Origin of the sequence: Olleya sp. Ti.3.14, from assembly GCF_038154885.1 — a bacterium.
Lineage (GTDB): Bacteria > Bacteroidota > Bacteroidia > Flavobacteriales > Flavobacteriaceae > Olleya.
In genome coordinates this window covers 749,730-807,400 of sequence record NZ_JBAKAO010000001.1, presented here as the reverse complement: position 1 = coordinate 807,400, position 57,671 = coordinate 749,730, and the positions used below count along the sequence as shown (strand labels likewise).

Below are 57,671 nucleotides of genomic sequence, written 5' to 3'. Positions count from 1 at the left end.
GGTATTGCCGAGCATCACGAAATTGACGAATTATTAGAGCAATTGGATGAAACGGAATATAGCTCTTCAGCTTGGCTTAAAATAGCTAAAGACCTTAAAGAAAAGGTAGAGCATCATCTAGAAGATGAAGAACACAAGTTTTTTCAGTTGGCAGGAAAAGTTTTTAATGAGACCCAAAAAACAGCATTAGCCAAAGATTATAGATCTTATATGGATACTAATTTATAGATTTATAAGTGAAAGCTATACATACAGATATTTACAATCAAATTCTTTTACAACCAGAACAGGTTATAGAAGAATTTGATTTGGTTTATACCAATCCTTCTCATTTAAAGATAATAAGAGAACGCTTAGATGATGACTTTATTTTTAAACTTAAAAATAGAGTCATCAAGGAGGAAAATGAAATAAACAGAATTAAACAGTTGGTCATTCCTCCAGCGTGGAATAATGTAAAAATTTCTCAGTTAAAAAACGGTCACCTACAAGTGGTAGGTCGTGATGCTAAAAATAGAAAACAATATAGATACCACCCTAAATGGAATAAAATTAGAAACCAAACCAAATTTTATAAAATGTATCTTTTTGGGCAACAGTTGCCTAACATAAGAGCACAAGTAGAGGTTGATTTGGACCAAACTACATGGACGCAAACCAAAGTATTAGCATTGATTGTAAGATTAATGGAAGAAACACATATACGGATTGGTAACACACAATATGCTAAACGTAATGAAACCTATGGTCTTACTACATTAAGGTCAAAACATGTAAATACTTTTAAGGATAAGATTCAGTTTGAATTTGTTGGTAAAAAAGGTAAAGCGCACAAAGTTTCTATTAGAAATAAAAAGCTAATAAAATTAGTTAATAAATGTGAAGAAATTCCTGGTTGGGAGTTGTTTCAGTATTACGATGCTAATGGGGAAAAACAAAAGGTTGATAGTGCTATGTTAAATAAGTATTTACAAGATTTAAGTGGGACGCTTTTTACTGCAAAAGATTTTAGAACATGGGCTGCTAGTATAATTTGTTTTGAAACCTTAAAGGATTTAGGATACACAGAAAATCCAAAATTAAATAAGGAAAATATATTACACGCTATGGATGTTACATCTAGTCAATTAGGAAATACAAGAAATGTCTGTCGTAAATATTATATACATCCTGCAATTATTAAAAATTACGAAGAAGGTACCATTGTTAATTATTTTGAATCTCCTAAAAAAAAGAAGCAAATACCAGATCACTTCACACCCATGGAAAGCGCTTTAATGCGACTTTTAAAATCATATCAGCCAGAATTTTAATTGGGATTTCTTAATAACGTCTTAAATAGCAGTGTGCTTATGTTAAGTGCAGTTAAAGTCTTTGTAAATGCGTGTTAAACAGTATTATATAAGGTTGCATAAATTGTAAATTTGAATAATATTTAAAACAATTAATTATGCGCTGGACTATCTTTTTTATAATTCTTGCATTTATATCAGCTATTTTTGGTTTTGGTGACCTAGCAGGAAACTTAGCATTTTTGGCTAAGCTGTGTTTTTTTGTATTTGTAGCTTTGTTTATTGGTACAGTTTACAAGTTTATATCAGAACATTAAAAACTTTTAAATTAACTATTAGTACCTAAAAGCTGTCTTACTTGAGATGGTGTTTCAATTTTATAAAATTTATCTTCAATTACTAATATAGAATTAGCAAGTACTTCTGGATTATTTTGTATTACTTTAATCCAATCCTCATCCTTTAATACCGCTTTATTATCATAATTTTTAGTAAAATCTGGATGCTCTTTATTTATTAATTCAGCTACAGCTATATTTAATTTAGCAGCAATTTCTATCCATTGAGTGTCAGAAACTTTAGTTTTTGAAACATCAATTGTTAACGTTTTTTTTACACTATCTTGGATATATGCTAATGTTTGTTTGTCTACATTAGAGTTAGAATTATAGTAAAACGTATTTTTATTAGTGTTGGTCGCTATCACACCCATTGGTTTTTAAAATTAAATTAGAGTTTCAAGTTAGAATATTTCAAATAAAGTTTTCTTAAAAAAAAGAAAAAAAATAGACTATAAGAACTCTTTATTCTTTAATAATAACTTTTAATAAGTCTAGTGTAAGTTTTCTTATAAAAATTCTACTTTTGTAGAAGATAAAAATGAATATAATATGTCAGAGAATATAGAAAAAGTAAAATGTTTGATAATAGGTTCTGGACCTGCAGGATATACAGCAGCAATATATGCAGCAAGAGCTAATATGAAACCTGTTTTATACCAAGGGACGCAACCTGGTGGACAATTAACAACTACAAACGAAGTTGAGAATTTTCCTGGTTACCCAGAGGGTATTACTGGTCCAGCAATGATGATGGAGCTACAAAAGCAAGCTGAACGTTTTGAAACAGATGTTAGAGATGGTTGGATTACCAAGGTAGATTTTTCTGGAGATGTACATAAAGTATGGGTTAATGGTGAAAAAGAAATCCACTGTGATACCGTAATTATATCAACTGGAGCAAGCGCTAAATATTTAGGTTTAGAGTCTGAACAAAAATATTTAAAACTAGGAGGTGGAGTTTCTGCTTGTGCTGTATGTGATGGTTTTTTCTACAGAAATCAAGAAGTGGTAATTGTTGGAGCAGGAGATAGTGCTTGTGAAGAAGCACATTACTTATCAAAATTATGTACTAAGGTAACCATGTTGGTTAGACGTGATGAGTTTAGAGCGTCTAAAATTATGGCTGAACGTGTTAAAAACACAAAAAACATAGAAATTCTTTTTAATACCGAAACGGAAGAAGTTATTGGTGACGGTCAGGTTGTAACAGGTGTTAAGGTTTTAAATAACCAAACTAAGCAATCACACTTAATTCCAGCAACTGGATTTTTTGTGGCAATTGGACACAAACCTAATACAGATATTTTTAAAGGCTTTTTGGACTTAGATGAAACAGGTTATATCATTAACGCTAAGCCAGGAACATCTAAGACTAATATTGATGGTGTTTTTGTTAGTGGTGATGCTGCAGACCACGTGTATAGACAAGCTATTACAGCTGCAGGAACTGGATGTATGGCTGCGTTAGATGCAGAACGTTATTTAGCTGCTAAGGATTCTTCTTTTGAGGTTAGTACTTCTACTTATAACTAGTATTTAAATTTTATAAAAAAAACCGAAGCAATTGCTTCGGTTTTTTTTTGTTTTTTTATTCTTATATTTTCGGAATACAATGGTCTTATTTTTTCTTTAAAATAGCATTATCCTCAAAGGTTTCAATTGTGATTTTAGAGCTTCCAAAAATTTCTATTATTGAAGATCCTGAGGCTTTTACCACTAATTCTCCACTGACATCTACGTAAGCTTCAGCTCTATTTTCTGCAGTAACAGTTGCGTTTTTTGATGTTAAATTTTGGCCATTAAAATCCGTCGAGTTATCTGCGTTTAGTATCAAGTTAGAAGTATCACCTTCAATTTTTGCATCCGCACTTTCTAGCATATCTACAACTATTTTGGACGCGTTAATTAATGCCTCAACCTTACTGCTTCCGTTTAACTCTAAAGTAGCAGCTTTTGCAGTAATATTTAATTCAGCTTTAGCTTTATCATTATTTATTAGTTTAAATAAGTTACTATCTATTGTTAAGTAAGCTTCTGTACTACTGGAGGTTGTTAATGTTAAGTCATCAAATTTTAAGCTAGATTTAGAACTGATTTCTGCATCCTCCTTAAGCTCGATAGTATTTAAAAGCGAATTATAATATATGGTTATTTCAAGTTTTTTTTCTTGCAATCTTGCAGTTGTTTTTAAACTTAAGGTGTTGTCCTGAGATATTATTTTAATGTAATTATGTAAGTTTTCGTCTGTAGTAATTTCAATTCTAGTAGAATCTGCTTGTACTAAATTAACTTCAAAGTCTTCTGTTAAAACTAAACGCTGAAAAGCATTGACAGGAGTGGATACTTTGGTAAGGACACGACTACCTTTAACCTTTTCTTTTTTTTGTGCAAACGTAAATGTAGTTGCAAGAAGTAATAATATTGTAAGTAATTGTTTTGACATTTATGTATTTTGATTTGTTCGTACAAATATAAGCAAAAACCATCCCAAACTTGATTAAAGCTTGAGATGGCTGGTTTTTTGATTGATTTTTGATAAAATTATCCGTCCTGTTTAAAATAAAATAGACACGATGGAGGTTACTAGATACTCGATTAATGTGATCATAATGGTTAGTTTTTGATTTGATTGATGATTATGGTTTAATTTTGGTCTTTATTATTGGTTATATTAATTCCGTCTTCTTCATTAATAGTGACTTTTACGTTTTTTGTACTTGCTTTTGCACCTTCGTCGTTAATAATAACATCCATAGTGTCTGTTTTTGCCACTATACCTTCTTGGTTTACAACAATGGTTGAGGTATTGTCGTTATCTGAAGTCATGTCATTATCGTCATCACAATCCAAACATTCTAATTTAGCACGTTTTACTAGTAAAAAGTGTTCTTCCATTCCGTTATCTAAAATATCGTTGTAATAATGACTGTTATTTCTGTGGTAATTATAAGTACTTTCTTCAGCAAATAATACGCTTCCTTCTGGTAGATAAACCGTTAGTTCTACTTCTTGATCTCTTGAAATGTCATTATTAGATACCGTAAAGTAATTGTCTAATATTAAGTTGTTGTTATTTAAAGTGTAATTATAGCTTATGTTTTTTGCTCTGTCTTTAGCTTTACTATAGCTGCTTCCTCTAGCAGATTTATCCACTCTAAGTTTAGCAACACTATCTTTAGTAGACTTAACAATTAGTCTAATACCTTGAGAAAACACAACCTCGTTTCCGTTATCGTCATCAGCACGTTGTAACCCATAATCACGTCTAAAACGTTCAGCAAAGGTGTCGTTGTAATTCATGCTAATCACTAAAGTATCATTAGTTTTAATGTTTGCTAATTGTTCTGTTTTAATGTCTGCAGCTTTTTCTTTATAGCTTAAGCCTTGTCTTGTACCAATAATAGCCAATCCAATTATTGCCATAATCCATAATCCAATTAAACTGTATTTAGCAACGTTACCCATTGGTTTTAGGTTGTTTACTAATATCTTTAAGCCTAAGTAAATAAAGAAAATAATTGGGATAACAGATACTAAAAATATTAAGACTGGAAATAACCAAAAAAGCCCATCACCATCATTGAACGTTCTAACATAATCTGTGGTAAAAAAGCCAAAATCGGCATTAAAAAAGGTCCCAAATATTAAACCTATTGCTAAAGCGATGATACCAGCAACGCATGATACTACAAGTGCAATACCAATAAATTTAGAAAAAATTTTAAATAAAGATGAAATAACGTTTCCTAAACCTCCAAAAAAGGATTTACTACTAGATTTGATCTTATTTGTATCTATCTTTTTTACCGAATCTGATATGTTGCCTGACGCTTGTCCAAAGCCTTCTTTAAACTTGTCCGCATGTTTTTGAAAATCTATATTTTTTACATTCTCTGATACGCTATCAAATCCGTCTCTAATTTTTTTTTCGATATTGGAAATAGTGACTTCTTCTCCAGTCATATTTAACTTATCAGCAGTTGTGGTTGCTTCTGGAATAAAAATCCATAATAAAATGTACAAGAAAATTCCAGTACCAGCTCCAAATACTAAAAGTACCCAAACTAATCTTACCCAAATAACATCTATATTAAAGTAGTGTGCTAATCCAGAACATACACCACCAACATAACTATTTTCGGTGTCTCTAAACAATTTTTTAGCATTACTGTTTTTAGATCTTGATGAAGCATGGCTTTTTGGAGTAGGTTCGTCCTCAAAAATTTCGTCATCTACTAAATAATCTTCAGGTTGTCCCATGATGGTAATAACATCCTCAACTTCTTTATTTCCAATAACTTGTCTGTCTGTTTTCATGCGTTCAGAAAACAACTCTGCAATTCTAATTTCTATATCAGCGATAATTTCAGAACGACCTTGAGAGTCTGTAAATGAACGTTTTATAGCCTCAAGATAACGTTGCAGTTTTAAGTATGCATCTTCATCGATATGAAAAAATATACCTGCTAAATTTATATTGACTGTCTTATTCATTTTTAGTTGATTTAATTGATGTTACTATATTTACTGCATGTTGTAATTCGTTCCAAGTCGTGGTTAATTCTTTTAAAAAAAGATGACCTGTTTCTGTTAATCCGTAATATTTACGTGGTGGTCCAGAGGTGGATTCTTCCCAACGATAGTTAAGTAATCCAGCATTTTTAAGTCGTGTTAGTAAAGGGTAGATTGTGCCTTCAACAACTAATAATTTAGCGTCTTTAAGTGTTTCTAATATTTCGGCAACGTATGCATCTTCGTCTTTTAAGACTGACAAGATGCAGTATTCCAGAACACCTTTACGCATCTGTGCTTTTGTGTTTTCTATCTTCATAATTCTGTAAGATGTTTCATAATTAAACTGTTCGTTTTTTGATGATTTGATTGATTGATGATGAGTATTATTTAATAAATTTTATTGTTAATGGGTAGTGGTATTCTGCTCCTTCTTTAGCCTTTAGACTAGCATTAATTATAAAAATAACTTCTAATATAAAACCAAATACAGCTAGTAGTCCAATGCTACCACCAATGTAAAATAGAGGTGAAGGCTTTGTAATGTTTATTCTAATGCCTTCAAAAGCCTGAAAATCTAATAAGTCTAAATGATTAAATAAAGTAAAAGCAAAAAACGGAATACACAACGTGCCTATAATCACAGCATATAATAAAATACTAAACTGAAAATTAATAGCCTGCTTACCATGTGCATCAATAAATTCTGATTTATTCTTATTTGCAACCCATAATACTAAAGGTGCTATTAAGTTCCCAAATGGAATTACAAACCTAGAAAAGGTGGATAAGTGAATAAATGTTGCTAGGTTTTTTTGATGACTGGTAACCATAATTTAAAAGTATATAATAGTTTCTTATGCAAATATATATCTTTAAAAAGGTATTATGCAATACAAAGTACTAAAAATTAACATTATTTTAACATAGTGTAATGTCGATTATTTTCAATAATTTAGCTGAAAATCGAATATATAATGAAGATAACTCCTAGTAAACTTAACACATTTACAATGCTTAAGTTACCATCAGCTTTTTTGTGTGGAGTCAGAACAAAAGTTTTAAATGAAACACAATGCGTAACAACAGTAAAGCACAGATGGTTTAATCAAAACCCTTTTAATTCTATGTTTTGGGCTGTTCAAGGTATGGCTGCCGAATTTGCAACTGGTGCGATGATGATGATGAAAATTAAAGAAACAGGTAAAAAAGTGTCAATGTTAGTAACTTCTAATAATGCTACATTTACTAAAAAGGCAACTGGCAGAATTACCTTTGTGTGTAATGATGGTCTAAAAGTAGATCAAGCGTTACAAAACGCTATACAAACAGGAGAAGGTCAAACCCTATGGATGCAAGCTATAGGTACTAACGCAGATGGAGTAGTAGTGTCAACTTTTAATTTTGAATGGTCTATTAAAGTGAAAAATTAATTTGATTTTGTAACAAATAGAATAATTACGCAACATATAATAAATTAAACCTTTACAAATATGTATCCAAAAGACGAATTACCTCAAAACAGTTTAAATGCACACGATATAGATTATAAAATTTATGGCGAAGAAATGCAATATGTAGAAGTAGAACTTGATCCGCAAGAAGGTGTTATTGCTGAAGCAGGAAGCTTTATGATGATGGATGATGGTATTAAAATGGAAACCATATTTGGTGATGGCTCTCAAAACGATTCTGGTTTTTTAGGAAAAATATTTGGAGCTGGTAAACGATTGCTAACTGGAGAAAGTTTGTTTATGACAGCATTTTACAACAACCTGACAGGAAAGCGTAAAGTAAGTTTTGCGTCACCTTATCCTGGAAAAATTGTAGCTATTGATTTGCTAGAATACAAAGGTAAGTTTATATGTCAAAAAGATGCTTTTTTATGTGCAGCAAAAGGTGTTAGTGTAGGTGTAGAATTTAGTAAAAAATTAGGTCGTGGTCTTTTTGGAGGTGAAGGTTTTATTATGCAAAAATTAGAAGGAGACGGATTAGCTTTTGTACATGCAGGAGGAACTTTAGCAAGAAAAGTATTACAACGAGGAGAGACATTAAGGGTTGATACAGGATGTATCGTTGGCTTTACTCAGGACGTAAATTATGATATAGAGTTTATTGGAGGTATTAAAAATACCGTTTTTGGTGGTGAAGGTTTATTTTTTGCAAAATTAGAAGGTCCAGGCGTCGTATATATTCAATCATTACCATTTAGTAGGTTAGCAGGACGTGTATTGCAAAGTGTACCTAGAGGAGGTAAAAGTAAAGGTGAAAGTAGTATTTTAGGAGGTTTAGGAGACTTGCTTGATGGTGATAATCGTTTTTAGTTAGATAATTTTAACGTGTTTTTAACTGTTAAAATTTTGGATGCATTAATTTTGAACCTATTTTTTTGCTACCTTTAATCGAAACTTTTAAACCGTTTGCCTATAGCATACTATTACTTTTTATTTAACTAAACCTAATAATTAATTATGGCAAGAGCAATGTTTGAGTACACTAAAACTGTACTGCAAAAAGTTAGTTTTGATACCACGTTGTTTTGCAAAGAAGTCCAAAAAGCCTTAGAGCGACTTTTACCATATGAGGTAGAAGAGCTTAAAGTGTATATTGAGTCTTTAGTACAGCAAAACCCAAAATTAGACCAATGTTTAATATACCTAAACACTTAAAAATATAAAACTAAAAAGCGACCAACAGGTCGCTTTTTTTATATAAATAACTTAAGTAATGTTATAAATTTGAACTAAATGCTATAACTTTGCAAAAATTTATTTTTCCCTGAAAAAGCTATTTACAATATTATTGTTTTTATCCTTCGCAATACGTCCTATGTATTACGTTGGTTATGTGGCTTATTTTCAGTTAAATATAGATTACATTATAGATACCTATTGTGTTAATAAAGAAAAACCACAATTAGCCTGTAATGGTAAATGTCATTTAGCAAAACAATTGCAATCACCAATAAGTGATGATAATGATAGTAAAGCAATAACTACTTTAGCAGAATCTTTTTTCCCTGTATTTTACTCGGAATACCAATATACTCTAGACGCTTCTTCGCTAGTGTTTTTTAATCAAAAAAATACAACGATTTATAGCCAAAGGTATTCTTACAACTTTGATTATTTTCATTTTAAACCTCCAATAGTATAATTTTTTATTTTTCGGCTTAAGCCAAAATAGGCTTAATTACATTCTATTTAAATAAAAAATAACAATACAAATGAAATTATTAAAATACACATTTGCACTATTAGCGTGTGCAATATTTACAGCATGTTCATCAGACGATGATAATAATCAACCAGAAGATTTAACAGGACAAACAGGAGTAATTACACTTAAGTATGACAATGGAGTTGGTGATCAGGATTTTATATTTGGTACCACTTACAATAAATCTAATTCAGAATCTTTTAAATTAGAAACGTTAAAATACATGATTAGTAACGTAAGATTTACGGATTCTAATGGTAATATTTTTGAATACCCAACAGAGGATAACGTATTTATTATTAACGAACTTGATGGTAATAACGCAGGCGAAATCTTTGTGACATTAGAAGGTGTGGACGCAGCAGATTACGTATCTGTTACTTTTGGTGTTGGTATTGACCAAGACAGATTTGCTTTAGGTGCAGCAGGTCAAGGTACTTTTTTAGACTATGCAACAGACCAAGGTATGATGTGGAGTTGGGCTTCTGGATATAAATTTATTAGATTAGATGGTACCTATTCTACAAGTGCAGTGTCTGACCAACCATTAGCAGTACATATGGGAAGCGTTGGGACAGCATTAGATAATTATAAGGAAGTAACGTTAAGTTTTCCAAATACAGTTTTGGTTAGAGCAGATAAAACACCAGAAGTACATATTAAGGCAGATATAGCTAAAGTTTTTGATGGTACAACAACAGCTAATTTTGCTGATGGTTATGATCAAGTACATACAGATGTTAATGAGACACCAATAATCGCAACAAATATAGCTACAATGTTTGAGGTACATCACGTACATAACGATTAAAACTTATCTAATAACACCATTAAAGGCTAAGTGCTTTTAATGGTGTTTTAAATCTCATTATTATGAAAAAGTTAAGCCTTATAATTTTGGGCTTGGTTACACTGTTTGCGTGTTCTAATAGTACAGATACAGCAAACTATGTTCCCATACCTTTACAGTTAGATTTGCCATCCAATTTTCCAGATATAACCTATAATTTGGATAATAATCCTATAACAGACGCAGGTTTTGAATTGGGTAAAAGACTATTTTACGAAGGTAAATTATCCTCTAATGGTGCAATAGCTTGTGCTTTTTGTCACGAGCAAGCTTTTGCTTTTACACACCATGGACATAATTTAAGTCATGGTGTAAATGGAGGAATTGGTTTAAGAAATGCACAACCAATCCAAAATTTAGCTTATCAAACATCCTTTATGTGGGATGGTGCAGCATCGCATTTGGATTTGCAACCCATACTTCCTATTACTAGCGAGTTAGAAATGGGTGAAACCTTATCCAATGTTATTGTAAAATTACAACAGGACAGTTATTATCAAGAGCAATTTGCTAAAGCATTTGATGGTGGAGAAGTCAATACGGAAAACATGTTAAAAGCATTGTCTCAATTTATGTTAATGATGATTTCTTCTAACTCTAAGTACGACAAGTATGTTAGGCAAGAAGATAATGTTACATTAACAACAACAGAGTTGGATGGTTTAAATACGTTTCAAAATAAGTGCTCAAGCTGTCATGCTTCAGACCTTTTTACAGATCAAACCTTTAGAAACAATGGTTTGCCAATTAATCCACAATTAAACGATAAAGGACGTTTTAATATACTAGAAAACCCAGACGATTTGTATAAGTTTAAAGTGCCAAGCTTACGTAATGTAGAGGTGTCTTATCCTTATATGCACGATGGACGTTTTTCTACCTTAGAAGTTGTCTTAGATTTTTATGATTCTGGAATTGTAGATAATGGTAATGTAGATCCATCACTACAAAAAGCAGATGGGACTTATGGTATCTCACTTTCAGCATATGAAAAAGAAAGCATCATAGCTTTCTTAAAAACATTAACCGATAATCAATTTTTAGAAGATGAACGTTTTGCAGAATTTTAAATATTTAATACTAGGAATCATTTTATTTAGTGTCGCTAAAGCGGAAGCACATAATCCCGTAAACCCTTGTAATAAACATGAACCATTTCAGGTATTGTGCGATTTATGTGGCTGCTCTACAAGTAGCGGAAGTTTTGGTTTTGGAACTTTAAGCAATGCTAACTTTGTTGGTTTAAGATATATTTATCAAAATTTTGAGTCTAAAAACGGGATTTTTGAAAACTCTCCAATTAGCAAGGAAACCTTTAATACCATACAATTATGGGCTCAAATACCAATTAATGATTCTTTTTACGTTACTACAAGTCTACCATATCAAGATTTGACAAGAGACTTTAATAACGTCAAAGAAAACCTAAACGGATTAGGAGATGCAAGTGTTATAGGATGGTACAAACACGTGTTTTATAAAAAGAAAGATGAAAACGTCGTAGACTTTAACCCTAATAAAGAACCATCAGGACATAGTCTGCAGTTTGGCTTAGGTGTTAAATTACCTACTGGTCAGTTTGAACAAAGATTAGCAGATAATATTAATCCAGGATTTCAAGTTGGGACAGGTAGTGTTGATGGTGTTTTTTCTTTAGGTTATAATTATGGAAGTGACAAATTTGGTGTCAATACGCTACTTAGTTATTATTTAAAGGGCGAAAATAAAAATGACTACCAATTTGGAGATCAATTTAGTTATGCAGTAAACTTTTTTACTGCAATTCCGCGACAAAAAATGAATATCATGCCATTTGTTGGACTTTCAGGAGATGTATATGATTCTATTTCACAATACGACGAAACGTTAAGAGATACAGATGGAGATATTTTAAACTTTAGCTTTGGATCCGAGTTGGCTATCGAAAAATTTATCTTTGGAGCTAGCTACACATTACCAGTTAGTCAAAACTTATTTGGTGATAATGTACAGTCCAAACAGCGATTGTCCGTTTATGTCAATTTTGCTCTTTAAAAAAAAGCGACCATTTGGTCGCTTTTTTTTTATTATTTAGATATAGGACTAATTATTTGCACGTTTTGAAAAGCAATAGCACCTCTAACTATACCAGAAATCACGTCTTGCATTGCTTCAATAATTTGCATTTTAAGCTCGCTTTTATGATATATTAAGCTAACTTCTCTTGCAGGTGAAGGCTCTGTAAAATAATGAAGATTCTCTTTATCTCTATCATTTAAGTCTAAGGTATGTAAATAAGGCATTAATGTCATACCCAGACCTTCGTTAGATAATTTAACTAAAGTTTCTATACTACCACTTTCTATTTGAAACTTATCGTCACTATGGTTTTTAAAAGCCTTACATAAATTAATAACACCATCCCTAAAGCAATGACCATCTTCTAGTAAAAGCATGTCATCTATTTCTAAGTCAGAGGTCTCTAACTTTTTCTTGTTTTTTAACCTGTGATTTTGTGGTACGTAAGCAACAAATGGTTCAAAATATAGGACGCGTTCTTTAATATTTTCGTTTTCTAAAGGTGTTGCAGCAATTGCAGCATCTAAATGACCATCATTAATTCTAGATATTATTTCTTCGGTAGTTAACTCTTCAATTTTAAGTTTAACCTTAGGATATTTTTTAACAAAATTGGTTAAAAACATAGGTAATAATGTAGGCATAACGGTTGGGATAATACCAATCTTAAATTCGCCACCTATATAACCTTTCTCTTGATCTACAATATCTTGGATTCTGTAGGATTCATTAACTATATTTCTAGCTTGGGTTACTATTTTTTTACCTACTTCAGTTAACTCTATTGGTTTTTTACTTCTATCAAAAATTAAAACATCTAATTGATCTTCTAATTTTTGTATTTGCATACTTAAGGTTGGCTGTGTTACAAAGCACTTTTGAGCAGCTTTTGTAAAATTTTGATTTTCTGCAACAGCAAGTACATAGGATAATTGAGTTATTGTCATCGATATAGTTTAAGACTATAAAAATATAAAATCTATCAATAAAACTTATATATTAATCGGTTTATTTAGTTGTAAATTTGATTAAACAAATAAATAACAATACTATGACTTATAATAGCTTAGGACTAGACACAAAAAAAACTAAAGAATTAGCAGATCAATTAAATCAATTACTGGCTAATTTTCAGATATATTATCAAAACTTAAGAGGAATCCACTGGAATATTAAAGGTAAAAACTTTTTTGGATTACATGTTAAGTTTGAAGAGTTATACACAGATGCAAATATGAAAGTAGATTTAATTGCAGAGCGTGTTTTAACTTTAGGAGAAACACCATTGCATACGTTTGAAGATTACGTTAAAATAGCTAAAGTACCAGTAGGACATAATGTATCTAAAGATGAAAACGCTGTAGCTTTAATTGTAACATCTTTAACAGAATTATTAAAATTAGAACGTGACATTTTGGATGCTTCTGGAGATGCAAATGATGAAGGTACTAATGCTATGATTAGTGATTTTATCTCTGAGCAAGAAAAAACAATTTGGATGATGAATGCTTGGTTAGGTAAAAGCTTATAATGACATTAATTTTTGATTAAAAAAGAGCTGCATAAGTAGCTCTTTTTTTTTGAAACATAGTTTTTGTAGGTTTGCTAGATATACTTCTATAAAGTAAGTATTTTATGTGTTAATAGTTAAGACAATGAAGACTCCAAAAACACCTTGGCCAACCAAAGCAGCTATGGAACAGGTTTATAAATTAAACCTTTGGGGAAGTAATGCGTCAGAATTTTATTCAGGTGAAGGTTCGCATAATCCGGATTTGGTTAATCCATATATAGAGGTTATTGTGTCTTTTTTAAAAAGATTTAAAACACCAATAAGTGTTTGCGATTTAGGCTGTGGCGATTTTAATATAGGAAGTAATTTGTACAATTATGCTAGTAAGTATTTTGCTGTAGATATTGTACCAAGCTTGATTGATTATAACAAAAGCAATTTTATAGCAGATAACTTGTCCTTTAGTTGTTTGGATATTGCTGTAGACGAATTACCGTCTGCAGATTGTGCCTTAATTAGGCAAGTTTTACAGCATTTATCTAACAAAGAAGTCAAAAACATTTTGCAAAAGCTAAAGGCTTACAAATATGTTATCATTACAGAGCATATTCCATCATTTGATTTTATACCTAATCTAGATATAATTTCGGGACAAGGTATTAGACTTAAAAAGAAGAGTGGTTTGGATGTTTTAAAAGCACCTTTTAATTTTAAGATTACATCTCAAGAAGTGCTTTTAACTATAAATTTAAAAGAAGGGAAAGGTAAAATTGTAACAACTAAGTATACACTACAATAAATTATTACTTAAAATAGGGTCAGGTTTATATAGCAATATTTTCTAATAATATGTCTGCAACTTGTGGAAGTCTATTAATTAAATCTTCTACAACCTTAGGATCGCTTAAATCTGTTCTTATACCTGGAATTAAACTTAATGAAGGATCATCAAAATCTGCACAACCCATACTCCAAATTCCAAAAAGTCTAGTCTCTACTGTTTGATCATTAATTATTTTGATTTTACTATGTCTTATATCTCGACGTAAACGGTTTAACAAGTCGTCAATAATATTATGGTCTCCTTCTATAACCTGAACAAATAAACCATCCTTATGCATTAGCACACCTGTAATATTATCTATTGTGTTAAATGCGCGTGCGTCATGTAATAAATCTAATAAATCACGTTTATTAAAATGTTGTGTGGCTTGACTAGAGTAAATTATTCGACGACAGGTCATATATTGATTATTAAGTAGGAGATTAAGAGCGTTGGTTATCACTAAGTTAATCAAAAAAAAGATAATGTTGTAAAAAAATGTAAAATTAAAAAAGCCACGATATAGTGGCTTTATTTTAATTTGTTTTTTGGATAGTCCTAGAAGCGTACATCAAAGTTTAAATTTTCATTAGTTACTTCAAATTTAGCTTCAGAAAAATTAGGAGGACCATAAGATAGCGGATTGTTAGACATACCATAGTTTTCCTGAGGCATACCGTTTTCAAAATCCATACGATTATTTTCATTTTCATCATGTAATACCATTATTGCGTATGCACCAGGTTTTACATTTTTAAAAGTTATCGTTACAGTATTATCTTTTATCGAGCTATTTATATTTTGTATGCCTTGACTTCTCATCCAAGTATCATTGGTATGTAAAGCAAACATTATTTGTCTTGAATTGTTTTTTACTTTATTAACTACAACAGTGATAGTTTGACCAGTATCTGTAGTTATATCATCATCTGATTGTGCAAAGGAAAATGAAATGCTAAGAATAAAAATTACTAAGCTATTTACAAAAGTTAAGTACTGTTTTTTAGATGTTTTAAAAGTCTTCATAAGGTGTTGTTTTAATTGGTTAACACTTCAAATTTGCAATAAAGACAACTATTAGACTAAAAAACTATACTCAACTGTTGTTTTTTATAGTTCAATTGTAGAACTAAATCATTGGTATGATTTCTACACGTCTGTTTTTATGTCTGCCTTCTTCCGTATTAGAAGAATCAACAGGAAATTCTTCACCAAAACCTCGCGTTATTAGTTTGGTTTTATCAATACCTTTTGCAACTAAATAATCTTTAACAGCATTGGCTCTAGCTAAAGACAGTTTTAAATTAGTTTCTGCAGAGGACGTATTATCTGTGTGTCCTGATATTTCGTAAGTTTTAATGTTTGATTTTGTAATGTAAGAGGCAACATTATCTAATATTTTTTTGCTTTCAGCTGTGATTTCAGATTTACTTAATTCAAAATAAATTAATACAGCTTTTGGTTTAGATGCTATATTTATTTCATTAATATCAGCTTCAGGAGGACAACCATTATTGTTGTTTAGTCCTTTAACAGAAGGACATTTGTCAAATTTGTCTGGTACACCATCATTATCGGTATCAGGTAAAGGACAACCGTTATTAGTTTTGTCTCCAGCAAAATTTGGACATTTGTCATATGGGTCTGCAACACCATCGTTATCAGCGTCTGGACAACCCTTTAAAGTTCCAGCGATATCTGGACAATTATCTTCTTGATCCATTATACCATCTTTATCTGTATCTGGGCAACCATTAAACATTGCTAAGCCAAATACATTAGGACAATTATCTTCTTTATTAATTATACCGTCGTTGTCGTTATCTGTTCCACCAAATTTAAAAATTATACCAACAGAATGTTGGAAGTGGCTTATACCATAATCATCCAATGCATGTTTATAAATGGATTGACCTGTCAATCCAAAATTATAAGTCAACCAAACATTCAATCCAACACCAGCATTTGCTGTAAGCGATTTACCTAGCGTATTAACCCAAGTTAATCCACCTCCTATAGCAACATATGGGTTTACATTAAAATTATTTATAAGGTTATATTTAGCTAGACCATCTAAAGCTATTAATGAAAACTTTTTGTCAACATCAATATAGTTTTGCTTGATTCCTGTCAATGTTACAGAACCTTCCAAAGATAAATTACCTGTTAGGTGTCTAGAAATTGCGCCTTTAAAACCAGCAGCTTCCCAATTCCAAGTTTTAAAACGTCCTAAATTATTGGGTGCTTTTAGTACAGGATTATTAATTGCATTAGTGCTTAGACTAGCTGTCCATGGAGAATACACATCTTGCGCTTGTAAATTTTGAGATACAGATAGTAGCAGGACAACAGTTAGTAGTAAAACTAATCGTTTCATTTTTTTAGAATATTGGTTAATAGCAAGACCAATATAGTTTAAATAATAATAATATTAAAACTAATAAGATTAACGGTTAGCTTAGGCAGATTAACTAGTATAAGTTGTTTATTAAATCCAATTTTTATAATAATTATAGTTTAAGGTCTTAGGTTTATTTTATAAAAACTAATTTTGCTTTTTAAATTTACTATGTTTTACATTATAGATATTTTAGGAACAATTGCTTTTGCAATTTCAGGTGTACTTGTCGCACTTAATAAGCGTATGGATGCTTTTGGTATTTTAATTATCGCATTTGTCACAGCTGTTGGAGGAGGTACTTTAAGAGATGTTTTAATTGGCGAAACACCTGTTAGCTGGATGAAAGATATGACCTTTATTTATGTTGTTATAGCGTCCACTATTTTTGCTGTTGTTTTTAGAAGTAAAATTGATTATTTACGTAAGTCCTTGTTTTTATTTGATACTATTGGTATTGGATTGTATACTGTAGTTGGCGTTGAAAAAGGAATTTCGGCTGGATTACATCCTATTATTTGTATTTTTTTAGGAACAATGAGTGCTTGTTTTGGAGGTGTAATTAGAGATATTTTATGTAATGAAATTCCTGTGATTTTTAGAAAAGAAGTGTATGCAACAGCTTGTATTTTGGGTGGAGTTACCTATTTTGTTGTCATTAAATTACCCATAGCATCAGATTTTGTTTTTGTAATTGCTGGAGCAGTAGTAATAACCGTAAGACTTATTGCTGTAAAGTTTAAAATTAGCTTACCTAATTTGTATAAAGACTAATTAGCAACTACTTTTAATCCTACTATAGATATTATTAAAGTGGATATAAAAAATAGTCTCCAAAAAGTTGCAGGCTCATTAAAAACTACAATCCCTAAAATGACTGTCCCAATAGCTCCAATACCTGTCCATACAGCATAGGCTGTGCCTATAGGCAGTTGTTTGGTAGCTTTTAAAAGTAATAACATACTTATAGCTAGACATATTATAAATCCAATATACCATTAGGTAGCAATTGTACCACTAGACTCTTTTGCTTTACCAAGACAGGTAGCAAAAGCTACTTCAAATAATCTAGTTATGATTAAAATAATCCAATTCATGTATTAAGCAGAGTTATTTAATTTTAATCTAAAATTAAGTATTTAAATAGATTTAATATAACAAAGGATGATTGAATGAGGATAAATAACAATAGAGTTATAAAGTATCAATTATGTCTTAAAATTTTATCCATTTTACGACCTCTAGCCAATTCATCGATCAATTTATCTAAGTACCTTACTTGCTGTGTTAAAGGAAACGTTATGTCCTCAATACGATAACCACAAATTACACCTTTGATAAGGTTAGCATTTGGGTTAAGTGTCGCCTCTTCAAAAAAGGTTTTGAATGATACTTTTTTGTCAATTAAGGTTTTAATTGTTTTATAATTGTAGCCTGTCAACCACTGGATGACTTGATGTAATTCCTCAATTGTACGTCCTTTTTTTTCTACTTTAGTCACATAATGTGGATATACGGAAGCAAAAGTCATTTCAGCAATTCTTTCATCTTGTTTAGCAGTAACTATCATATTGTTAAAATTTTTCAAAGCTTCAATAGCTATCTTTAAAAAAATAATAACCCTATAAATAAGTTTTAGAAACTATAAATAGGGTTATTTTATTAAACTATAATAAATTATTGATTTGTTGTAACCGGAAAACCTCTATCACGCATTAAAGCTTCAATTTTAGCACCTCGACCTCTAAATAAATTATAAGCTTCGGCTGGATCCATACTATTTCTTGGTGCAAATAAGTACTTAACTAATTTATCTGCTAAAGCTTTATCATAAAAACCATTAGGTGCATCTTTAAATGCTTCCGACGCATCACTAGTTAGGACATCTGCCCACATATAACCATAATAAGCTGTAGCGTACCCTTCGCCAGAAAACACATGACCAAAATGTGGTGTTCTGTGACGCATTGGTAACTCTTTTGGCATATTAAGTGTCGCTAAAGTTTCGGTTTCAAACTTAGCAATATCAATATCTGTTGGGTCTGCTAAATGTAATTTCATATCCATTAAGGCAGATGCTAGATATTCTGTAGTAGCAAAACCTTGATTAAATGTTGCTGCTTTTTTGATTTTAGCAACAAGTGTCTCAGGAATTGGTTCTCCTGTTTTATAATGCACTAAAAACTGATTAATAACTTCATCTGTAGATAACCAACGTTCTAATAATTGACTCTGAAACTCAGTATAATCTCTAACACCTCCATTTAATGTTGGGTATTTTACGTTAGATGAAAAGAAGTGTAATGCGTGTCCAAATTCATGAAAGAAAGTTTCGGCATCATCCCAAGATATTAAAACAGCTTCGCCTGGAGCAGCTTTTACAAAATTAGAATTATTAGATGCTAATACTGTTTTTGGGCCATCAAAAGTGGTATGACTTCTATAGGTTGTAGCCCAAGCACCAGATCGTTTTCCTGGTCTAGCAAATGGATCTAAATACCATAGTCCAATGTGTTTTCCAGAATCTAAATCTGTAACTTCCCAAACTTTAACGTCTTCATGAAACACAGGTACTTTTCCCTCTTCTACTGGAGTGAATTTATAATTAAATAAACGTCCAGCTGTATAAAACAAGGCTTGTGTTAATTTGTCTAATTGTAAGTATTGTTTGACCTGATCACTATCTAAATCGTATTTTTTTTGACGTACTTTTTCAGCGTAAAAACGATAATCCCAAGGTGCAATTTCTATATTTTTACCAGCAGCATCAGCTACAGCTTGCATATCTGCAACTTCTTCTTTTACTCTTGCAATAGCTGCAGGCCAAACTGCTTCCATTAATGCCATAGCGTTTTCTGGTGTTTTTGCCATACGATCTTGCAAACGCCATTCGGCATAATTAGAGTAGCCTAATAATTTTACACGCTCTCTTCTAAGTTTTAAAATTTCTGCGATAAGCGCTTTATTATCATAAGCATCTCCATTATCTCCTCTAGAGTAGTAGTTGGTCCAAACTTGCTCGCGCAATTCACGTTTAGTACTATAAGTTAAAAACGGATCCATTGAAGATCTTGTATTTGTGATAGCATACATGCCATCCTTACCATTATCTGTTGCTATTTTTGCTGCAGATTTTATAAAACCATCACTTAATCCGTCAAGTTGGTCTTTAGTTAAATATGTGATATAGTTTTCTTCGTCATGTAAAACGTTATCTCCAAATTTGTTATATAGTGTGGATAATTCTTTATTTATTTCAGCATAACGTTTTTTCTTGGCGTCGTCTAATTCGGCTCCATTCATCTCAAAACGCTTGTAAACCAATTCCGTAACACGTTGCTGGTCTGCAGGAAGCGGGTTGGTTTGTGAGGCATCATAAACAGATTTTACGCGTTTAAATAAAGCTTCGTTTTGATTAATTTTAGAAGTATAATCAGATAATTTAGGAGCTAAAGCACTTTGCACATCTCTAAACTCTGGACTACTCATATTGCTACTAAAAATACCATAATACGTAAATACATTATCTAGGCTATGACCTGCACGTTCCATAGCTTCAATAGTATTTTTAAAAGTTGGTGCTTCCTTATTATTTGCAATAGTCTCAATATCAATTAGACCTTGTTCAATGCCTTCTAAAACAGCAGGTTGGATTTGGTCAACTTTCATTTTGTCAAAAGCAGGAACACCACCATAAGGTCCTGTAAAGTCTTTAAGCAATAGGTTATCACTCATAGGTTTAGAATTGTTGTTGGTTGTAGCATCTTTTTTACAGCTAGTACTAAGTAAAATAATAGTACAAGTTAGGATGCAGTAAATGGCATTTGTTTTCATAGTTTAGTTAATTATAGCTTAAAAATACTTAAAAGTAAGTCACTATTCTAGAATTTTGACTGTTTTAATATAGATATTGGTAAGTGGCCAATCAGACTCGTCAACAGTTACTGCATTAATCTTATCAACAACATCCAAACCATTGATGACTTCTCCAAAAATAGTAAAGTCACCATCTAAATGAAACGCATCTTGTTGAGTAATAAAAAACTCGTAAGGAGAGGCTAATTTATGTGGATTTTCGATATCACTACTAGGCATAGAGATTACACCTCTTTTATGTGTAAATCCACGTTTGGTATCTGTTGGTAATAGATAGTGACCAATTTTACCACGTTTGGCAGCAACTTTTACATTGTCTGTATTACCACCTTGAATGATAAAGTTTTTAACCACACGATGAAATTGCGTATTGTCAAACGCACCTTGTTTAGTCAGAAAAATAAAATTGGCACGATGAAACTTTGTAACGTCATGCAATAAAATATCAATATTCCCCATGGTTGTTACCAACCGCACTTTGTTTTCTTTGTTTTTAGTCTCGTATTGTAAAAAAAAGTCCATTGCGTTATCCTCTGTCAAGTAAGGATATTTACGCGTTGGAGTGGTGTCTTTCTTTATAGTGTCAATAGTTGTTTTAGATAAGTTTGTTGTCGATTTAGATTTGGATTGTTTATCTTCACAATTAAGAAAGATTAAACAAAAACCAACCAATAATAATACGCGCATTTTTAAAATGAATTTTAATGAATTTGTCATAGCGTTACCAAAAATAAAAAATATACCATTGCCAGCCGAAGCATCGCAGCTTAAAATGGTGCCACCTTATAGGCAAGATTTAGTCAAGCAACAAGGCGATAATATCAAAAATGCCAGACAAAGTGCAGTTTTAGCCTTGTTTTATCCGGATTTGGAAGCGCAAACTAAACTTATTTTGATTTTAAGAAAAACGTATAAAGGCGTTCATTCTGGACAAGTTGGTTTTCCAGGTGGAAAAGTAGAATTAGAGGATAAGGATTTGATGCATACAGCATTAAGAGAAACGCATGAAGAAGTTGGTGTACATCCAGAATTAGTTACAGTCTATAAAAAACTAACACAAGTTTACATTCCGCCAAGTAATTTTTATGTTCAACCGTTTATTGGATTGGCTTCTCAAACACCAATATTTACTAAACAAGATACAGAAGTAGAGGATTTGTTAGAGGTTTATCTAACGGATTTGTTAAGCGATGGTAATTTAACTTCCAAAAAAGTTAAGACTAGTTATGGTGCTGAGGTTGAGGTGCCTGCCTTTAATTTGAGTAATCATTTGGTTTGGGGAGCAACAGCTATGATGCTTAGCGAAGTCAAAGACTTGTTAAAAGCAACCCTTTAACGTAAAGGTTTTTCTATATTTGTATTTACTAAATGTAAAATAAAACTATGGGTTTATTTAAAAAAAATCCTTTCGGACATATACTTTTTGTTAAAAAATGGTTGATAAGAATCCTTGGTGTCTTAACACATAGACGTTATAGAGGGTTTAATGAGTTACAAATTGAAGGATCTGATATTATAAGAAACTTACCAGATACCAACGTATTATTTATATCTAATCACCAAACGTACTTTGCAGATGTAATTGCAATGTTTCATGTCTTTAATGCAGCATTAAGTGATAGGCAAGACACCATAAAAAACGTGGGTTATTTATGGAATCCAAAATTAAATTTTTATTACGTTGCAGCTAAAGAGACAATGAAGGCTGGATTATTACCTAAAATATTTGCTTACACAGGATCTATTAGTATTGAGCGTACTTGGCGTAGCGAAGGTAAAGACGTTAATAGACAAGTTAAAATGTCTGACATTTCGGCAATTAAAAAAGCATTGGATGATGGTTGGGTAGTTACATTCCCACAAGGGACAACCACACCTTTTAAACCAATCCGTAAAGGAACAGCGCACATTATAAAACGTCATAAGCCAATAGTCGTACCTATAGTAATTGATGGTTTTAGACGTAGTTTTGACAAAAAAGGATTACGTATTAAAAAGAAAAATGTATACCAATCTTTTGAGATTAAAGAACCCTTAAAAATTGATTACGAAAACGACTCTATTGCAGATATTGTAGAGCAAATTGAATATGCTATTGAGCAACATCCATCGTTTTTAAAAGTGATACCTCAAGCAGAATTATTAGCTCAAGAAGAACTTAATAAGCAACGTGAGTTTTTAGGGTAATAGTAGTTAGCTTAAATACAGCTTTCAAATGTTTTTACATCCATAACCTGACCTTCAGCTTTTGCTTTTTTGTCCTTTTCGGATCCTAAAGCCATACCAATTACCATACCTATTAGTAGTCCAAAAGTTAAGCTTAATGGTCCTAAAGCCATACCAAACACTAATCCAAGACACATACCTATTGGCATGTAGGTGTTGGCATAATGACCAATAGTAATTAAATTAAACTTCTGTTTTAAATAAGCTAATAACTGTTGCAATTTTTTAGATAAAACCTTAGTGTTTGTATCAGATTGTAAGTTTATTAGCTCCAGCTCATTATGTATCGATGTTAATTCTGCATCGTTAAAATCACGAAGATTTAAATCGTTAAATACTCTAATAAAGTTGTCGTATATACGACGTTCCTTTTTTGTAGATAATTCAGTTTTTAAGCCTTTAAAAAAAGCAATGTAGTTATCAAAAGTCTGCATTATACTTCTATTTTTTTAAGCTCGTTGTAGTTTCTATTTAATCGTTTTAATAAAATACCATAGATTAATTTATAAAACAACCAGATTATAGTAACAAAAATAACTGTCACTAAAGTAAACACACCAACCATGACCATAAATTGCGTATTATTAAAATGCTCAATTTTTTCAACTAATTTGGGATCATGTTTACTAGAATAATAAAATCCAAATATCATAGATACAGACGCCATAATTAGATTGTACAGCACATAATACTTAATTACCCTTCTAGTTTTAATAATGCTTTTCATTAAACGTCTAGCATTATCAGTTACAGATATAGATTTGTATGATTTATATAATAAATAAACAAATAGTATAATAATAGCGTAGGATAGTACACTTAAAATTATAAACAAATTACTGCTATATAATTCTTCATGTTTAGCACGATACGTATCAGACATTACAAACGGTAACGCGTTTATAACAATCCAAAAAACTAGTTCGGCAACACTTATATAAAATAGCGTCTTAACAATACTAGAAGACTTTTTTAATAACATAGGGTAGATTTGCGAAGCCGATTTTTTTTCAAATTTAGCATCACTTTTAACCCAATCCTTCTTCAATAATTCTAATTCATCCATAGGTTACGGATTTAAAATGGTTTTTAATTTAGTTTTCACTCGGTTCATTTTCACTCTAGCATTAACTTCGGTAATACCCATTGTTTCACTTATTTCTTTATAATTTTTGTCCTCTAGATATAAAAAAACTAATGCTTTTTCAATATCATTTAATTGGTGGACAGCATTATATAATAATTTTAATTGGTCCTCTTCTGTACTGTCATACTCTTCAGCACTAATTTTGAACTGTACAGTATCAAATTGCTGAGTATTAATAGTCCGTTTAGACTTGCGATATAGCGTAATTGCAGTATTTAATCCCACACGATACATCCAAGTACTAAACTTACTATCACCTCTAAATTTCGGAAAAGCCTTCCATAACTGGATGGTTATTTCCTGAAACAAATCATTGTGCGCATCATAATTATTGGTATAAAGTCTACAAACTTTATGCACAATGTTTTGATGCTGCTCCAGCAATTCGACAAAATTTTGTTCTAGTGGTTTACTCAATGGTTATTTGGTTGGTTTAACTATTAGTAGTTAAAAATATAAAGATGTTACACAAATTTAAAATTATTTTTTTGGGCGTTACCACAAGGGTCGCGTTTTCCGTTTAAATCTTTTTTTTGCCATATATGGCAGCAAAAAAAAGGATACCACTACAACCGCTAACGCAACTCATCCTTAAAAATCAACACTTCGGGATTGTTTTATTTTAAATCAAGAGTCATCCAAACATCTTTGTACCATCAAACAATCAAAAATCGAACTAAATATTATGAAACCTTTTATTACCATTTTAATCCTATTAATCAGTTTAATCACTCAAGCACAAACCACAATTTTTGGTACAGTAACAGAAGTAAACAAACAACCCATACTTGGAGCTAATGTCTACCTAAAAGGCACTTATGATGGAGCCAGCACATTGGCAGATGGTAGTTTTAGTTTTACAACAAGTAATACAGGACAGCATAGTTTAGTTATCTCTTTTGTTTCTTTTGAAACAATAACACTTACTAAACAAGTTACCGACTTGCAAGATTTAAAAATAGTTTTAAAAGATGATATAAACACTTTAGATGCAGTGGTACTATCAGCAGGTACCTTTGCAGCAGGAGATAATAGTAAAATATCAGTATTAAAACCGTTAGATGTAGTTACTACTGCCAGCGCATTAGGCGATTTTGTAGGTGCTTTACAAACACTTCCAGGTACAACAACAGTGTCAGAAGATGGACGCTTATTTGTACGTGGTGGAGATGCAGAAGAGACACAAATATTTATTGATGGTATTCGTGTGTTTACACCTTACTCACCAACAACTAATAATATCCCAACACGTGGACGTTATTCTCCGTTTTTGTTTGACGGAATTACATTTTCTACAGGAGGTTATAGTGCAGAATATGGACAAGCTTTATCAAGTGTATTAGAGCTTAATACTATTAATCAACCAGATCAAGAAAAAACAGATATTGGTATCATGAGTGTTGGTGCTAGTTTAGGAAACACCCAAATTTGGGGTAAAAATAGCCTAAGCGTTAATGCGTCTTACATTAATTTATCACCTTATTTGCAAGTGTTTGATGATCGTAACGATTGGAAAAAACCCTTCGAAACCTTTTCTGGAGAAGCGGTTTTTAGACATAAAACAGACAATGGATTACTTAAACTTTATGGTGCATTTGATACTTCAGATTTTAGTTTAAATCAAGAAGATATAAATCTTGAGGATGGTTTACCATTAACTTTAAATAACAATAATTTTTATTTTAACGGTTCATATAACCAAGTTTTAAATAGCAATTGGACATTAGCCAGTGGGTTGAGTTATACGTACGCAAAAGGAAAAATTAATATTTTAGATAGTAAAATTCAGTCAACTGAAAATTCTGTACACGCAAAAATCAAACTTAAACACCACATTAGTAATCGGTTTAAATTAAATTTTGGTGCCGAACAGTTTGCGACGCAATTCAGCGAAGACTATAACGATGCAATAATTAATAACGTCACTTATGGCTATGATAATAACCTAACAGCAGCCTATACTGAGGCTGATATTTTCTTCTCTAAAAATTTAGCATTAAAAGCAGGTTTTCGTGCAGAGTATAGTGCTTTATTTGACCAAGCAACATTATCTCCAAGAGCATCCTTAGCTTATAAAACAGGTAGTAAAAGCCAATTGTCATTAGCGTATGGTAACTTTTATCAGCAACCAAATAGTGCTATTTTAAAATTTAATCAAAACCTAAATGCACAACAAGCACAACATTATATTTTAAATTATCAGTTTAATGCAGACGGTAAAATATTTAGAGCAGAAACCTATTATAAAAAATATAGTGATTTAGTAAAATATGATACCGACTTGACTAGTTTTGATAATAATTTTAATAACACTGGTAGTGGATATGCAACAGGATTAGATTTGTTTTTTAGAGATAATAAAAGCATCAAGAATATTGATTATTGGGTAAGTTATTCGTTGTTAGATACTAAACGAGATTATAAAAATTTTCCAATAGCTGCACAACCAAATTTTGCAAATACACATAATCTGTCAGTAGTCGGAAAGTATTGGATAGATAGTTGGAAAAGTCAAGTAGGACTTAGTTATAATTTTGCATCTGGTCGATCGTATACAGATCCAAATCAGATGGGATTTTTAAATCAAAAAACAAAAGCTTATAATAGTTTAAGTGTTAATTGGGCTTACCTTTTAAGTCCTCAAAAAATCCTATATTTTTCAGTTAATAATGCCTTAGGATTTACAAATGTTAATGGTTATCAATACTCAGACACACCAAATATAAATGGTCAGTTTAATAGTCGTGCCTTGCGTCCAGCTGCAGACCAGTTTTTCTTTGTTGGTTTCTTTTGGACAATTAGTGAAAATGGTACAGATAATCAGTTGGATAATTTGTAAATCATAAACTATTAATACTTTAAAAGGTAGGAATTATCTGTCTTAAATGGTTATATTACAAACTATCTAACTTAAAATTTTTATAGCTATGAAAAATATCCTTTTTAAATCTGTTCTAGTATTAGTGCTAATAAGTTTAGCGTCTTGCAGTAGTGATGACGATACAACAGATAATTCAGCAGAACTAAATCAAGTCGTTGGAGAATGGCAAATGTATAGGACAGAAAATCTTGAAGCTGTCATTGACCAATGGACAGGAACAGAATGGACTTATGTTGATCAATGGTTTAAAAGTGTTTTGGATGATTCCGAAATACTAATAACATTTAATAATGATGGTACATTTACCGAGTTTTATGCAACTGTTGAAACTGCTAACGGAACTTGGCAAAATTTAGAAGATGGACGTTATAGTTATAATTACACCTTAGAGGTAGATAATACCAATGAAGTCCTAGTTGGAACTCGATTAATTACAGTACACTGTGATAATACCTTTTCTGTAATTACAGAAGGTGACGAGAGAAACATAGCTTATTACAGAACTAGAAACACGACAGAATGTAGTGACTTGATTACTTATAATCTAGAATAATTAATAGTTTTATAAATATTACCTAAACTAATAATATAATAGCAAGCAGAATTAAAACTCAGTTTGCTATTATTTTTTTGTTATTAATTTATTCTAAATTGCAACATGAAATTATTTATCAAACTATTTATTATTCTATTTATTATAGATATAGCTTTAGGTTTTTCTATAAGTTATCTATCAGAACACGTCTTGCAACCCAATAGTATTGTAATACGTTTAATTGATGAAGCTATTTCGTTTCCATTAACCTTATTTAATCGCTTGTTTCCAGAACAGGGCATTTATAGATCAAGCACAAACTCGTTTTGGTTGGTTGTAATAGTTAACGCATTAATGCAAGCCTTAATAGTGTTTATAGTTATTAAATTAATAAAAAAAGCACGCGCTTAGTTATGGTTTGTAATCTAAAATAACGGTAAAGACTCAAACTGAGCAATTAAAAACAATTTACCACACGCTCTAGCGTCTGACAAAGCATCATGATGCTTTAAAGGAATATTGTGCACTTTACAACAAGCATCTAATTTAGCAGGTTTATAACCTTTACTACGATATAGTTTTAAAGTACATTCCCAACGCTGTTCCATGACCAAATCAGCATGCGGAATATTATAATCGCTCATCGTTTTTAGTAAAACCGTTCTGTCAAAAGACTCATTGTGAGCTACAGTTGTAATTCCCGAAATTCTTTTTTTAATCTCAGGATAAATAGCTTTGAAGTTAGGCGAAAACCTAGTGTCATCCTCTGTAATACCATGTACTTGTATGTTATGGTAATTGTATTCGTTTTTTGGAGGTTGTATTAAAGCATGAAACTCTTCAATAATTTCGCCATCTTTAAACGTCACAATTCCAACTGAGCAAATATGATGGCTTTTAGCAGTTTCAAAATCTATTGCAGCAAAGGTCATGTATTAGGTTTTGTGTAAAGTTAAATTATATAATTTAATTTATTTACTCAAAGCTTTTAAAATGCGTTCTTCATTAATGACAATGTCTCTAAATAACACATGAGGGAACTCTTTATATTTGGATGTTTTAAAAAAGTCGAAGATATTAGATAAAGTAGAAGCTGTAATCAATGATAAATTCATTTCAGTATCCATTTCACAATCTGTAACAAAATCATCACTAAACTCAGGAGCGACAAGTAATATTTTGACAATTCTTAAATTATTTTTAAGAGCTAAATTTTGATAAGATTTAAGTTGTCTAGAAACAGAGCTAAATTTATTGTATCCTCTTTCTTTACTGGTTTTACATTCAACTATAATGATTTCGTCATTACCTAAGTTTAAAAGAATATCCATCATATCCTTTTTGGTATTCAATTTATTTTTGAAAATATCATCTGCATTAAAACCTAAACTAGTGAACATTGTTTTAGTTAATTCTTCAAATTTTTGACCTAATTCACTTTCCTTAATAATAATTCCATTTTCTTTCAATAAGTTTAAGTTTCTATAGGCTACATTTTCATAATTTTCTAAATATAAATTTTCGACATCTTTGTAATGTTCTAAAATATTTAAAATGTCATCTCCTCGCTGTTTAACTCCATTATCTTTAATAAACTTAGTCAAATCATCTTTGACAATTAAATCTAAAATGTCTCTAGGTTTAATATTATAATCTAATAAAAAGTCTGCTTTTAAAACATACTCTTCTTGTAATTCAAATTGATCCTTTATTTGTTTATTTAATTTAGGTAATGACTGATTTAACTCTGATAATAACTTATCAAATCCATCTAACGAAATACCAACTTTTTCATCACGTTCAACATTATCAAAATATTCGATTAAACTGCTTATTTTTTCATCCAAAGTGCTTCCTTTTAAACTACTTATATTTAAACCTTTTTCACACAGTTCGTTTAAGGTTTTTTTCTTTTCGGTTAAGGTACTTCCTGTTTTGTAAATCCCTTCTAAAAGTAGATTTGTAAAAGAGACGCCTTCTTTAATTATTTCTTCAATTTTTTCAGAGTAATTAAGCTTTCTATCGATATTATGGTCTTTACAAATTTGATTTATGATTGGTTCTCTTAATAATTTTAATGTTCTTCTGTAAAATTTTTCGCCAACTTCTTTTTCTCTTATATTTCTTAATATTCTGACCATTTCATCAGCAACATAAATAGTGTTTTCTTTATTTGAAAAAAAGATAACACCAATATTTTTCAACCCTTTAATTACATCTTGTATATCAAGCTTTTTGATTGGTAGAATAGAGTAATTTATTAATTTAATTTCTTCTTGAGAAAGTCCAAGTTGTTTTGAAAGTGTCAGTATGATTGAAAGTTCATCCGAAGAAACTTTTGCTTCTCTATTATTAGCTATGTCATTATTATACGCTGTATGTAAACAGGATTTGTAGATTTTGTAATCTCTTTTTCTAAGAATACTCAATTCAGATTTATCATCTTCAAAATCTGCATTTAATCCTTTAATTTTAGTTTTTAATTGCTTGACTTCAGTTTCGTAAAGACGGGAAAACCAATCTTGTTTCATTATACAGTTACCATCTCTAATAATTATATCAATTAAAATATCTAATTGAGAAGTGATTTCTTGAAATTCACATTTAATATATTCTTGAAATTCATTTTCAGTTAATGCAAAAATCTTCGATATATTTTGATTGTCTACAGATTTTAACCCTTTGTCTGTAGAACTTAGAATTGTGTTAATCTCTTTTATTTGCTTAGGATTTTTAGATATAATGGTATCTATTATCTTAATAAACGAGTTCTTTTCTATCGAACCCATTTTGTCTAATATGTTTTCTAATTTCATAATTATGGTAACTGAGGTTAAAACTTTACTTTCTTATCTCAAAACAAAGCTTTTTTTACCAAAAAAGATTACGGGAAACCGTAACCTCATTTAACCTTATCTTAAAGTATAAACTTACAACTATAAGCTATTATATAAAATACGTAGAACTACGTAAATTACACCCATTACAATTCAGCCTACAAAAATAACAGTTGGGTGATTCTCTTTTTTAAAAGATGGGTTTATACAAGATATTTGTCCTGTAACAATAAAACACTTTAAAATGTATAAACTAGCCATTATTATAGCATTATTAGTATCAAGTATGCTACAAGCACAAACCACTTATGAAAGCGGAATGAACAAAGCATTTGAGCTTTGGAAACAAGGTGAAATCGCGCAAGCCTCAAATATGTTTGAGCGTATTGCAACTGCTGAAACAGACAATTGGTTGCCATCCTATTATGCAGCACAAGTATTAATCTTGGATGGATTTTCTAAACTAAAGCAAAAGGATGTTTTAGAGGCTCAGTTAAAAAAAGCACAGGGTTTTGTGGATGATGCCAAAGCAATATCTAAAGATAATCCCGAAATTATGGTATTACAAGCCATGTTACATATGGTTTATGTGGTTAGCGATGGTGCGACGTATGGTATGACCTTGTCAGGTAAAATTAATGCACTATACGCACAAGCTTATAAATTAGCTCCTGATAATCCAAGGGTTATGTTAAGTAAGGCAGAATGGGATATGGGAACTGCCAAGTATTTTGGAAAAGATACCAAGCCATTTTGTGAGCAAATAGAAAAATCTCTGCAACTTTTTGCTAACTTTAAACCAGAAACAGCTTTTGATCCAAATTGGGGACAAGAGCGTGCAGAACAATTAACTAAAGATTGTAACGAATAATAATGTCAAAATTTATAAAAGAATTAGGTAAAGCATTTATAGTAGGTGTACTTGTGTTTTTTGTAAGAATCGTGATTATGTATCTTAACGGTTCTACTATACAAGCCAATCAAGAGTTACTATTAGATTTTATTTATAATCAAATGTATGCTGTAGTGTTGCACTTGTCCAATGCTTATTTTGTGACTTATATGTTGCAAAAGCATAAAGACAATCTGTTTAAACTTAAAAACTTAATTCTTGCTGCTTTAGCTTCCATTGTAATCTCTGTTGTTGCAATATTCTTTTTAAGATTATTTATTAATGTTGTCATATATGGTGGAGCGTTAATGGACTTTTTAAAAGAAGATAAGTTAGTGTATTATTGGTTTTCGTTAACTATAGCTATTACAGTAACTGCTGGATATTACATCTTTTTTTACTTAAAACATTTACAAGAAAATAAAGTAAAAGAACAAAAAGTAATTGCAGGTACTGCAAGCGCAAAGTTTGATGCATTAAAAAACCAATTGGATCCTCATTTTTTGTTTAATAGCTTAAATGTATTAACTAGTTTAATTGAAGAAAACCCAAATAGCGCTCAAAAGTTTACCACTAGTTTATCTAAGGTTTACCGTTACGTTTTAGAGCAAAAAAACAAAGAATTAGTAACCGTTGATGAAGAGTTGCAATTTGCTAAAACCTATATGTCTTTGCTTAAAATGCGATTTGAAGACAGTATTATTTTTGATATACCAGATCAAGCTAAGGATGCAGAAAGTAAAGTCGTACCACTAGCATTGCAGCTATTGCTAGAAAATGCAGTAAAACATAATATTGTAACTAGCAGTAAACCGTTACATATTAAAATTTATGAAACCGATCAAAACCTAGTTGTAGAAAACAATTTACAACCTAAACAAATAGTAAAAAAGAGTAGTGGTGTAGGATTAGAAAACATCAAACAACGCTACCAATTATTAACCAATAAACGCGTAAGTATTAGCCAGAATACAGCTAGTTTTTTAGTGGCAATACCTATGCTAAGTAAAGAAGTATCAGTTATGAAACCAATACCAAAACAACAATTAGACGACTCTTATGTAAGAGCACGTAAACATGTGGAAGAGTTAAAAGAATTTTATTACAACCTAATTTCATATTGTATAGTCATCCCATTTTTAATATTTATAAACTATAAAACCAGTTGGGATTATAAATGGTTTTTCTTTCCAATGTTTGGTTGGGCAGTTGGACTATCATTTCATGCTTATAAAGTCTTTGTAAACGATGGTGTGTTAGGTAAATCTTGGGAAGACAAAAAGATTAAAAAGTTTATGGAAGAAGATAACCAACAACGTTGGAGCTAAAATATATTACAATGAAAAATGATATTGATACGTATTTAGAAGAAAACCAACAGGCTAGATATGAAAAAGAAGAAGCTTACTTAAGAGCAAAGAAAAAAGTAGAAAAAATTGTTGGCTTTTATTGGCATTTTGCAATCTACATTGTGGTTAATATTTTTATAATGTTACTAATATATAAGCAATCTGGGCAACCGTTTTTAAGTATGGCTGTTTGGTCTACTCCAATATTTTGGGGAATAGGTTTAATATTTCATTTTTTAGGTGTTTTTGGGACAGATTATTTGTTTGGTAAAAACTGGGAACAACGTAAAATTGAAAAATACATGAACAAAGAAAAAGAAAATAAACGTTGGGAATAACTAGTTATTAATCATCATACAACACTTAATATCAACTAACCAACCAAATTATAGTACCAATGAAAGTGATAATTATTGAAGACGAAAAACCATCTGCAAGACGTTTAAAACGTATGCTAGAAAGTATTGATATTACTACCGAAACGATGTTGCATTCCGTAGAAGAAGCTATCCAATGGTTTAATACCAATCCACATCCTGATTTAATATTTTTAGACATACAGCTTAGCGATGGGTTGTCTTTTGAAATCTTTGATCAAGTTGAGGTAAAGTCGGCTATTATTTTTACAACTGCTTATGACGAATATGCTTTGCAAGCGTTTAAGTTAAACAGTATTGATTACTTATTAAAACCTATTGATGATGAGGATTTAGAAACTGCTGTTGCAAAATATAAAACTAGGCTTCCGCAGAAAACTAACATCGCCTTAGATTTTGAGGATATCAAAAAACTATTAGTTAATCCAATTGATAGGGTTTACAAAAAACGATTTTCTGTTAAAGTAGGACAACATTTAAAATTGGTAAACATTGATGATGTCGAATGCTTTTACAGCGAAAACAAAGGAACCTATTTATACACGACTGAAGGTCGAAATTACCTTTTAGACACAACCCTTGAAGCTTTAGAAAACGAACTAGAACCAGAAACCTTTTTTAGAATAAATCGAAAATTTTATATAAACATTAATGCTATTAAAGACATTATAAGCTATACCAATTCGCGTTTACAAATTAAACTTAATAACTTTAATGAAGATGAGGTTATTGTAGCCAGAGAGCGTGTAAAGGATTTTAAAGATTGGTTGGAGTAGTGGTTACTCTTCTTCATCTTCAATCCTATTATCATCAAAAGCACTTGGTAGTAATTTAGGGATAAATTTAACGACTAAAGGCAACAGTAGTGCACCACCAGGTAATATAAAAATAGCTAAACTAGGTATAGATTTAAAAACATCTAAAAGCTGGTCTTGCACTTTTTTTTGTTCGTCCTTAGTTAAATCTCTTACTGTAGACTGTGTTAATAAAATTAGCAACTCTTTACTTTCTAAAAGTTCTTGGGTTAGTTTTTTGCTATTGCGTTTAATTAACTTTAATACCATGTTGGTAGAGTTGTCATAAAACGTTTTTACAATATTTTTAGAGCCTAAAAGCGGAACTTTTTCTCGGTAGTTTTTGTAAAAGTCTTCAATAGTTTTTGAAGCTTCATCTGTTTGATGCTGTGTTAGGTTAAGTTTTTCGCCTAAAGTATTTAAAAACGATTCTTCTTCATTATCTAATTTAGCATCAGTCCATGTAGCCATAGCAGCTAAATCCAAACAGTAGCGTGCAAATAAATTGGTGTCCACTAAGTTGGTAGCTTCACTAAATAATAATACACTATCGCGTTGGTAACGTAAAGATTGCTCAAATAGGTTGATTAAACTTTTATCGTAATCGGATTTTACTTTTTTACTATGTAAGGTGTTTAAAACTATACTTTCTATAATAGCTTCATATTGTTTAATAACATCATCATCAACTGTTCCCGTTTTTAAATAAGTTCTAAAAGCTAATACGTCAACAAATAACAAAGCATTAGTTATAAAGTAATTAAAACTTTTGTCTATTAGGTTGTCGTCAATTTGGACACGTTTATTTATAATACGTTCTGCCTGATCTTTTACATCCTTTGATCCAATAATGCCTTGTAAAAAGGAGACTCTTTCTTTATTAATCGTATTATAAAAATTGGCAACTTCGGTATAAAAATCGTTAGCTGTATTATGGTTTGTGTAGGCAATAAGTAAGGCAATAACCAAATTTATTTTACAAATTTCGTCAGAACTATAATCTTTGTTTTTAATCCAATTATTTACTACAGTTACATTACTTCCATATATAAAACCGCAATCTCTAAAGTGTCTGTAATACACTTCTAAGTCGTTGTCTTTAAAGAGCTCATAAGGTTTTAGCTCGTTTATAAGTTTTTTAATCCAGCCTGAAGCAGATGGGTTCATGGTTCTATTTAATTATGGTGCCAAAGATACTTTTTTAAAATTATTTTATGTCTTTTTTTCTCTTTTACAGAAAATTTATAAAACCAACATTACAAAAGTTGCGTAAGTGTCTGCGAGAACCAAAAATATTAATTAACAAAAAATCTCAAAAACATTATGAAAAATTTCAAATTTATTTTAGGAGTAGGTGTATTTGCAGCAGCAAGTTTCTTCTTCTTATCAGCGGATCACATTGATGCTCCAGCTGTACAAGGTGGTACAAGTGATATCACAGATTTTTACGCTTTTCAGGGAGAAAACACAGACAACTTAGTATTTGTTGCCAATGTACAAGGTCTTTTAAGTCCAGCAGCAACAGGAAGTGCTAGTTTTGACGAAAACGTAATGATTGAATTTAACATTGACAACACTGGAGACAATGTTGAAGATTTAGTAATTCAAGCTTTACCAAGAGATGGTAAAATGTACTTTTTTGGACCAGTTGCTCCAGGTACAACAGGATTAAGTAGTACAGTTATTGGATCAGGACCACAAACAATAGTAGATATTACATCTTACGGTACGTCTCCAATAGTGCAAACTACAGCAGGAATTTCAGCTTTTGCAGGACCAAGAGATGACCCATTTTTCTTCGATTTTAATCAGTACACTGCAATTATTGGTGGTACAGCTTCAGGATTTAATAATCCAGGAACAGACACATTTGCTGGAACTAATGTAATGTCAATTGTAGTTGAGGTGCCAAAATCTATGATTGGTGGATCAGGAACAATTAATACTTGGGTAGAATCTAAGTCTAAATAATAACAAACTTTTAAAACTTACAAATTATGAAAAATTTAAAAAATATATTTACTGTGCTTCTTGTAACCTTAGTAGCCTTTAATTGCTCCAATGATGACGATGCTGCTGTGGTAGGACCAACAGGACCTTCTGGACCTGACTTTACAGGTGTTTACACTCAACAAGATCAAATGGGACGTCCTGCTGTAAATACAGTATTTGTGTCTTCAGGATCTAAAGATATGTTTAACACAACAGTACCAAGTAGCCAAAATGCAGCATTCCAAAGTATGTTTGAGACTAACTTAACAGGATTAAGTCCAGCTTATGCTAACCCAGGAGATGCAAATGCATTAGGTTTAGATGCACCATCTTTTACAGGTTTACTTGCAACAGATGTGCTTAATGTGTCTTTAGACGGAACAACAACTTTTTATGATGGTACAAATGTTTTAACAGGACGTACTTTAGCAGATGATGTTATTACTGTAGAATTATTATTAATCTTTGGTGGTGAGGATTTTAGCGAAAACCCAACACTATCTAATGATAATGTAGATGCAAATGATAAAGCATTTTCTACATCTTTCCCTTATTTAGCGTCTCCTTGGTAGACTAGATTTAACCTAGGGTATTTTATGGAATACTCTAGGTTTTATTTTCGCCAATTCCCTTTTCAAACAAACAAAACAACTAAACAACATTATTATGAACACTAAACTATACATGCTGCTACTTGTTATAATTATAGCAACTAGTTGTTCAGAAAAAACAAAAACAATTACTAATCCAGATGATTATAATCAGTTTTTAACTCTAGATAGTAATACAGAAACCGTTAATGCAACGTCAGAATATAATTTTTGGACTAAAAAATTAGAGGCTGCTCCAAATCAATTCTCTTACCTATCTCAAATTGCAGGAGCAGAGTCAAGATTGTTTAAATCTACAGGAAACATCAAACATTTAAAATCTGCAGAGCAATCACTAATTACATTAAACGAACAAACACAATATAATTCGGCTGGTCATTTAAGAGCCTTAGCACGTAATTATATTTCACAACACAAATTTAAGCAAGCTTTAGAATTGCTTAAAAAAGCTGAAGAAAATGGTCAAAATCTTGAGGGTACAAAAAAAATGCTTTTTGATGTCCATATGGAGTTAGGAGATTTTGACATAGCAAAAAATTATCTAGAGGACGTTAAAGATTTAAACGATTTTGGATACCTAATTAGATTGTCTAAATGGAGTGATCATAAAGGCGATTTGGCTTCGGCAATTAATTATTTGGAGCGTGCAACTTTAAAAGCAGAGTCTTCTAAATTGGATGATTTAATGGAATGGTCTTATACTAACCTTGCTGATTTTTATGGTCATGATGGTCAAATAGAAAATTCGTATAACTACTATTTAAAAGCTTTAGCATTAAATCCTAATGATGCTTATGCCAAAAAGGGTATCGCTTGGATTGTATATTCTCACGAAAAAAATGCTTCAGAAGCAAACCGTATTTTAGATGCTATCTCACAGTTACATAATGCACCAGATTATTTGCTTTTTAAAGCAGAAATTGCAGAATACCAGAATAATATAGACGCTAAAAATAAGTATTTAGCTAGTTATTTTGAAGCTATTGATAATAAGGATTATGGCGATATGTATAATGTGTATTCTTCAAAAATATTAGCAGATACTAAAAGTGAAAAAGCAATTGCTTTAGCTAAAATTGAAGTAGAAAATAGACCAACACCATTGTCATACGATCTATTAGCATGGAGTTATTATAATAATGGTAATGTTAAAAAAGCTTTAAAAATAGCAGAGCAGTACGTTTTAGGATATACTTTTGAACCTGAAGTACAATACCATATTGCAGCAATATATAAAGCAAATGGTAAATTAAAAGAAGTTGCTGAGCTTAAAAAAGAATTACAAGAAAGTAGTTATGAGCTAGGACCACTAACAACCAAAATAGTTAACCAATTATAGTAGTAATAATGAAAAAAATAGTCGCTTATTTAACCTTATTAAGTCTCGCTTTTACAGTACATGCACAAACAGTTAAAGGTTATGTTATGGATAATAACCAACCTTTAGAAACTGCTTATGTGTATAATCAAACCTCAAAAGAACACGCACATACCAATCAATTTGGACAGTTTGTAATCAATAAAACAAAAGTAGGTGATAGCCTAATGGTTGGTTTATTAGGATATCAAAAGAAAACACTTGTTTTAACGCAATCTCTTTTAGACAATACATTTACAATAAATTTAGAGGCTAAAGCATTTGTGTTAGACGAGTTAGTTTTGTCAGAGCCAATAGATGTAATGAATAGTATGATTAAAATAGATTTGGCAACAAGTCCAATTAACTCATCACAAGAAATTTTAAGAAAAGTACCAGGTTTAATCATTGGTCAACACGCAGGTGGTGGTAAAGCAGAACAAATATTTTTAAGAGGTTTTGATGTCGACCATGGTACAGATGTTGGTTTGTCAGTAGATGGTATGCCTGTTAACATGGTATCTCACGCACATGGTCAAGGCTATAGTGACTTACATTTTTTAATCCCAGAAACTATAAACACCATCAATTTTGGTAAAGGTCCATATTATGCAAATCATGGTGATTTTAATACTGCTGGATTTGTAGACTTTAAAACAAAAGATAAGTTAGAGGATAATCTAGTTAGTTTTTCAGCAGGTCAATTTAATTCGTTAAGAACTTTAGGGATGTTTAATCTTCTAGAAAACAAAACTTCTCAAAACGCATATGTTGCTGTAGAGTATATTGAGACTGATGGACCTTTTGAATCACCTCAAAATTTTGATAGATTAAATATTGTAAGTAAGTATAATGCCTATTTAAATAATGACTCTAAAATAGGAGTAACCCTTAGTCACTTTACAAGTCAATGGGATGCTTCAGGTCAAATTCCTCAGCGATTAGTAGATAACGGAACGCTTTCTAATTTTGGAGCTGTGGACGATACAGAAGGTGGTAACACCAATCGTACTAACCTTAATGTGCAATACAGCACAATATTAGATAATGACGTGTCTATGCAGACTAATGCATTTTACTCAAACTACAATTTTGAGTTATATTCTAACTTCACTTTCTTTTTAGAAGACCCAATAAATGGCGATCAAATAAAGCAAAAAGAAGCACGTAATATTTTTGGATTTAATACACAGTTCAAAAAAAATAAAAACTACAATACTTTTGATGTAACTTATAATTCTGGTGTTGGTTTAAGATATGACGATGTTAGTGGTATCGAGTTATCACATACATTAAATAGAAAACAAACCTTAGAAAACATTCAATTAGGTAATGTTAATCAACGTAATTTATATGGTTTTTTTAATGCTGAAATTGATTTAGGTAAAGTTAAAATTACACCAGCTTTACGTCTAGAATATATTAAGTTTCAGTACCAAGACCAATTAAGTCCAACATACTCTAACCTTACTGATAGTGAAGTCGCTATTTTACCAAAATTAAGTATTGAGTATAATCAAAATAATAATGTGCAATGGTTTGTTAAATCCGGAATTGGATTTCACTCAAACGATTCTAGAGTGGTTTTAAATCAAGAAATAGATAACGCTTTACCAAAAGCTTATGGATTAGATTTAGGAAACATTTGGAAACCAACAGAAAAGTTAGTCATTAATACAGCTTTATGGTATTTGTTTTCTGAAGAAGAATTTGTTTACGTTGGAGATGCAGGAATTATTGAGCCTAGCGGAAAATCTGAACGTTATGGAGTAGATTTTGGAGTTAGATATCAATTAACAGATAATATTTACTTTAATACAGATGCTACACTTACCAGAGCAAGAAGTTTGGAAGAAGACAACGGAAACGATTATATACCATTAGCACCAGATTTTACATTAGTAGGAGGTTTATCTTTTAAAGATTTAAATAATTTTTCAGGAGGAATTAACTACAGATACGTAGATGATAGACCTGCAAATGAAGATAATAGTGTACAAGCAGAAGGCTATTTTGTAACAGATTTAAATGTGAATTATGCATTTAATAAACACTGGAAATTAGGTGTTAGTATTGAAAATGTGTTAGATACAGATTGGAAAGAAACTCAATTTTTAACCGAGTCAAGATTACAAAATGAAGTTGATCCAGTGGAAGAGATTCACTTTACACCTGGAACACCTTTTAACTTTAAAACAACATTAAGTTACACGTTTTAAAAATAAATAAAACCTTACTCATTAAAATTACGTAAGTATAGTTGCAATCAGTTTAAGGGAAACAATTAATTGCACAACTAACATTAATTTAAATGCTATGAAAAAGTAAGGTTTGTTTTTTGTTAGTTTGTTTTGAAAGAGTTTGATAATTTATTATCAAACTCTTTCTTTTTTTATCCTGTTTATAATTTACATAAATAGACCTTTTAGTTTATAGTATTATGAAGTATTTATTACTAACTACTAGAGTATAAGTTTACTCAATTCACTATTAAAAGCAATAGATCATGCATAAGCTTTAAGCAATGTTACTTAGACATAAAATTATCACATCAAAGCTTTGTATTTAATCATTGTAATTAGGCGCTTATATTGGGTATCTAAAATCACAAAAGCTTCTATTTGTTTACTTATGTTTCATTAGATTATTATTTATAAGCAAATGGCTATTATTTTGTAAATAACAAACAAGCTCAAGTGCATGATACTGTATAAATTAGTTTGATATAGTAAAGCAAAAAAAAAGACACCTAATAGGTGTCTTTTTTGTAAGTGATTTATAATCTTATAAGGATGCCAAAGCACCTAAAGTATATAACTGCTCTAATGTTGGAGAAGGACTTCCTCCAGCTGGCTCTAATGTTATACCAAATGCTTGTGATTGATTAGCATTTTTAAGTTTAAAAATCTTATTGTCGTCTTTTATAAAATCGTCAATAGTACCTAAACTAGTTGGTGTTAGAGGGTTTAAAGTTAAAGACCAGACTTGGTATACTTTACCTTCTGGAGGCTCTGGTAAACCTTGTAAGTCTAAATAGACTGTGTCATCTTTTTTGTCCCAATACACGTTAGCAAAAGCTCCAGGAGCTGCAGCTTGACCTTCTAATGGTATATTAATAATGCTCTTATCTCTAATTATATTTAATAAGTTTTTAGTTTCTGCTAAATCTGTTTTAGAAGTTTCCATTTGGATTTCTAAAAAGTCTTTTTCAGTATTAACCGTTTGTATTTGGTTTTCTAAATCAGATTTTTGATTTATTGTCCAAATTAATCCACCTGCTAAAACAACAGCAGCTGCCCAACCAGAATAATTTAACCATTGGGTTTTAGGTCTGTTTAAACTAATAACCTTACTATCTGTATTGTTGTTTAATCTACCTTTTATAGTATTAAAAGCGATATCTTTTTTTGGAGAGATACTTGCAGTTAATTTAACTATAGCAGCCTCTATCTCTAAAACTTCTTTTAGGACTTCGGGATGTTTCAACATTAAATCATATACTTCACTACTTTCTTTTTCAGAAAGCTGTCCAGCAACGTACAGTTCTAATATTCCTGAGTTTATATAGTCGTTAATGTTCATATTATAGTACAGCTTCTCTTAATTCTTTTATACAATTTCTATTCCTAGTCTTAATCGTCCCAATTGGCATGTCTAACTCTTCTGAGGCTTCTTTTTGAGTAAACCCTTTAAAGTATAATAGCTCAATCACTTCAATGCACTTTTTAGCTAATTTATCTACAAATTTCTTGATGCCTATAGCATCAGTACTATCGTCTAAACTATCATGCGACTGGATAATATCTACGAAAAAATCAGAGTTAAGGTTTTTACCCGAGTTTTTAAAGGACTTAGACCTAGTTTTATCTATTGCTGCATTTCTAGCTATATTTATTAGCCAAGTAAAGAAACGACCTTTTTTAACGTCGTAACTATCGGCTTTATGCCAAGCTTTGATAAATACATCTTGCATGATTTCTTCTGCAATGTCATTATCTCTAACTATATTATAAATTACACCATGCATACTATCTTTGTACATATCGTATAATTTTTCAAAAGCCTTTTCGTCTTTCTTCTTAAATTGTACTACTAAATTGTCTATATCCATATAAAAATATCTTGAACTAAAGTATAATAAAAAACATAAAAAAATCGCTTAAAAGCGATTTTTTTTAATCTATTCCTATTGTGGATTACTTAATGATCCCTCCACAACTTACACGTCCACCAGCATCTCCTGTTGGTTGTGTTGTAAAGTCATCTGTACCAGCATGTACAATTATTGCTTTACCTAATATGTCTTTGTTCTCGTCACCACATCCAATACACCACTCATCTGTTTTTAGCATTATTGTAGCATGACCATTAGCGTCTGCTTGTAAATTACCAATGTCGCCTTTATGGTATCCAGCTTTACTTCCCCATTTTCCGTGAGGTGCTCCTGTTGGGTTCCAGTGTCCACCTGTAGATTTCCCGTCATCCGAAGAGCAATCTGCTTTTTCATGAATATGGATAGCGTGTATTCCTGGCTCTAAACCACTAAGCATTGCAGTAAATTTAATTTGGTCATCTTCTTCTGTAAACACAGCATTACCTGTAACATTACTTCCGCTTTTAGATTCTAATTTTAGTTTAACCTTTTTTGCAGTTTCGGCTTCGGTTTTTTCAGTTTCAGGTTGTGTTTTATCTTCTTTACAGCTTATAAATACTCCAAAAGTTAACACTAATAGTAGTAATGATATTTTTTTCATTTTCATTTTATTTAGATTTTTAAGTTAAGTAGCTCTGTCCAACTGCTTTTTTACTAATATAATAAAATACTATTAGTTTTTTCTTAAAAAAGTGTTGATTTCTATTGAAACGTCTTCCCATGTTTTACTAACACCATCTGCACCTTTATGTAAATCAAAACAAACTTTATTTAAAATACTTAAAGCACCTAAGGCATCCCAATCTTTTAATTGCATTGTCGCAGACATGGCTACACGTCTTTCATCTGTGATTTTTACTTCTAAAGGTAAGTCGTTAGTGACGCCATTCATGGTAATAGAAGCAATGTATTTGTTATCTATATGTTTAATCGTTCCTTTTATAAATTCAGGATTTAACATCTCTCCAAAAAATGAAGTTTTTAACTTTAAATCTCTAGCGTCGTTGTCTGTAAATAAACCACTAATTGGAATAGAAAAGTTTAAATTGTTTAATGCTTCCTGTGGAGAATCTCCTGCTTTTTCATCAAAATTTAAAGTGACAAACTGTCCACCAACAGGAACTTTTTCAGTCGTTTTGTAAGCAGTCCATTTTACTGTTGTTCCTTCTGGTTTTACAACAAATTTTTCAGTTTTTGCTACAGACTCAGTTGTTTCTTTTTTAGTATCAGAATTTTTAGTGTCGTCCTTACAACTTACAGCAAAAACAAGAGATAATGCCAATACTAATTTTGTTATTTTTTTCATTTTAAAATTTATTTTTTTCGTAATTATTATAATGTTAGGTACATAATTTTGCTGTTGTAATTTACAAACAATTAATCTAAACTAAAGGTTTTAATTTCATCTATACCTTTGGTCATATTAATTTTAATAATGCTTTGATAATAGGGTTTAAAGTTGGTGTTAAAAAAGGTATTGGTTTTATCTAATGCTAATTTTAAATCTTCTTTAGCATGTTGTAATAAGGTGGTTTCTGTACTAGTTAAACCATTTTGTCTTGTTGCAATATACCAAGAGGCAGTACCTATTCTGTTATTTACACTAACATCTAAAGTTTTAGTTATCCCTTGGCGTTTATCTTGTTTGCCAATGTAAATATCTAATAATTCATCAATTTGTTTAATTATGTCTTTGGATGCTTTTATTTCATCTTTATATTTTTCTTTATCTAAATCCGTTAACTCCGTTTTATATTTTTCAGCTAACTTTTTATTTTCAGCTAATTGCCTAGTGGCATCAGCAGCTATTTGACGAATATTTTCAATCTCTTTTAAAGCAGCATAGACAGCATCTGTATTTTTGGTAGATACATCTAGTCTTGGATCTGACGCTACAGTAATCATGGTTTCTGATGTTTGGTCACCATATTCTAAAATAGCTTTGTAGTTGCCTGGTTTTACATCTACACCTCCAGATTCTCTAGAGCTTTTTCTAACGGTTCTAGATGGTCTGTCGCCACCTTTTTCGTCCATATACCAAGTCCATTTATGTAATCCTTTATCTTCTGGAACTTTACGTTTTAAGGTTCTAATTAACTTATCTCCATTGTATATTTTTAATGAAATAGAATCCCATTTAATTTCATTTTTATCGTCATCAGTATCAGAATCAGTTGCTTTATCATTGTCTTCCTCTTTTTTATCTTCTTTTGAAGCTTTTACAGGAGTAACCAAGTACGTAAATTGTGCACCACGACCTCTGTTATCTCCATTAAACATAGCATCTGCACCAAATCGGCTTCCTGTTGGTTGTTGGTAAGCTGCTTGATATGCAATAGGAGGAGAGAATAGGGTTATTTTACTATCTATAACGTGTTTGTTTTTTGCTATAGCACGTAAAGGTCTAATATCGTCCAAAACCCAAGCAGCACGTCCAAAAGTCCCAATTACTAAATCATGCTCTCTAGGATGTATTACTAAGTCTTTTACAGAAACAGTAGGGAAGCCTTCCGTCCATTTAGTCCAATTATTACCTGCGTTTATAGATACGTATAAACCATCATCTGTACCTAAAAATAGTAAGTTTGGTTCTTCTAAATCTTCAATAATTGATAAGGTGTAACTTTTAACATCGTTTTCGTCTACAATACGCTCCCATGTTTTACCGTAGTTAGTTGTTTTATAAGCGTAAGGTGTGTAGTTAAAACGTCTGTAATCATTCGCGATAAGCAAAGCTTCACCTTTATTTTTATTACTAGCTTTTATTTGTGCAATCCAACTGCCTTTAGGTAATCCTTTTAGATTATTTGACACGTCGTTATAGCTTTGTCCTCCATTTGTGGTAACATGCACGCGACCATCATCTGTACCAACCCAAAAGACATTTTTTTCTGCAGGAGAAGGTTCTATTACTAAAATAGTACAGTGGTTTTCTGCTCCTGTTGCATCCATAGTTAAGCCACCACTTTCATGTTGTTTTAATTTTTCAGGATCGTTAGTAGTTAAATCAGGTGAGATGACTGTCCAAGTTAATCCTTTGTCTGTAGATTTATGTACAAACTGACTTCCAAAATAAATAGTATTATTGCTAAAAGGGTCAATGTTTATTGCGCTATTCCAATTAAATCTCAAGGTAACATCTTTATTTGGATGTGTTGGTTGTATAGTATAATTATTACCTGTTTGCCAATCATATCTGCTAACAGAGCCTTGTTGACTCATGGTCCAACCGTAACGCGAATTGTCTTTATCAGGTACCACATCAAAACCATCTCCAAAGCTAATCTCTTGCCAATAGCTGTTGCGTATACCTTGTGCACGCCAAACATAAGCAGGACCTCTCCATGACCCATTATCTTGCATACCTCCATACACATTATATGGATACTCGTTATCTACATTAATATGGTAAAATTGAGCAACAGGAAGGTTACCAACAAAACGCCAGTTTTTACCACCATCTTTAGTAATGTTTAATCCACCATCATTACCATCAATCATAAAATTACCATTGGTAGGATGTATCCACCAAGCATGATGGTCAGGATGCACTCCATTGTTTGCACCATAAGCAGGCATTAACTGTGTAAAGTTTTTACCACCATCTTCACTAACATTAATATAGGTGTAAACTGAATATACTCTGTTTTCGTTTTGTGGATCGACATATATTTCAGAATAATAAAAAGGTCTATTTCCAATGTCGCTTTTTTCATTTATTTTTTTCCATTTAAACCCACCATCATCACTTCTGTATAGTGCATTTTTTTTAGCTTCGACTAAAGCATAAATAATATTTGGTTTATTAGCAGCTATTGCGACACCAATTCGCCCTAATTCCCCTTTAGGGAAGCCTTCTTTTTCTGTAACTTTAGTCCAATTTTCTCCACCATCATGTGTGATATGTAATCCAGAACCTATTCCTCCAGATTTAAAAAACCAAGGCTCACGTTTATGCTCCCAAAGTGTAGCAATTAATTTGTTTGGATTAGTAGGATCCATAACTAGGTCTGCAGCTCCTGTTTTGTTATTAGCAAATAATATTTTTTTCCATGATTTACCTCCATCTGTAGTTTTAAAAATACCACGTTCTGGATGTTCTCCCCATGGACTACCAATAGCAGCAGCATACACTATATTAGGGTTTGTAGGATCTATAACCACACGATGTATGTGTCTGGTGTTTTCTAAACCCATTAGTTTCCAAGTTTTTCCTGCGTCTAAAGATTTATAAATTCCATAACCACCATTTAGACTATTTCTTGGGTTACCTTCTCCAGTACCTACCCAAATCACACTTGGATTAGATTGTTGTATAGCAACAGCACCAACAGATGCTGTGACTTCTTTTTCAAAAATAGGTTCCCAATTTATACCTCCAGAAGTAGATTTCCATAAACCACCAGAAGCAGTACCAACATACATAATATCCGGATTAGCGTGAACAGCATCTATTGCTGTGACACGACCAGACATTCCGCCTGGACCAATGTTTCTTGGTTTCATGTTTTTAACTAAATCCATAGAGAATTCTTGCGAAAATGCTGTAATAGAGAAGAGTAATAAAAGTAGAATGGATAATTTTTTCATTTTTGGTCGATTAGTTTGCATAAAGTTAAGCAACATAATCTTAAAAAGCTGTTAAGACGTTTATTTTGATGTTAAAATGTCGTATTTTTATACTGCATGAAAAACAAAAATAACAACAGAAAAGGCTTTGTATTTAAACCATACGAAGCACCTTCGCAATCCCCTTTTGAGAAGCTTTTTGATATTTTTAAAGAATTAATTACCCATACTTCTGGAGATTTTGACGAAGCTATAGATTGGCTTCGCGAATTAGATAAAGAATATAAATTAACCACTCCAGAATATTCAATTGACGATTTTATTGAAGATCTTAAAGAAAAAGGTTACATACGCGAAGAAATTAAACCAGACGGAAACAAAGGGAATGCTATTACAGCAAAGACTGAGCGTGCCATTAGGCAATCTGCATTGGATCAAATATTTGGAAACATCAAACGTAGTGGTTCTGGAAACCATAAAAGTAAAGGTGTTGGAATAGGAGATGAGCATACAGGCGATTTTAGAAACTACCAATTTGGCGACAGTTTGGATAAAGTCTCGATGACCGAAAGCTTGCGAAACGCACAAATTAACAACGGAATTGGCGATTTTAATTTAACCGAAGACGATTTAGTGGTCGAAGAAACCACACACAAGTCGCAAATGAGTACGGTTTTAATGATAGACATTAGCCATAGTATGATTTTGTATGGAGAGGACAGGATAACACCTGCTAAAAAAGTAGCGATGGCTTTAGCCGAATTAATTACAACACGCTACCCAAAAGATACCTTGGACATATTAGTTTTTGGTAACGATGCTTGGCCAATAAAAATTAAAGATTTACCCTATTTAAATGTTGGTCCATATCATACAAATACGGTTGCTGGACTACAATTAGCAATGGATTTATTGCGTCGTAAACGTAATACTAATAAGCAAATTTTTATGATAACAGATGGTAAACCAAGTTGCTTGCGTTTGCCTGACGGAACCTATTATAAAGATAGTAATGGTTTAAATCCATACATCACTAATAAATGCTATGCCCAAGCGCAGCAAGCTAGAAAATTGCATATTCCGATCACTACATTTATGATTGCTCAAGATCCTTATCTAATGCAATTTGTAGAAGAATTTACGCATGCCAATCAAGGAAAAGCGTTTTATACAGGATTAAAAGGTTTAGGCGAAATGATTTTTGAGGACTACGAAACAAATAGAAAAAAAAGAATTAAAGGATAATGAAAATAGAAACAATAAAAACTTTAGGCGAATTAAAAAAAGCTGGATATAAAAGCAAGTCTATTAAAGATGAATTAAGAGATAATTTAATTGAAAAAATAAAAAATAAAACAACCGTTTTTGAAGGTGTGCATGGTTACGAAAACACTGTGATTCCAGAGTTAGAACGTGCCATTTTATCACGTCATAATATCAACTTTTTAGGATTACGTGGTCAAGCAAAAACACGTTTAGCACGTTTAATGCTTAATTTGTTAGACGAGTATGTTCCTGTGGTTGAAGGTTCCGAAATTAATGACGATCCTTTACAACCCATTTCACGTTTTGCAACAGAATTAATTGCAGAAAAAGGAGACGACACACCAATTACTTGGATGCATAGAAGCGAGCGTTTTGCCGAAAAATTAGCAACTCCAGATGTTACTGTTGCAGATATTATTGGTGATGTGGATCCAATAAAAGCAGCAAACTTAAAACTAAGTTATGCAGACGACAGAGTAATACATTACGGAATGATTCCACGTGCAAACCGTTGTATATTTGTAATTAATGAATTACCAGATTTACAAGCTAGAATACAAGTCGCTTTATTTAATATTTTACAAGAAGGTGATATACAGATTAGAGGATTTAAATTACGTCTACCTTTAGATATGCAGTTTATTTTTACTGCAAATCCTGAAGATTATACCAATAGAGGAAGCATTGTAACACCTTTAAAAGATAGAATTGGATCGCAAATTTTAACGCATTATCCAACAGATATTGAAACTGCAAAAACCATTACTCAACAAGAAGCAAAATCTGATGGACGCCAAAAAGAAAGTATTCATGTACCAGAATTAGCAAAAGATTTACTAGAACAAATTGTATTTGAAGCACGTGATAGTGATTTTATTGACGAAAAAAGTGGCGTAAGTGCACGTTTAAGTATTACTGCTTTTGAAAACTTATTAAGTACAGCAGAGCTTAGAGGATTAAAAAATGGAGATGATACTACAACCATTAGATTATCTGACTTTTTAGGAATTATTCCAGCTATTACTGGTAAAGTTGAGTTGGTTTATGAAGGTGAACAAGAAGGCGCAGCACAAGTGGCTTATAACTTAATTGGTGAAGCAGTAAAAAGTCTGTTTCCTGAGTTTTTCCCTAAGATTGAAAAATTAAAAAAACAAGAAGATGTAAGTCCTTATGATGACATTGTCTCTTGGTTTTTCAACCATTCTGAAGGTTTTGAGCTATTAGACGGTTTACGTGATAAAGAGTATAAAGCCTTATTAGATGCAGTTACTCCTCTAGATGATTTATTAGCAGAACACCAACCAAAATTAACAAAACAAGAAAGCTATTTTGTAAAAGAGTTTGTGCTTTGGGCATTAGTGGAATATAAACAATTAAGTAAACACAGATTTACTGAAGGGATTCAGTTTAAAGATCCTTATGGTAGTTTTATAAGTGGCTTATAATTTTAAAACTTAAAACAATAAAAAAGCGCATCATTAAAAAATGATGCGCTTTTTTATTTAAACCAGTGTGGTAACCACTTCAATAGCGCTATGTAACGTTTTGTGCACTGGACATTTATCTGCAATTTGAAGAATACGTTGTATTTGTTTGTAATCTAAATTGCCTTTTAGTTTAATCTCTCTATTAAAGGTATCTACTTTAATTTCTTTTTGCTCACCATTTTCAACGATCTGCTTAGCTACTTTAGTATGTGAGGTATGCACTTCAATATTTTGTAAATCCCATCCTTTTCGTTTTACATACATTTGCACAGTCATTGCTGTACAAGCAGATAGTCCTGCAGAAACAAACTCGTAAGGTGAAGGTCCAAAATCATTTCCACCATAACTAACAGGTTCATCAGCCATCATGGTGTGACTTCCAACAGTCATTTGTGTCGTAAAACCATCTTCAGCATCTAAACTAGCAACTGCTTGATGAGTTGTTTTTACTATTTCTGTTTTAGGTATGGTAATATAGCGTTTTGCCCAAGTAGCAATCACACTTCCTACGTAAACAGAATCCTCTTTTTTCATTAATAAATGATCAGCTCCATCAAGCGTTATAAAACTTTTTGGATGTCTTGCTGTTACATAAATTTCTTCTGCATTTTCAATGCCAACAGTGGTATCTTGAGGCGAATGCAGCACTAACAATGCTTTGCGTAAGTTTTTAGCAACCTCTGGAAGCGACTTAGTTTCTATATCTTCTAAAAATTGTTTTTTAATTGTAAATGGTCTTCCGCCAATATTCACATTTGCTTTTCCTGTTGCCTTAATTTCTTCAACACTACTTTGTATTAAATGCTTGACGTGTTTTGGATTAGAAGGTGCTCCAATGGTTGCAACCGCTTTAACAGATTCTATTGTAGAGGCAGCAAATATAACAGCAGCTCCACCTAAGGAATGTCCAATTAATAGAGAAGGAGCAGTATAGTTTTCTTTCAAATAATTTGAAGCACTAATTAAATCGTCTACATTTCCAGAAAAATTGGTGTTTTCAAAATCGCCTTCACTTTCACCTAAACCAGTAAAATCAAAACGTAATACTCCAAAGCCATTTGCTGTTAATTCGCGAGAAATATTTTTTACTGCAGATAAGTTTTTATTACAAGTAAAGCAATGCGCAAATATAGCGAAGTTATGAGGATGTTGATTTATTGGCAGCTCTAAACGACCAACTAATTGTTGACCTTCAGCATTAGTAAAATTTATTTTTTGGATATTCATGGTGTTGCAATTTTATATTAAGTCGAAAAAAAGTGAAACCCTTTCAATATTTAGTCATTACCACGTATCTCTATACTTAATATTTGCTTCGCAAAATTTAATAATCTCTATAATTCTCTTTTCTTTTGTAGCTTCCCGTTTCGCTTGGTTTAGCCAATATAGATAGCTTTTTCTGTAAGAAGGTGCAAAGTTATTATAGTTTTCAAAAGCTTTTGGATTTTCATCAAATGCCAATTGTAATGCGTCTGGAATAATGCCTTTTTCAACTGCATCTAAAGCAGACCAACTTCCGTTTTTCTTGCCAGTTTTTATAATTTCTAAACCTTTTGGATGCATTAAGTCTTCAGCAAGTAAGGCTTTAACGTGTCTTTTGTTAAGTGCGCTCCAAACACTTTTTGGATTACGTTTACAAAAATATTGTCTGCGTTTTCCATCTCCTAAACTTTTAACAGTACTATCGATCCAACCATAACACAAGGCTACTTTTACAGCTTCTTCCCAACGCATACTTTCGTTTTTGTGGTCTACTTTGTAAAAGATGAGGTAGATACCATCAGCGCTGTCGTGATTGATATGTAACCATTCTCGCCATTCAGTGTCAGATTTAAAATAGTACTCGTCAGTAGTCATTTTTAAAGCGCTTTTACATTCACATAAAAATTACTATCCACTTTTATTTTAGCATCTTTAGATTTTAATTTAAGCGTTTGATTGTTTTTTGTAGGTGTAATCCATTGATTAACACCATTGACTTCAATTTGAATTGGCATTATAAAGTCATCAACTATATTAGTCCATTTGTAGTGTAATTTTTTACCTTCAACTTGATATTCAAAAACAGGAATGTTAACAGTGCGTAAATATTGATTGAAAATACCTTTTAAATCCAATCCAGATTCTTCTGCTAAACAGTTTTCAATTTGTTGTGTAGTTACGGTTTGATGATAGAATTTTGAATTTAAAGTACGTAATATTTGTCTCCACTTTTCGTCATCTTTAACCAGTTGACGAATGGTATGAAGCATGTTTGCACCTTTGTAATACATGTCGCCAGAACCTTCATTATTAACATTATAATATCCAATTAAGGGTCTATCATTTTGAATACCTCTTCTTGTGCCAATAACGTACTCTGATGAGGCTTGTTTACCGTAATAATAATCTAAAAATAAGCTTTCAGAATAAGCAGTAAAACTTTCGTGAATCCACATATCTGCAATATCTACATTGGTAATATTGTTAGCAAACCACTCGTGTCCAGCTTCATGAATGATGATAAAATCAAATTTTAAGCCCCAACCTGTTCCGGATAAATCGCTACCCAAATAGCCATTCATATATTTGTTTCCGTAAGTTACAGAACTTTGGTGTTCCATACCTAAATAAGGGACTTCTACCAATTTAAAACTATCTTCGTAAAACGGATAAGGACCAAACCAATGTTCAAAAGCTTTCATCATTTTTGGTGCATCTTTAAAATGGGTTTTTGCTTTTTCAAGGTTGTCTTTTAAGACGTAGTAATTCATGTCTAAATCACCTTTTTCGCCTTTAAAAACTTCAGAAAAGTTAGCATAATCACCAATATTAATATTTACACCATAGTTGTTAATTGGGTTTGCTACATGCCAATTAGTTGTAATTGTTTCATCTTTATTATCAATAATATTTTTAAGTCTTCCGTTAGACACATTCATTAACCCTTTAGGAATTGTAACGCTAATATCCATACTATCGACTTCGTCATACATATGGTCTTTATTAGGCCACCAAACACTTGCGCCAAGTCCTTGACAAGATGAAGCTATGAAATGATTTCCGTTTTTGTCTTTTTTCCAAGAAATTCCGCCATCCCAAGGTGCTCTAACAGCTTCGCGAGGTTTTCCTTCGTAGTATGCAATAATACTATTTGTTTCGCCTATATTTTGTTGATCTTTAAGCGTTACAAAGTGAGCATTTCTATCGTGTTTTATTTCTAGTTCTTTATTGTTTTGAGTCACTTTAGTCAATAGTAATGGTTCTTGCAAATCAATTTGTAAAACTTGGTTTGGTTTTAAAACGGTATACTGAATTGTATTTGTTCCAGAAATTGTTTTCTGTTCTGGATTAACTTTAATATCTAAATGATAATAGGTTAAATCCCACCATTCGCGCTCAGGAGTAATACTACCACGAAGCGTGTCTTGTCTAGTAAAGTTGTTTTTTTCTTGCAGTAAGCCTTGGGCTTTTGTTGATATACAAGGAGAAATTACAAAAAAAAGTATTAGATAGAGTGTGTTTTTCATTACTATAAAAATTTCTTCTAAATTAATGAAAAATAAAAAACCACTTTACTTAAAAGTAGGTTTTAACTAATAATTTTTAAAAAGAATTAATCGTAAATCATTAAAAATTGTTTTTTAATTTTTTATTACTACATTTGTAGTAATAAAACTATACTTGTGGATATAAAACAGTTAAATAAATCAGAACTACAAATAATGAGGTGTTTATGGATTCTTGATAAAGGATTTATGAAAGATATTGTTGAGAAGTTTCCAGAACCAAAACCAGCATATACTACTATTTCTACATTATTAAAACGAATGGTTGATAAGAAGTATATTGGGTTTGAGAGATTAGGAAGAGACAAAGTTTATTTCCCTATTCTTAAAAAGAACGACTATTTTACAAAGCAAGTAAATGGGATGATTCAGCATTTTTTCAACGATTCTAAAGCACAATTTGCATCATTTTTTACTAAAAATGCAGATTTATCGATGAAAGAGTTAGAAGATCTTCAAGCATTATTAAAACAGAAAATGGACCAAAAGAAAGCCAATGATTAGTTATTTTGTATATACCATTATTAGTTTAGGTTGTTCGTATCTAGTTTATGTCGTGTTACTCAGAAAACAAAAGACATTTCAGTTTAATCGTTTCTTTTTAATAGGCTCAATGATTTTATGTTTTGCAGCTCCATTTTTTGAATTTGAATTTCTTGATGCAGTTCCTCGTATTACAGAGATCACTGTCGAAAATTTTGATGAAACTAAAGAAGTAAATCATGATATTGAAAGTTTAGTTTTAAAAGAAACAAAAAGTATTCATTCATCCAACAAAAGTGCACTGTTTTATATTTATTTGGTAATTACACTGTTTTTCGTTTTTAGGTTTTTCAAGAATCTTTTCAAGATATATAAGCATACAAGAATCTGTTATAAACGTTTAGGTAGTCTGAAGTTAATAAAGTGTAACGATTCTGATTTGGTTTCTAGTTTTTTCAACTATATGTTTATAAATGAAAATCATAGATTAACTAACGCTGAATATTTAAGTATACTAAAGCATGAATCAGTACATAGCAAACATTTACATACTATTGATATCATACTATCAGAATTATTTATTTGTGTTTTTTGGTTTAATCCTTTTACTTGGTTATATAAAAAAGTAATACTTCAAAATCATGAGTTTATTGCAGATGAAATTTCCGTTTTATCAGGAATTGATATCGAAAAATATTCCAAAACTATAATTAATTTAGGAAAACAGGATTACCGCATTCCTTTAACTAGCGGATTTAATTTTATTCAAATCAAAAACCGACTTATTATGTTACATCAAAAGAAATCTTCTGTATTAAATCAAGCATTAAAAATTACTTCTGTTATCTTATTATTCGCAGGTATTTTTGTGTTTAGCTCTTATAAAGATTTAAAAAAACCAATTGTAGTTGTTATTGATGCTGGACATGGAGGTAAAGATTCCGGTAATAAAACTGATGTGAAAGAAAAGGAGATTACCTTAGAAATTTCTAATTTATTAGCAAGCTATAGTAATGATAAAATAAAAATTATCCAGACTAGGACGTCAGATGAGTTTATTTCACTTAATCAACGTTCAAAAATAGTAAATAATGCAAATGCAGATTTAATGATTAGCTTACATTGTACGTCAAATAAGGATAATAGTATAAATGGAGTGGAGGCATATTATAAAGATGACAATGACAATAAAGACACCTCTTATAATTATAGTGAGGTTTTAATTGAAAATAAGTTTAATGTTTTTTCAAAATCTCGTGGTATTAAGGTTGCAAATTTTTATCTCCTTAAAAATGTAAACTGTCCAGCAATATTTTTAGAACTAGGTTTTTTATCTAATAAAGAGGATAAAGCTATATTGACTAATACATTTAAAAGAGAGGTTATAGCAAAATCTATTTTTGAAAGTTTAAATAAAATTAGAAGTAGTAAATAAGGAAAATAAAAAAGCTGTTTCATTACAAAACAGCTTTTTAGGGTAATTAAAACTAAAACTTAATTTTTAGAAGCAGTATTTTCCTTCTGCTTTTACTTTTTCTGCAATCTCGATACGTAAATCTACGATATCTGGATAGTTAGCATATTTTGTAAAACGCTTAAGCCCCATTAACATCATACGTTGTTCATCTCCTTCAGCAAAAGAAATAATACTTTCTTTTCCTTTTTCTTCAACGATATCTACAGCATGATATAAATATAATTTAGCCATTGCGATTTGAGCAGATTGCTCTTTTTCGCTAGTACGTTTAACGTTTTTCTCAGTTCTTAAAATCGCAGATTCTGCCATGTAGATTTCAATTAAGATATCTGCAGCTGCAATTAATAATTGTTGGTGATCTTCTAATTGAGGACCATATTTTTGAACAGCACCACCTGCAACCATTAAGAATGTCTTTTTAAGTTTCTTAATCATTTCTTTTTCTTCTGAAAATAACTCAGAGTAATCAGGTGTTTCAAAAGATGGTATTCCCATTAATTCTTCTTGTACTTTAGAAGCAGGACCTAATAAGTCTACATGACCTTTCATTGCCTTTTTAACTAACATACCAACAGCTAACATTCTGTTAATTTCGTTAGTACCTTCATATATACGGGCAATTCTAGCATCTCTCCAAGCTGACTCCATAGGCGTTTCTTCAGAGAATCCCATTCCACCAAAAATTTGGATACCTTCATCTGCACAATTTTGTACATCTTCAGATACTGCAACTTTTAAGATAGAACACTCAATTGCATATTCTTCAACACCTTTAAGTTCTGCTTCTTGATGTGTATTTCCAGCAGCTTCACGCATTGCGATTCTGTCTTCAATATTTTTAGCAGCTCTATAAGTAGCAGATTCACCAGCATAAGCACTTGCAGCCATTTCGGCTAACTTTACTTTGATTGCTCCAAAATCTGCAATAGGAGTTTTAAATTGTTTACGTTCTGTAGCATAATTTACAGCTGTAGATAAGATACGTCTTTGAGAATCTAAACAAGCAGCAGCTAATTTAATACGACCAACGTTAAGTGCATTCATTGCAATTTTGAAACCTTCACCACGTCCAGCTAACATATTTTCAGCAGGAACAACAGTGTCGTTAAAAAATACTTGACGCGTAGAAGAGGCACGAATACCTAATTTGTGTTCTTCTTCACCTAAAGTAATTCCATTTGGATTCTCACCATCATATTCAACGATAAATCCAGTAATGTTTTTATCATCTTCAATACGAGCAAAAACAATCATCACGCTACAGAAACCTGCATTTGAGATCCACATTTTTTGTCCGTTAATTTTGTATGATTTACCATCAGCAGAAAGTTCAGCAGTAGTTTTACCAGAATTAGCATCAGATCCTGCTCCAGGCTCTGTTAAACAGTAAGCTCCAAACCACTCTCCTGAAGCTAATTTTGGTACGTATTTTTGTTTTTGCTCATCAGTACCATAAAGAGTAATTGGCATAGTACCAATACCAGTATGTGCACCAAAAGCAGTACTAAATGATCCAGTTCCAGAAGAAATGTAATCACAAGTTAATACTGTTGAAACAAATCCCATTCCCATTCCGCCAAAAGCTTCAGGTACAGCAACACTTAAAAAGCCCATTTCTCCAGCTTTACGCATAACTTCTTCAGTTAATGCATAATCTTTAGCTTCAAAACGTGCTTTATGAGGTATAATTTCGCGATCATTAAATTCCATTACAGAATCTTTCATCATTGATTGTTCTTCCGAAAAATCTTCAGGAGTAAACACGTCTTCACAATTTGTTTCTTTTACTAAGAATTGACCACCTCTTAAGATGTCTTTTTCTAAATCTGCCATTTTATAGTATTGTATTAAGTTCTTTAATTAATTTAAAAATTCGAATATTCCGCAAGCACCTTGACCTGTTCCAACACACATGGTAACTGCACCATATTTACCTTTCATGTCTTGCTTACGCATTTCGTCAAAAAGTTGTACAGATAATTTTGCTCCTGTACATCCTAATGGGTGACCCAATGCAATTGCACCACCATTAACGTTAATAATATCTGGATTAAGATTTAGTTCTCTAATTACAGCTAAAGATTGCGAAGCAAAAGCTTCATTTAACTCAATTAAAGCTAAATCGTCTTGTTTTAATCCTGCTTGTTTTAAGGCTTTTGGAATTGCTTTTACTGGTCCAATTCCCATAATACGAGGCTCAACACCTGCTGCAGCATAGTTTACCATTCTTGCAATTGGTTCTAAACCTAGCTCTTTAACCATGTCTTCACTCATTACCATTACAAAAGCAGCACCATCACTCATTTGTGACGAGTTACCAGCTGTAACACTTCCTCCAGCAGCAAATACTGCTCTAAGTTTTGCTAAAGCTTCTTTACTTGTTCCTGCACGAGGTCCTTCATCTTTAGTTACTGTGTAAGATTTGGTCGCTTTCTTTCCGTTAGCATCAATGTAAGTTTGTTCCACTTCAATTGGTACAATTTGATCTTGAAAACGATTTTCAGCTTGCGCTCTTAAGGCTTTCATATGCGAATTGAATGCAAATTCATCTTGGTCTTCACGAGATACTTTAAACTGTTTTGCAACAGCTTCTGCAGTATTTCCCATTCCCCAATAATAATCTTCATGACCAGATTTTACGATATCGTAGTTCAATTCTGGTTTAAAACCAGTCATTGGTACGCTACTCATACTTTCTGCTCCACCAGCAATAATACAATCTGCCATTCCAGCTTGTATTTTTGCAGTTGCCATACCAATTGTTTCTACTCCAGAAGAGCAAAAACGGTTTACAGTTACTCCAGGAAC

59 protein-coding genes and 1 pseudogene (2 of these 60 cut by a window edge) are annotated in these 57,671 nt (G+C 31.5%); 31 read left to right on the top strand and 29 right to left on the bottom strand.

Features of this window, described 5'->3' with window-relative positions; translation table 11 throughout:
- The 3 genes from V6251_RS03780 to V6251_RS03770 form a co-directional block, all read left to right on the top strand.
- On the top strand, window positions 1-228 hold the 3' portion of the coding sequence (locus tag V6251_RS03780; RefSeq protein ID WP_341587094.1) for a hemerythrin domain-containing protein. It extends 207 nt beyond the left edge of the window; 228 of the gene's 435 nt are visible here — the last part of the coding sequence; its start codon lies beyond the left edge, outside the window; the stop codon is at window positions 226-228.
- 8 nt (window positions 229-236) lie between these two features.
- Window positions 237-1,313, top strand: coding sequence for a DNA topoisomerase IB (locus tag V6251_RS03775; RefSeq protein WP_341587093.1), 1,077 nt, complete (start codon window positions 237-239; stop codon window positions 1,311-1,313).
- A gap of 137 nt (window positions 1,314-1,450) precedes the next feature.
- Entirely contained in the window at window positions 1,451-1,609 is a 159-nt protein-coding gene (locus tag V6251_RS03770) for a DUF1328 domain-containing protein (RefSeq protein WP_145002296.1), read from the top strand.
- An 11-nt stretch (window positions 1,610-1,620) separates the two neighbouring features.
- On the opposite strand, the gene V6251_RS03765 is transcribed toward V6251_RS03770, so the two are convergent.
- Entirely contained in the window at window positions 1,621-2,004 is a 384-nt protein-coding gene (locus V6251_RS03765) for an arsenate reductase family protein (RefSeq protein WP_341587092.1), read from the bottom strand.
- A 178-nt stretch (window positions 2,005-2,182) separates the two neighbouring features.
- On the opposite strand from V6251_RS03765, the gene trxB reads away from it, so the two are divergent.
- Entirely contained in the window at window positions 2,183-3,166 is a 984-nt protein-coding gene (trxB, locus tag V6251_RS03760) for a thioredoxin-disulfide reductase (protein WP_341587091.1), read from the top strand.
- Window positions 3,167-3,251: 85 nt separating this feature from the next.
- Here trxB and V6251_RS03755 read toward each other — a convergent pair whose 3' ends face one another.
- The 4 genes from V6251_RS03755 to V6251_RS03740 all read right to left on the bottom strand — a co-directional run bounded on the left by V6251_RS03755 (window position 3,252) and on the right by V6251_RS03740 (window position 6,978).
- A complete protein-coding gene (locus tag V6251_RS03755) occupies window positions 3,252-4,076 on the bottom strand; it encodes a GIN domain-containing protein (protein WP_341587090.1) in 825 nt (274 codons plus the stop codon).
- Window positions 4,077-4,276: 200 nt separating this feature from the next.
- Window positions 4,277-6,127 carry a PspC domain-containing protein gene (locus V6251_RS03750; RefSeq protein WP_341587089.1) on the bottom strand — a complete coding sequence of 617 codons (1,851 nt, stop codon included), beginning with the start codon at window positions 6,125-6,127 and terminating at the stop codon, window positions 4,277-4,279.
- The gene (locus tag V6251_RS03745; protein ID WP_028281672.1) at window positions 6,120-6,464 is read right to left on the bottom strand and encodes a PadR family transcriptional regulator; all 345 of its coding nucleotides are present in this window, start codon (window positions 6,462-6,464) and stop codon (window positions 6,120-6,122) included. Before V6251_RS03745 ends, V6251_RS03750 begins: the two co-directional genes overlap by 8 nt.
- Window positions 6,465-6,531: 67 nt before the next feature.
- Window positions 6,532-6,978, bottom strand: coding sequence for a DUF4870 domain-containing protein (locus V6251_RS03740; protein WP_341587088.1), 447 nt, complete (start codon window positions 6,976-6,978; stop codon window positions 6,532-6,534).
- A 144-nt stretch (window positions 6,979-7,122) separates the two neighbouring features.
- On the opposite strand from V6251_RS03740, the gene V6251_RS03735 reads away from it, so the two are divergent.
- The 7 genes from V6251_RS03735 to V6251_RS03705 all read left to right on the top strand — a co-directional run bounded on the left by V6251_RS03735 (window position 7,123) and on the right by V6251_RS03705 (window position 12,248).
- Window positions 7,123-7,578 (top strand): DUF4442 domain-containing protein, encoded by a 456-nt coding sequence (locus V6251_RS03735; RefSeq protein WP_341587087.1) that lies wholly within the window; start codon window positions 7,123-7,125, stop codon window positions 7,576-7,578.
- A gap of 60 nt (window positions 7,579-7,638) precedes the next feature.
- Entirely contained in the window at window positions 7,639-8,469 is an 831-nt protein-coding gene (locus V6251_RS03730) for a TIGR00266 family protein (protein ID WP_341587086.1), read from the top strand.
- A 147-nt stretch (window positions 8,470-8,616) separates the two neighbouring features.
- Window positions 8,617-8,814 carry a hypothetical protein gene (locus V6251_RS03725; RefSeq protein ID WP_028281676.1) on the top strand — a complete coding sequence of 66 codons (198 nt, stop codon included), beginning with the start codon at window positions 8,617-8,619 and terminating at the stop codon, window positions 8,812-8,814.
- A 133-nt stretch (window positions 8,815-8,947) separates the two neighbouring features.
- Window positions 8,948-9,301 carry a hypothetical protein gene (locus V6251_RS03720; protein WP_341587085.1) on the top strand — a complete coding sequence of 118 codons (354 nt, stop codon included), beginning with the start codon at window positions 8,948-8,950 and terminating at the stop codon, window positions 9,299-9,301.
- Window positions 9,302-9,371: 70 nt separating this feature from the next.
- Window positions 9,372-10,175, top strand: a complete 804-nt coding sequence (locus V6251_RS03715) for an MbnP family protein (protein WP_339808573.1) — start codon at window positions 9,372-9,374, stop codon at window positions 10,173-10,175.
- Between the two features lie 62 nt (window positions 10,176-10,237).
- Complete coding sequence (locus tag V6251_RS03710; RefSeq protein WP_341587084.1) at window positions 10,238-11,284, top strand: cytochrome-c peroxidase; 1,047 nt, start codon at window positions 10,238-10,240, stop codon at window positions 11,282-11,284.
- Complete coding sequence (locus V6251_RS03705) at window positions 11,262-12,248, top strand: hypothetical protein (protein ID WP_445933613.1); 987 nt, start codon at window positions 11,262-11,264, stop codon at window positions 12,246-12,248. The genes V6251_RS03710 and V6251_RS03705 overlap by 23 nt, the downstream gene beginning before the upstream one ends.
- A gap of 32 nt (window positions 12,249-12,280) precedes the next feature.
- Here the strand turns inward: V6251_RS03705 and V6251_RS03700 are convergent, their stop codons facing one another.
- Window positions 12,281-13,219, bottom strand: a complete 939-nt coding sequence (locus V6251_RS03700) for a hydrogen peroxide-inducible genes activator (RefSeq protein ID WP_339808576.1) — start codon at window positions 13,217-13,219, stop codon at window positions 12,281-12,283.
- 104 nt (window positions 13,220-13,323) lie between these two features.
- Here V6251_RS03700 and V6251_RS03695 point away from each other — a divergent pair, with 104 nt between their 5' ends.
- Together V6251_RS03695 and V6251_RS03690 are read left to right on the top strand one after the other, a co-directional pair.
- Window positions 13,324-13,803, top strand: coding sequence for a Dps family protein (locus tag V6251_RS03695; RefSeq protein ID WP_145002270.1), 480 nt, complete (start codon window positions 13,324-13,326; stop codon window positions 13,801-13,803).
- Window positions 13,804-13,927: 124 nt separating this feature from the next.
- Window positions 13,928-14,584 carry a class I SAM-dependent methyltransferase gene (locus V6251_RS03690; RefSeq protein ID WP_341587082.1) on the top strand — a complete coding sequence of 219 codons (657 nt, stop codon included), beginning with the start codon at window positions 13,928-13,930 and terminating at the stop codon, window positions 14,582-14,584.
- A gap of 25 nt (window positions 14,585-14,609) precedes the next feature.
- Here V6251_RS03690 and V6251_RS03685 read toward each other — a convergent pair whose 3' ends face one another.
- From V6251_RS03685 to V6251_RS03675, 3 genes are all read right to left on the bottom strand, one after another.
- Window positions 14,610-15,029 (bottom strand): BLUF domain-containing protein, encoded by a 420-nt coding sequence (locus V6251_RS03685; protein WP_341587081.1) that lies wholly within the window; start codon window positions 15,027-15,029, stop codon window positions 14,610-14,612.
- 137 nt (window positions 15,030-15,166) lie between these two features.
- Window positions 15,167-15,634: a DUF2141 domain-containing protein gene (locus tag V6251_RS03680; protein ID WP_341587080.1), complete on the bottom strand. Its 468-nt coding sequence runs from the start codon at window positions 15,632-15,634 to the stop codon at window positions 15,167-15,169.
- A gap of 103 nt (window positions 15,635-15,737) precedes the next feature.
- Window positions 15,738-16,985 carry an OmpA family protein gene (locus V6251_RS03675; RefSeq protein ID WP_341587079.1) on the bottom strand — a complete coding sequence of 416 codons (1,248 nt, stop codon included), beginning with the start codon at window positions 16,983-16,985 and terminating at the stop codon, window positions 15,738-15,740.
- A gap of 192 nt (window positions 16,986-17,177) precedes the next feature.
- On the opposite strand from V6251_RS03675, the gene V6251_RS03670 reads away from it, so the two are divergent.
- Window positions 17,178-17,780 (top strand): trimeric intracellular cation channel family protein, encoded by a 603-nt coding sequence (locus V6251_RS03670; protein ID WP_341587078.1) that lies wholly within the window; start codon window positions 17,178-17,180, stop codon window positions 17,778-17,780.
- On the opposite strand, the pseudogene V6251_RS03665 reads toward V6251_RS03670, so the two are convergent.
- From V6251_RS03665 to V6251_RS03650, 4 genes and pseudogenes are all read right to left on the bottom strand, one after another.
- Window positions 17,777-18,103: pseudogene (locus V6251_RS03665) on the bottom strand (DMT family transporter). The gene V6251_RS03670 and the pseudogene V6251_RS03665 sit on opposite strands and share 4 nt — an antisense overlap.
- Window positions 18,104-18,210: 107 nt before the next feature.
- The gene (locus V6251_RS03660) at window positions 18,211-18,576 is read right to left on the bottom strand and encodes a DUF2200 domain-containing protein (RefSeq protein ID WP_341587077.1); all 366 of its coding nucleotides are present in this window, start codon (window positions 18,574-18,576) and stop codon (window positions 18,211-18,213) included.
- A gap of 107 nt (window positions 18,577-18,683) precedes the next feature.
- Window positions 18,684-20,840, bottom strand: a complete 2,157-nt coding sequence (locus V6251_RS03655; RefSeq protein ID WP_341587076.1) for a M3 family metallopeptidase — start codon at window positions 20,838-20,840, stop codon at window positions 18,684-18,686.
- Window positions 20,841-20,882: 42 nt separating this feature from the next.
- A complete protein-coding gene (locus V6251_RS03650) occupies window positions 20,883-21,569 on the bottom strand; it encodes a peptidylprolyl isomerase (RefSeq protein ID WP_341587075.1) in 687 nt (228 codons plus the stop codon).
- A 7-nt stretch (window positions 21,570-21,576) separates the two neighbouring features.
- On the opposite strand from V6251_RS03650, the gene V6251_RS03645 reads away from it, so the two are divergent.
- On the top strand, window positions 21,577-22,218 hold the full coding sequence (locus tag V6251_RS03645; RefSeq protein ID WP_145002250.1) for an NUDIX hydrolase: 642 nt from the start codon (window positions 21,577-21,579) through the stop codon (window positions 22,216-22,218).
- A gap of 47 nt (window positions 22,219-22,265) precedes the next feature.
- The gene (locus V6251_RS03640; protein WP_145002248.1) at window positions 22,266-23,069 is read left to right on the top strand and encodes a lysophospholipid acyltransferase family protein; all 804 of its coding nucleotides are present in this window, start codon (window positions 22,266-22,268) and stop codon (window positions 23,067-23,069) included.
- Window positions 23,070-23,080: 11 nt separating this feature from the next.
- Here V6251_RS03640 and V6251_RS03635 read toward each other — a convergent pair whose 3' ends face one another.
- The 3 genes from V6251_RS03635 to V6251_RS03625 are packed head-to-tail and all read right to left on the bottom strand — an operon-like array spanning window position 23,081 to window position 24,672.
- Window positions 23,081-23,542, bottom strand: a complete 462-nt coding sequence (locus V6251_RS03635) for a hypothetical protein (RefSeq protein WP_341587074.1) — start codon at window positions 23,540-23,542, stop codon at window positions 23,081-23,083.
- Window positions 23,542-24,174 carry a hypothetical protein gene (locus V6251_RS03630; RefSeq protein ID WP_341587073.1) on the bottom strand — a complete coding sequence of 211 codons (633 nt, stop codon included), beginning with the start codon at window positions 24,172-24,174 and terminating at the stop codon, window positions 23,542-23,544. Before V6251_RS03630 ends, V6251_RS03635 begins: the two co-directional genes overlap by 1 nt.
- A 3-nt stretch (window positions 24,175-24,177) precedes the next feature.
- Entirely contained in the window at window positions 24,178-24,672 is a 495-nt protein-coding gene (locus V6251_RS03625; RefSeq protein WP_028281693.1) for an RNA polymerase sigma factor, read from the bottom strand.
- A gap of 268 nt (window positions 24,673-24,940) precedes the next feature.
- Here V6251_RS03625 and V6251_RS03620 point away from each other — a divergent pair, with 268 nt between their 5' ends.
- The 3 genes from V6251_RS03620 (at window position 24,941) to V6251_RS03610 (ending at window position 28,082) form a co-directional block, all read left to right on the top strand.
- On the top strand, window positions 24,941-27,094 hold the full coding sequence (locus tag V6251_RS03620) for a TonB-dependent receptor (protein WP_341587072.1): 2,154 nt from the start codon (window positions 24,941-24,943) through the stop codon (window positions 27,092-27,094).
- A gap of 88 nt (window positions 27,095-27,182) precedes the next feature.
- Window positions 27,183-27,689 (top strand): hypothetical protein, encoded by a 507-nt coding sequence (locus tag V6251_RS03615; RefSeq protein WP_341587071.1) that lies wholly within the window; start codon window positions 27,183-27,185, stop codon window positions 27,687-27,689.
- 105 nt (window positions 27,690-27,794) lie between these two features.
- Window positions 27,795-28,082: a hypothetical protein gene (locus tag V6251_RS03610; RefSeq protein ID WP_341587070.1), complete on the top strand. Its 288-nt coding sequence runs from the start codon at window positions 27,795-27,797 to the stop codon at window positions 28,080-28,082.
- Window positions 28,083-28,096: 14 nt separating this feature from the next.
- Here V6251_RS03610 and V6251_RS03605 read toward each other — a convergent pair whose 3' ends face one another.
- Window positions 28,097-28,603, bottom strand: coding sequence for a 3'-5' exonuclease (locus tag V6251_RS03605; protein ID WP_341587069.1), 507 nt, complete (start codon window positions 28,601-28,603; stop codon window positions 28,097-28,099).
- A gap of 39 nt (window positions 28,604-28,642) precedes the next feature.
- Complete coding sequence (locus V6251_RS03600; protein ID WP_341587068.1) at window positions 28,643-30,487, bottom strand: hypothetical protein; 1,845 nt, start codon at window positions 30,485-30,487, stop codon at window positions 28,643-28,645.
- Between the two features lie 265 nt (window positions 30,488-30,752).
- Between V6251_RS03600 and V6251_RS03595 the strand changes: the two genes are divergently transcribed.
- Genes V6251_RS03595 through V6251_RS03580 form a run of 4 tightly spaced genes read left to right on the top strand, consistent with a single transcriptional unit; the run spans window position 30,753 to window position 33,902 of the window.
- Window positions 30,753-31,379 (top strand): hypothetical protein, encoded by a 627-nt coding sequence (locus V6251_RS03595; protein WP_341587067.1) that lies wholly within the window; start codon window positions 30,753-30,755, stop codon window positions 31,377-31,379.
- A gap of 2 nt (window positions 31,380-31,381) precedes the next feature.
- On the top strand, window positions 31,382-32,728 hold the full coding sequence (locus tag V6251_RS03590; RefSeq protein WP_341587066.1) for a 2TM domain-containing protein: 1,347 nt from the start codon (window positions 31,382-31,384) through the stop codon (window positions 32,726-32,728).
- An 11-nt stretch (window positions 32,729-32,739) separates the two neighbouring features.
- Window positions 32,740-33,087, top strand: coding sequence for a 2TM domain-containing protein (locus V6251_RS03585; protein WP_028281701.1), 348 nt, complete (start codon window positions 32,740-32,742; stop codon window positions 33,085-33,087).
- Window positions 33,088-33,146: 59 nt separating this feature from the next.
- A complete protein-coding gene (locus V6251_RS03580) occupies window positions 33,147-33,902 on the top strand; it encodes a LytR/AlgR family response regulator transcription factor (protein ID WP_341587065.1) in 756 nt (251 codons plus the stop codon).
- Window positions 33,903-33,905: 3 nt separating this feature from the next.
- Here V6251_RS03580 and V6251_RS03575 read toward each other — a convergent pair whose 3' ends face one another.
- Window positions 33,906-35,087 (bottom strand): LETM1-related biofilm-associated protein, encoded by a 1,182-nt coding sequence (locus V6251_RS03575; RefSeq protein WP_341587064.1) that lies wholly within the window; start codon window positions 35,085-35,087, stop codon window positions 33,906-33,908.
- Between the two features lie 156 nt (window positions 35,088-35,243).
- Between V6251_RS03575 and V6251_RS03570 the strand changes: the two genes are divergently transcribed.
- From V6251_RS03570 to V6251_RS03555, 4 genes are all read left to right on the top strand, one after another.
- The gene (locus tag V6251_RS03570; protein WP_292946424.1) at window positions 35,244-35,891 is read left to right on the top strand and encodes a DUF4331 family protein; all 648 of its coding nucleotides are present in this window, start codon (window positions 35,244-35,246) and stop codon (window positions 35,889-35,891) included.
- Between the two features lie 26 nt (window positions 35,892-35,917).
- On the top strand, window positions 35,918-36,484 hold the full coding sequence (locus V6251_RS03565; protein ID WP_145002223.1) for a DUF4331 family protein: 567 nt from the start codon (window positions 35,918-35,920) through the stop codon (window positions 36,482-36,484).
- Between the two features lie 94 nt (window positions 36,485-36,578).
- The gene (locus tag V6251_RS03560) at window positions 36,579-37,862 is read left to right on the top strand and encodes a tetratricopeptide repeat protein (RefSeq protein WP_341587063.1); all 1,284 of its coding nucleotides are present in this window, start codon (window positions 36,579-36,581) and stop codon (window positions 37,860-37,862) included.
- An 8-nt stretch (window positions 37,863-37,870) separates the two neighbouring features.
- A complete protein-coding gene (locus V6251_RS03555; RefSeq protein WP_341587062.1) occupies window positions 37,871-40,099 on the top strand; it encodes a TonB-dependent receptor in 2,229 nt (742 codons plus the stop codon).
- Window positions 40,100-40,664: 565 nt separating this feature from the next.
- Here the strand turns inward: V6251_RS03555 and V6251_RS03550 are convergent.
- From V6251_RS03550 to V6251_RS03530, 5 genes are all read right to left on the bottom strand, one after another.
- Window positions 40,665-41,462 (bottom strand): anti-sigma factor, encoded by a 798-nt coding sequence (locus tag V6251_RS03550; RefSeq protein ID WP_341587061.1) that lies wholly within the window; start codon window positions 41,460-41,462, stop codon window positions 40,665-40,667.
- Window position 41,463: 1 nt separating this feature from the next.
- Entirely contained in the window at window positions 41,464-41,991 is a 528-nt protein-coding gene (locus V6251_RS03545) for an RNA polymerase sigma factor (RefSeq protein ID WP_292946439.1), read from the bottom strand.
- A gap of 85 nt (window positions 41,992-42,076) precedes the next feature.
- Window positions 42,077-42,634, bottom strand: coding sequence for a superoxide dismutase family protein (locus V6251_RS03540; protein WP_292946442.1), 558 nt, complete (start codon window positions 42,632-42,634; stop codon window positions 42,077-42,079).
- A 72-nt stretch (window positions 42,635-42,706) separates the two neighbouring features.
- Entirely contained in the window at window positions 42,707-43,339 is a 633-nt protein-coding gene (locus V6251_RS03535; protein ID WP_341587060.1) for a YceI family protein, read from the bottom strand.
- Window positions 43,340-43,410: 71 nt separating this feature from the next.
- Window positions 43,411-46,623, bottom strand: coding sequence for a VPS10 domain-containing protein (locus tag V6251_RS03530; protein WP_341587059.1), 3,213 nt, complete (start codon window positions 46,621-46,623; stop codon window positions 43,411-43,413).
- A gap of 96 nt (window positions 46,624-46,719) precedes the next feature.
- Here V6251_RS03530 and V6251_RS03525 point away from each other — a divergent pair, with 96 nt between their 5' ends.
- The gene (locus V6251_RS03525) at window positions 46,720-47,847 is read left to right on the top strand and encodes a vWA domain-containing protein (RefSeq protein WP_145002207.1); all 1,128 of its coding nucleotides are present in this window, start codon (window positions 46,720-46,722) and stop codon (window positions 47,845-47,847) included.
- Window positions 47,847-49,313, top strand: a complete 1,467-nt coding sequence (locus V6251_RS03520; RefSeq protein WP_341587058.1) for a magnesium chelatase — start codon at window positions 47,847-47,849, stop codon at window positions 49,311-49,313. The genes V6251_RS03525 and V6251_RS03520 overlap by 1 nt, the downstream gene beginning before the upstream one ends.
- 57 nt (window positions 49,314-49,370) lie before the next feature.
- On the opposite strand, the gene V6251_RS03515 is transcribed toward V6251_RS03520, so the two are convergent.
- Genes V6251_RS03515 through V6251_RS03505 form a run of 3 tightly spaced genes read right to left on the bottom strand, consistent with a single transcriptional unit; the run spans window position 49,371 to window position 52,864 of the window.
- Complete coding sequence (locus V6251_RS03515; RefSeq protein ID WP_341587057.1) at window positions 49,371-50,582, bottom strand: bifunctional alpha/beta hydrolase/OsmC family protein; 1,212 nt, start codon at window positions 50,580-50,582, stop codon at window positions 49,371-49,373.
- A 57-nt stretch (window positions 50,583-50,639) separates the two neighbouring features.
- Window positions 50,640-51,212: a YdeI/OmpD-associated family protein gene (locus V6251_RS03510; RefSeq protein ID WP_341587056.1), complete on the bottom strand. Its 573-nt coding sequence runs from the start codon at window positions 51,210-51,212 to the stop codon at window positions 50,640-50,642.
- A gap of 2 nt (window positions 51,213-51,214) precedes the next feature.
- A complete protein-coding gene (locus V6251_RS03505) occupies window positions 51,215-52,864 on the bottom strand; it encodes a M1 family metallopeptidase (RefSeq protein WP_341587055.1) in 1,650 nt (549 codons plus the stop codon).
- Window positions 52,865-53,020: 156 nt separating this feature from the next.
- Here V6251_RS03505 and V6251_RS03500 point away from each other — a divergent pair, with 156 nt between their 5' ends.
- Together V6251_RS03500 and V6251_RS03495 are read left to right on the top strand one after the other, a co-directional pair.
- Entirely contained in the window at window positions 53,021-53,407 is a 387-nt protein-coding gene (locus V6251_RS03500) for a BlaI/MecI/CopY family transcriptional regulator (RefSeq protein ID WP_145002197.1), read from the top strand.
- On the top strand, window positions 53,400-54,821 hold the full coding sequence (locus tag V6251_RS03495) for a M56/M15 family metallopeptidase (protein ID WP_341587054.1): 1,422 nt from the start codon (window positions 53,400-53,402) through the stop codon (window positions 54,819-54,821). Before V6251_RS03500 ends, V6251_RS03495 begins: the two co-directional genes overlap by 8 nt.
- A gap of 66 nt (window positions 54,822-54,887) precedes the next feature.
- On the opposite strand, the gene V6251_RS03490 is transcribed toward V6251_RS03495, so the two are convergent.
- Together V6251_RS03490 and V6251_RS03485 are read right to left on the bottom strand one after the other, a co-directional pair.
- Window positions 54,888-56,696 (bottom strand): acyl-CoA dehydrogenase family protein, encoded by a 1,809-nt coding sequence (locus tag V6251_RS03490; protein ID WP_341587053.1) that lies wholly within the window; start codon window positions 56,694-56,696, stop codon window positions 54,888-54,890.
- A gap of 27 nt (window positions 56,697-56,723) precedes the next feature.
- On the bottom strand, window positions 56,724-57,671 hold the 3' portion of the coding sequence (locus V6251_RS03485) for an acetyl-CoA C-acyltransferase (RefSeq protein ID WP_341587052.1). Its footprint extends 243 nt past the window's final position; the window shows 948 of its 1,191 coding nt (coding positions 244-1,191); its start codon lies off the right edge, out of view; its stop codon occupies window positions 56,724-56,726.

Excerpts from the sequence above, each read along its gene's own strand:
- V6251_RS03605 (WP_341587069.1), bottom strand. The coding sequence starts at position 28,603 with ATGACCTTTGCTGCAATAGATTTTGAAACTGCTAAAAGCCATCATATT.
- V6251_RS03490 (WP_341587053.1), bottom strand. The coding sequence starts at position 56,696 with ATGGCAGATTTAGAAAAAGACATCTTAAGAGGTGGTCAATTCTTAGTA.
- V6251_RS03685 (WP_341587081.1), bottom strand. The coding sequence starts at position 15,029 with ATGACCTGTCGTCGAATAATTTACTCTAGTCAAGCCACACAACATTTT.
- V6251_RS03520 (WP_341587058.1), top strand. The coding sequence starts at position 47,847 with ATGAAAATAGAAACAATAAAAACTTTAGGCGAATTAAAAAAAGCTGGA.
- V6251_RS03635 (WP_341587074.1), bottom strand. The coding sequence starts at position 23,542 with ATGCAGACTTTTGATAACTACATTGCTTTTTTTAAAGGCTTAAAAACT.
- V6251_RS03750 (WP_341587089.1), bottom strand. The coding sequence starts at position 6,127 with ATGAATAAGACAGTCAATATAAATTTAGCAGGTATATTTTTTCATATC.
- V6251_RS03715 (WP_339808573.1), top strand. The coding sequence starts at position 9,372 with ATGAAATTATTAAAATACACATTTGCACTATTAGCGTGTGCAATATTT.
- V6251_RS03645 (WP_145002250.1), top strand. The coding sequence starts at position 21,577 with ATGAATTTTAATGAATTTGTCATAGCGTTACCAAAAATAAAAAATATA.
- V6251_RS03550 (WP_341587061.1), bottom strand. The coding sequence starts at position 41,462 with ATGAACATTAACGACTATATAAACTCAGGAATATTAGAACTGTACGTT.
- V6251_RS03565 (WP_145002223.1), top strand. The coding sequence starts at position 35,918 with ATGAAAAATTTAAAAAATATATTTACTGTGCTTCTTGTAACCTTAGTA.
- V6251_RS03535 (WP_341587060.1), bottom strand. The coding sequence starts at position 43,339 with ATGAAAAAAATAACAAAATTAGTATTGGCATTATCTCTTGTTTTTGCT.
- V6251_RS03510 (WP_341587056.1), bottom strand. The coding sequence starts at position 51,212 with ATGACTACTGACGAGTACTATTTTAAATCTGACACTGAATGGCGAGAA.
- V6251_RS03770 (WP_145002296.1), top strand. The coding sequence starts at position 1,451 with ATGCGCTGGACTATCTTTTTTATAATTCTTGCATTTATATCAGCTATT.
- V6251_RS03540 (WP_292946442.1), bottom strand. The coding sequence starts at position 42,634 with ATGAAAAAAATATCATTACTACTATTAGTGTTAACTTTTGGAGTATTT.
- V6251_RS03740 (WP_341587088.1), bottom strand. The coding sequence starts at position 6,978 with ATGGTTACCAGTCATCAAAAAAACCTAGCAACATTTATTCACTTATCC.
- V6251_RS03505 (WP_341587055.1), bottom strand. The coding sequence starts at position 52,864 with ATGAAAAACACACTCTATCTAATACTTTTTTTTGTAATTTCTCCTTGT.
- V6251_RS03650 (WP_341587075.1), bottom strand. The coding sequence starts at position 21,569 with ATGCGCGTATTATTATTGGTTGGTTTTTGTTTAATCTTTCTTAATTGT.
- V6251_RS03570 (WP_292946424.1), top strand. The coding sequence starts at position 35,244 with ATGAAAAATTTCAAATTTATTTTAGGAGTAGGTGTATTTGCAGCAGCA.
- V6251_RS03640 (WP_145002248.1), top strand. The coding sequence starts at position 22,266 with ATGGGTTTATTTAAAAAAAATCCTTTCGGACATATACTTTTTGTTAAA.
- V6251_RS03545 (WP_292946439.1), bottom strand. The coding sequence starts at position 41,991 with ATGGATATAGACAATTTAGTAGTACAATTTAAGAAGAAAGACGAAAAG.
- V6251_RS03610 (WP_341587070.1), top strand. The coding sequence starts at position 27,795 with ATGAAATTATTTATCAAACTATTTATTATTCTATTTATTATAGATATA.
- V6251_RS03755 (WP_341587090.1), bottom strand. The coding sequence starts at position 4,076 with ATGTCAAAACAATTACTTACAATATTATTACTTCTTGCAACTACATTT.
- V6251_RS03705 (WP_445933613.1), top strand. The coding sequence starts at position 11,262 with ATGAACGTTTTGCAGAATTTTAAATATTTAATACTAGGAATCATTTTA.
- V6251_RS03525 (WP_145002207.1), top strand. The coding sequence starts at position 46,720 with ATGAAAAACAAAAATAACAACAGAAAAGGCTTTGTATTTAAACCATAC.
- V6251_RS03730 (WP_341587086.1), top strand. The coding sequence starts at position 7,639 with ATGTATCCAAAAGACGAATTACCTCAAAACAGTTTAAATGCACACGAT.
- V6251_RS03670 (WP_341587078.1), top strand. The coding sequence starts at position 17,178 with ATGTTTTACATTATAGATATTTTAGGAACAATTGCTTTTGCAATTTCA.
- V6251_RS03560 (WP_341587063.1), top strand. The coding sequence starts at position 36,579 with ATGAACACTAAACTATACATGCTGCTACTTGTTATAATTATAGCAACT.
- V6251_RS03700 (WP_339808576.1), bottom strand. The coding sequence starts at position 13,219 with ATGACAATAACTCAATTATCCTATGTACTTGCTGTTGCAGAAAATCAA.
- V6251_RS03620 (WP_341587072.1), top strand. The coding sequence starts at position 24,941 with ATGAAACCTTTTATTACCATTTTAATCCTATTAATCAGTTTAATCACT.
- V6251_RS03590 (WP_341587066.1), top strand. The coding sequence starts at position 31,382 with ATGTCAAAATTTATAAAAGAATTAGGTAAAGCATTTATAGTAGGTGTA.
- V6251_RS03495 (WP_341587054.1), top strand. The coding sequence starts at position 53,400 with ATGATTAGTTATTTTGTATATACCATTATTAGTTTAGGTTGTTCGTAT.
- V6251_RS03735 (WP_341587087.1), top strand. The coding sequence starts at position 7,123 with ATGAAGATAACTCCTAGTAAACTTAACACATTTACAATGCTTAAGTTA.
- V6251_RS03555 (WP_341587062.1), top strand. The coding sequence starts at position 37,871 with ATGAAAAAAATAGTCGCTTATTTAACCTTATTAAGTCTCGCTTTTACA.
- V6251_RS03655 (WP_341587076.1), bottom strand. The coding sequence starts at position 20,840 with ATGAAAACAAATGCCATTTACTGCATCCTAACTTGTACTATTATTTTA.
- trxB (WP_341587091.1), top strand. The coding sequence starts at position 2,183 with ATGTCAGAGAATATAGAAAAAGTAAAATGTTTGATAATAGGTTCTGGA.
- V6251_RS03745 (WP_028281672.1), bottom strand. The coding sequence starts at position 6,464 with ATGAAGATAGAAAACACAAAAGCACAGATGCGTAAAGGTGTTCTGGAA.
- V6251_RS03660 (WP_341587077.1), bottom strand. The coding sequence starts at position 18,576 with ATGATAGTTACTGCTAAACAAGATGAAAGAATTGCTGAAATGACTTTT.
- V6251_RS03575 (WP_341587064.1), bottom strand. The coding sequence starts at position 35,087 with ATGAACCCATCTGCTTCAGGCTGGATTAAAAAACTTATAAACGAGCTA.
- V6251_RS03615 (WP_341587071.1), top strand. The coding sequence starts at position 27,183 with ATGAAAAATATCCTTTTTAAATCTGTTCTAGTATTAGTGCTAATAAGT.
- V6251_RS03690 (WP_341587082.1), top strand. The coding sequence starts at position 13,928 with ATGAAGACTCCAAAAACACCTTGGCCAACCAAAGCAGCTATGGAACAG.
- V6251_RS03530 (WP_341587059.1), bottom strand. The coding sequence starts at position 46,623 with ATGAAAAAATTATCCATTCTACTTTTATTACTCTTCTCTATTACAGCA.
- V6251_RS03765 (WP_341587092.1), bottom strand. The coding sequence starts at position 2,004 with ATGGGTGTGATAGCGACCAACACTAATAAAAATACGTTTTACTATAAT.
- V6251_RS03710 (WP_341587084.1), top strand. The coding sequence starts at position 10,238 with ATGAAAAAGTTAAGCCTTATAATTTTGGGCTTGGTTACACTGTTTGCG.
- V6251_RS03580 (WP_341587065.1), top strand. The coding sequence starts at position 33,147 with ATGAAAGTGATAATTATTGAAGACGAAAAACCATCTGCAAGACGTTTA.
- V6251_RS03630 (WP_341587073.1), bottom strand. The coding sequence starts at position 24,174 with ATGGATGAATTAGAATTATTGAAGAAGGATTGGGTTAAAAGTGATGCT.
- V6251_RS03675 (WP_341587079.1), bottom strand. The coding sequence starts at position 16,985 with ATGAAACGATTAGTTTTACTACTAACTGTTGTCCTGCTACTATCTGTA.
- V6251_RS03600 (WP_341587068.1), bottom strand. The coding sequence starts at position 30,487 with ATGAAATTAGAAAACATATTAGACAAAATGGGTTCGATAGAAAAGAAC.
- V6251_RS03680 (WP_341587080.1), bottom strand. The coding sequence starts at position 15,634 with ATGAAGACTTTTAAAACATCTAAAAAACAGTACTTAACTTTTGTAAAT.
- V6251_RS03585 (WP_028281701.1), top strand. The coding sequence starts at position 32,740 with ATGAAAAATGATATTGATACGTATTTAGAAGAAAACCAACAGGCTAGA.
- V6251_RS03595 (WP_341587067.1), top strand. The coding sequence starts at position 30,753 with ATGTATAAACTAGCCATTATTATAGCATTATTAGTATCAAGTATGCTA.
- V6251_RS03515 (WP_341587057.1), bottom strand. The coding sequence starts at position 50,582 with ATGAATATCCAAAAAATAAATTTTACTAATGCTGAAGGTCAACAATTA.
- V6251_RS03725 (WP_028281676.1), top strand. The coding sequence starts at position 8,617 with ATGGCAAGAGCAATGTTTGAGTACACTAAAACTGTACTGCAAAAAGTT.
- V6251_RS03695 (WP_145002270.1), top strand. The coding sequence starts at position 13,324 with ATGACTTATAATAGCTTAGGACTAGACACAAAAAAAACTAAAGAATTA.